At 60.7% G+C, this 56,504-nt stretch carries 51 protein-coding genes and 1 tRNA gene (1 of these 52 running past the window's edge); 31 read left to right on the top strand and 21 right to left on the bottom strand.

Going from position 1 to position 56,504, the window contains the following annotated elements; all coding sequences use genetic code 11:
* On the top strand, positions 1-511 hold the 3' portion of the coding sequence (locus AC0L3P_RS27130; protein ID WP_275173563.1) for a Dps family protein. It extends 14 nt beyond the left edge of the window; the window shows 511 of its 525 coding nt (coding positions 15-525); its start codon lies beyond the left edge, outside the window; it ends in the stop codon at positions 509-511.
* A 112-nt stretch (positions 512-623) separates the two neighbouring features.
* Here AC0L3P_RS27130 and AC0L3P_RS27125 read toward each other — a convergent pair whose 3' ends face one another.
* Together AC0L3P_RS27125 and carA are read right to left on the bottom strand one after the other, a co-directional pair.
* Entirely contained in the window at positions 624-1,145 is a 522-nt protein-coding gene (locus AC0L3P_RS27125) for a hypothetical protein (protein WP_473306620.1), read from the bottom strand.
* Positions 1,146-1,310: 165 nt separating this feature from the next.
* A complete protein-coding gene (carA, locus tag AC0L3P_RS27120; protein ID WP_473306616.1) occupies positions 1,311-2,501 on the bottom strand; it encodes a glutamine-hydrolyzing carbamoyl-phosphate synthase small subunit in 1,191 nt (396 codons plus the stop codon).
* 146 nt (positions 2,502-2,647) lie between these two features.
* Between carA and AC0L3P_RS27115 the strand changes: the two genes are divergently transcribed.
* The 6 genes from AC0L3P_RS27115 to AC0L3P_RS27090 all read left to right on the top strand — a co-directional run bounded on the left by AC0L3P_RS27115 (position 2,648) and on the right by AC0L3P_RS27090 (position 7,891).
* Entirely contained in the window at positions 2,648-3,376 is a 729-nt protein-coding gene (locus tag AC0L3P_RS27115; RefSeq protein WP_473306611.1) for an alpha/beta fold hydrolase, read from the top strand.
* 33 nt (positions 3,377-3,409) lie between these two features.
* The gene (locus AC0L3P_RS27110) at positions 3,410-3,865 is read left to right on the top strand and encodes a GatB/YqeY domain-containing protein (RefSeq protein ID WP_275173566.1); all 456 of its coding nucleotides are present in this window, start codon (positions 3,410-3,412) and stop codon (positions 3,863-3,865) included.
* A 160-nt stretch (positions 3,866-4,025) separates the two neighbouring features.
* On the top strand, positions 4,026-5,162 hold the full coding sequence (locus tag AC0L3P_RS27105) for an epoxide hydrolase family protein (protein WP_473306607.1): 1,137 nt from the start codon (positions 4,026-4,028) through the stop codon (positions 5,160-5,162).
* Between the two features lie 116 nt (positions 5,163-5,278).
* The gene (locus AC0L3P_RS27100; RefSeq protein ID WP_473306605.1) at positions 5,279-6,889 is read left to right on the top strand and encodes an acyl-CoA synthetase; all 1,611 of its coding nucleotides are present in this window, start codon (positions 5,279-5,281) and stop codon (positions 6,887-6,889) included.
* 9 nt (positions 6,890-6,898) lie between these two features.
* Positions 6,899-7,366, top strand: coding sequence for a MarR family winged helix-turn-helix transcriptional regulator (locus tag AC0L3P_RS27095; protein WP_473306602.1), 468 nt, complete (start codon positions 6,899-6,901; stop codon positions 7,364-7,366).
* Positions 7,367-7,447: 81 nt separating this feature from the next.
* Complete coding sequence (locus AC0L3P_RS27090) at positions 7,448-7,891, top strand: hypothetical protein (RefSeq protein WP_473306598.1); 444 nt, start codon at positions 7,448-7,450, stop codon at positions 7,889-7,891.
* On the opposite strand, the gene AC0L3P_RS27085 is transcribed toward AC0L3P_RS27090, so the two are convergent.
* A complete protein-coding gene (locus AC0L3P_RS27085; protein WP_473306595.1) occupies positions 7,892-10,120 on the bottom strand; it encodes an ATP-binding protein in 2,229 nt (742 codons plus the stop codon).
* A gap of 312 nt (positions 10,121-10,432) precedes the next feature.
* Between AC0L3P_RS27085 and AC0L3P_RS27080 the strand changes: the two genes are divergently transcribed.
* On the top strand, positions 10,433-11,206 hold the full coding sequence (locus AC0L3P_RS27080) for a DUF2189 domain-containing protein (protein WP_473306592.1): 774 nt from the start codon (positions 10,433-10,435) through the stop codon (positions 11,204-11,206).
* 27 nt (positions 11,207-11,233) lie between these two features.
* Here AC0L3P_RS27080 and AC0L3P_RS27075 read toward each other — a convergent pair whose 3' ends face one another.
* From AC0L3P_RS27075 to AC0L3P_RS27065, 3 genes are all read right to left on the bottom strand, one after another.
* Entirely contained in the window at positions 11,234-11,425 is a 192-nt protein-coding gene (locus AC0L3P_RS27075) for a hypothetical protein (RefSeq protein WP_473306590.1), read from the bottom strand.
* Positions 11,425-12,231, bottom strand: a complete 807-nt coding sequence (locus tag AC0L3P_RS27070) for a transglutaminase-like domain-containing protein (protein WP_275173573.1) — start codon at positions 12,229-12,231, stop codon at positions 11,425-11,427. The genes AC0L3P_RS27075 and AC0L3P_RS27070 overlap by 1 nt, the downstream gene beginning before the upstream one ends.
* Before the next feature lie 65 nt (positions 12,232-12,296).
* Complete coding sequence (locus AC0L3P_RS27065) at positions 12,297-12,461, bottom strand: hypothetical protein (protein ID WP_473306584.1); 165 nt, start codon at positions 12,459-12,461, stop codon at positions 12,297-12,299.
* A gap of 104 nt (positions 12,462-12,565) precedes the next feature.
* On the opposite strand from AC0L3P_RS27065, the gene AC0L3P_RS27060 reads away from it, so the two are divergent.
* Complete coding sequence (locus AC0L3P_RS27060) at positions 12,566-12,742, top strand: hypothetical protein (protein WP_245286329.1); 177 nt, start codon at positions 12,566-12,568, stop codon at positions 12,740-12,742.
* An 18-nt stretch (positions 12,743-12,760) separates the two neighbouring features.
* Here AC0L3P_RS27060 and AC0L3P_RS27055 read toward each other — a convergent pair whose 3' ends face one another.
* Genes AC0L3P_RS27055 through AC0L3P_RS27045 form a run of 3 tightly spaced genes read right to left on the bottom strand, consistent with a single transcriptional unit; the run spans position 12,761 to position 14,047 of the window.
* Entirely contained in the window at positions 12,761-13,273 is a 513-nt protein-coding gene (locus AC0L3P_RS27055) for an SRPBCC family protein (protein ID WP_473306581.1), read from the bottom strand.
* A complete protein-coding gene (locus AC0L3P_RS27050; protein WP_473306579.1) occupies positions 13,270-13,740 on the bottom strand; it encodes an SRPBCC family protein in 471 nt (156 codons plus the stop codon). Before AC0L3P_RS27050 ends, AC0L3P_RS27055 begins: the two co-directional genes overlap by 4 nt.
* The gene (locus AC0L3P_RS27045) at positions 13,733-14,047 is read right to left on the bottom strand and encodes an ArsR/SmtB family transcription factor (RefSeq protein WP_354062022.1); all 315 of its coding nucleotides are present in this window, start codon (positions 14,045-14,047) and stop codon (positions 13,733-13,735) included. The genes AC0L3P_RS27050 and AC0L3P_RS27045 overlap by 8 nt, the downstream gene beginning before the upstream one ends.
* A gap of 166 nt (positions 14,048-14,213) precedes the next feature.
* Between AC0L3P_RS27045 and AC0L3P_RS27040 the strand changes: the two genes are divergently transcribed.
* Complete coding sequence (locus tag AC0L3P_RS27040; RefSeq protein WP_085384410.1) at positions 14,214-14,834, top strand: LysE family translocator; 621 nt, start codon at positions 14,214-14,216, stop codon at positions 14,832-14,834.
* An 11-nt stretch (positions 14,835-14,845) separates the two neighbouring features.
* Here the strand turns inward: AC0L3P_RS27040 and AC0L3P_RS27035 are convergent, their stop codons facing one another.
* A complete protein-coding gene (locus AC0L3P_RS27035; protein ID WP_473306575.1) occupies positions 14,846-15,652 on the bottom strand; it encodes an N-formylglutamate amidohydrolase in 807 nt (268 codons plus the stop codon).
* 91 nt (positions 15,653-15,743) lie between these two features.
* Between AC0L3P_RS27035 and AC0L3P_RS27030 the strand changes: the two genes are divergently transcribed.
* Entirely contained in the window at positions 15,744-16,655 is a 912-nt protein-coding gene (locus tag AC0L3P_RS27030; protein ID WP_473306573.1) for a transglutaminase family protein, read from the top strand.
* 92 nt (positions 16,656-16,747) lie between these two features.
* The gene (locus tag AC0L3P_RS27025) at positions 16,748-17,146 is read left to right on the top strand and encodes a gamma-glutamylcyclotransferase family protein (protein WP_473306570.1); all 399 of its coding nucleotides are present in this window, start codon (positions 16,748-16,750) and stop codon (positions 17,144-17,146) included.
* Here AC0L3P_RS27025 and AC0L3P_RS27020 read toward each other — a convergent pair.
* Positions 17,143-17,706, bottom strand: coding sequence for a chlorite dismutase family protein (locus AC0L3P_RS27020; protein ID WP_473306566.1), 564 nt, complete (start codon positions 17,704-17,706; stop codon positions 17,143-17,145). The genes AC0L3P_RS27025 and AC0L3P_RS27020 overlap by 4 nt on opposite strands.
* 191 nt (positions 17,707-17,897) lie before the next feature.
* On the opposite strand from AC0L3P_RS27020, the gene dnaG reads away from it, so the two are divergent.
* The 4 genes from dnaG (at position 17,898) to AC0L3P_RS27000 (ending at position 25,597) form a co-directional block, all read left to right on the top strand.
* Positions 17,898-19,913, top strand: a complete 2,016-nt coding sequence (gene dnaG, locus AC0L3P_RS27015; RefSeq protein WP_473306564.1) for a DNA primase — start codon at positions 17,898-17,900, stop codon at positions 19,911-19,913.
* A 377-nt stretch (positions 19,914-20,290) separates the two neighbouring features.
* Positions 20,291-22,450: an RNA polymerase sigma factor RpoD gene (gene rpoD / locus AC0L3P_RS27010; protein ID WP_473306561.1), complete on the top strand. Its 2,160-nt coding sequence runs from the start codon at positions 20,291-20,293 to the stop codon at positions 22,448-22,450.
* Positions 22,451-22,755: 305 nt separating this feature from the next.
* Positions 22,756-25,206: a helicase domain-containing protein gene (locus tag AC0L3P_RS27005; protein ID WP_473306558.1), complete on the top strand. Its 2,451-nt coding sequence runs from the start codon at positions 22,756-22,758 to the stop codon at positions 25,204-25,206.
* Positions 25,199-25,597 (top strand): thiol-disulfide oxidoreductase DCC family protein, encoded by a 399-nt coding sequence (locus AC0L3P_RS27000; protein WP_473306556.1) that lies wholly within the window; start codon positions 25,199-25,201, stop codon positions 25,595-25,597. The genes AC0L3P_RS27005 and AC0L3P_RS27000 overlap by 8 nt, the downstream gene beginning before the upstream one ends.
* 18 nt (positions 25,598-25,615) lie before the next feature.
* Here the strand turns inward: AC0L3P_RS27000 and AC0L3P_RS26995 are convergent, their stop codons facing one another.
* On the bottom strand, positions 25,616-25,852 hold the full coding sequence (locus AC0L3P_RS26995) for a hypothetical protein (RefSeq protein WP_007596614.1): 237 nt from the start codon (positions 25,850-25,852) through the stop codon (positions 25,616-25,618).
* 590 nt (positions 25,853-26,442) lie between these two features.
* A complete protein-coding gene (locus tag AC0L3P_RS26990; protein ID WP_473306554.1) occupies positions 26,443-27,387 on the bottom strand; it encodes an OmpA family protein in 945 nt (314 codons plus the stop codon).
* A 175-nt stretch (positions 27,388-27,562) separates the two neighbouring features.
* Between AC0L3P_RS26990 and AC0L3P_RS26985 the strand changes: the two genes are divergently transcribed.
* Positions 27,563-28,369, top strand: coding sequence for a lytic murein transglycosylase (locus AC0L3P_RS26985; RefSeq protein ID WP_275173586.1), 807 nt, complete (start codon positions 27,563-27,565; stop codon positions 28,367-28,369).
* Between the two features lie 202 nt (positions 28,370-28,571).
* On the opposite strand, the gene AC0L3P_RS26980 is transcribed toward AC0L3P_RS26985, so the two are convergent.
* Positions 28,572-29,405 (bottom strand): SDR family NAD(P)-dependent oxidoreductase, encoded by an 834-nt coding sequence (locus AC0L3P_RS26980; RefSeq protein ID WP_473306551.1) that lies wholly within the window; start codon positions 29,403-29,405, stop codon positions 28,572-28,574.
* Positions 29,406-29,533: 128 nt separating this feature from the next.
* On the opposite strand from AC0L3P_RS26980, the gene AC0L3P_RS26975 reads away from it, so the two are divergent.
* The 4 genes from AC0L3P_RS26975 to AC0L3P_RS26960 all read left to right on the top strand — a co-directional run bounded on the left by AC0L3P_RS26975 (position 29,534) and on the right by AC0L3P_RS26960 (position 33,031).
* A complete protein-coding gene (locus AC0L3P_RS26975; RefSeq protein ID WP_473306549.1) occupies positions 29,534-29,908 on the top strand; it encodes a response regulator in 375 nt (124 codons plus the stop codon).
* 56 nt (positions 29,909-29,964) lie between these two features.
* Positions 29,965-30,576, top strand: coding sequence for a LysE family translocator (locus AC0L3P_RS26970; protein ID WP_473306545.1), 612 nt, complete (start codon positions 29,965-29,967; stop codon positions 30,574-30,576).
* A gap of 582 nt (positions 30,577-31,158) precedes the next feature.
* Positions 31,159-32,370, top strand: a complete 1,212-nt coding sequence (locus AC0L3P_RS26965; RefSeq protein ID WP_473306541.1) for a GGDEF domain-containing protein — start codon at positions 31,159-31,161, stop codon at positions 32,368-32,370.
* 34 nt (positions 32,371-32,404) lie between these two features.
* Positions 32,405-33,031, top strand: a complete 627-nt coding sequence (locus AC0L3P_RS26960) for a peptidoglycan recognition protein family protein (RefSeq protein ID WP_275173590.1) — start codon at positions 32,405-32,407, stop codon at positions 33,029-33,031.
* A gap of 182 nt (positions 33,032-33,213) precedes the next feature.
* Here AC0L3P_RS26960 and AC0L3P_RS26955 read toward each other — a convergent pair whose 3' ends face one another.
* The 3 genes from AC0L3P_RS26955 to AC0L3P_RS26945 form a co-directional block, all read right to left on the bottom strand.
* On the bottom strand, positions 33,214-33,555 hold the full coding sequence (locus tag AC0L3P_RS26955) for a hypothetical protein (RefSeq protein WP_275173591.1): 342 nt from the start codon (positions 33,553-33,555) through the stop codon (positions 33,214-33,216).
* Positions 33,556-33,916: 361 nt separating this feature from the next.
* The gene (rpoH, locus tag AC0L3P_RS26950; RefSeq protein WP_007596598.1) at positions 33,917-34,816 is read right to left on the bottom strand and encodes an RNA polymerase sigma factor RpoH; all 900 of its coding nucleotides are present in this window, start codon (positions 34,814-34,816) and stop codon (positions 33,917-33,919) included.
* Positions 34,817-35,033: 217 nt separating this feature from the next.
* On the bottom strand, positions 35,034-36,041 hold the full coding sequence (locus AC0L3P_RS26945) for an RluA family pseudouridine synthase (RefSeq protein ID WP_473306535.1): 1,008 nt from the start codon (positions 36,039-36,041) through the stop codon (positions 35,034-35,036).
* Between AC0L3P_RS26945 and AC0L3P_RS26940 the strand changes: the two genes are divergently transcribed.
* Entirely contained in the window at positions 36,040-36,384 is a 345-nt protein-coding gene (locus tag AC0L3P_RS26940; protein WP_275173593.1) for a hypothetical protein, read from the top strand. The two genes, AC0L3P_RS26945 and AC0L3P_RS26940, sit on opposite strands and share 2 nt — an antisense overlap.
* A 222-nt stretch (positions 36,385-36,606) precedes the next feature.
* Positions 36,607-36,681 (top strand) — tRNA-Glu (locus AC0L3P_RS26935).
* A 12-nt stretch (positions 36,682-36,693) separates the two neighbouring features.
* Here AC0L3P_RS26935 and AC0L3P_RS26930 read toward each other — a convergent pair.
* The 3 genes from AC0L3P_RS26930 to AC0L3P_RS26920 are packed head-to-tail and all read right to left on the bottom strand — an operon-like array spanning position 36,694 to position 38,670.
* On the bottom strand, positions 36,694-37,788 hold the full coding sequence (locus AC0L3P_RS26930; protein WP_473306533.1) for a tyrosine-type recombinase/integrase: 1,095 nt from the start codon (positions 37,786-37,788) through the stop codon (positions 36,694-36,696).
* A 2-nt stretch (positions 37,789-37,790) separates the two neighbouring features.
* The gene (locus AC0L3P_RS26925) at positions 37,791-38,039 is read right to left on the bottom strand and encodes a helix-turn-helix transcriptional regulator (protein WP_473306531.1); all 249 of its coding nucleotides are present in this window, start codon (positions 38,037-38,039) and stop codon (positions 37,791-37,793) included.
* Between the two features lie 4 nt (positions 38,040-38,043).
* Positions 38,044-38,670: a hypothetical protein gene (locus tag AC0L3P_RS26920; protein WP_473306529.1), complete on the bottom strand. Its 627-nt coding sequence runs from the start codon at positions 38,668-38,670 to the stop codon at positions 38,044-38,046.
* Positions 38,671-39,685: 1,015 nt separating this feature from the next.
* On the opposite strand from AC0L3P_RS26920, the gene AC0L3P_RS26915 reads away from it, so the two are divergent.
* The 6 genes from AC0L3P_RS26915 (at position 39,686) to AC0L3P_RS26890 (ending at position 53,166) form a co-directional block, all read left to right on the top strand.
* Positions 39,686-42,319: a TrlF family AAA-like ATPase gene (locus tag AC0L3P_RS26915; RefSeq protein WP_473306526.1), complete on the top strand. Its 2,634-nt coding sequence runs from the start codon at positions 39,686-39,688 to the stop codon at positions 42,317-42,319.
* 29 nt (positions 42,320-42,348) lie between these two features.
* Complete coding sequence (locus AC0L3P_RS26910) at positions 42,349-43,494, top strand: hypothetical protein (protein WP_473306523.1); 1,146 nt, start codon at positions 42,349-42,351, stop codon at positions 43,492-43,494.
* Positions 43,495-44,870: 1,376 nt separating this feature from the next.
* Complete coding sequence (locus AC0L3P_RS26905; RefSeq protein WP_473306519.1) at positions 44,871-47,840, top strand: PAS domain-containing protein; 2,970 nt, start codon at positions 44,871-44,873, stop codon at positions 47,838-47,840.
* Between the two features lie 11 nt (positions 47,841-47,851).
* A complete protein-coding gene (locus tag AC0L3P_RS26900; protein WP_473306515.1) occupies positions 47,852-49,495 on the top strand; it encodes a CHAT domain-containing protein in 1,644 nt (547 codons plus the stop codon).
* Positions 49,496-49,651: 156 nt separating this feature from the next.
* Entirely contained in the window at positions 49,652-51,079 is a 1,428-nt protein-coding gene (locus AC0L3P_RS26895; RefSeq protein ID WP_473306513.1) for a lipase/acyltransferase domain-containing protein, read from the top strand.
* On the top strand, positions 51,076-53,166 hold the full coding sequence (locus AC0L3P_RS26890; protein ID WP_473306511.1) for a CHAT domain-containing protein: 2,091 nt from the start codon (positions 51,076-51,078) through the stop codon (positions 53,164-53,166). Before AC0L3P_RS26895 ends, AC0L3P_RS26890 begins: the two co-directional genes overlap by 4 nt.
* Before the next feature lie 1,001 nt (positions 53,167-54,167).
* On the opposite strand, the gene AC0L3P_RS26885 is transcribed toward AC0L3P_RS26890, so the two are convergent.
* Positions 54,168-54,314: a hypothetical protein gene (locus AC0L3P_RS26885; protein ID WP_354207379.1), complete on the bottom strand. Its 147-nt coding sequence runs from the start codon at positions 54,312-54,314 to the stop codon at positions 54,168-54,170.
* Positions 54,315-54,448: 134 nt separating this feature from the next.
* Here AC0L3P_RS26885 and AC0L3P_RS26880 point away from each other — a divergent pair, with 134 nt between their 5' ends.
* On the top strand, positions 54,449-54,688 hold the full coding sequence (locus AC0L3P_RS26880) for a hypothetical protein (protein WP_473306508.1): 240 nt from the start codon (positions 54,449-54,451) through the stop codon (positions 54,686-54,688).
* A 212-nt stretch (positions 54,689-54,900) separates the two neighbouring features.
* A partial coding sequence (locus tag AC0L3P_RS26875) for a FecR family protein (protein ID WP_473306505.1) occupies positions 54,901-56,504 on the top strand: 1,604 nt, incomplete at its 3' end.

Genomic DNA, 56,504 nt, shown 5'->3' with positions numbered 1-56,504 from the left:
ACAAAAGGTCTCGCCCGACCTCGACACCCCCACCGATCTGTCGTCCCAGGCGGTCAACAAGGTTTCGGAGGCACTCAACGTGCTCCTGGCCGATGCGTTCGCGCTTTATCTCAAGACCAAGAATTTTCACTGGCACATCAGCGGCCGGCATTTCCGCGACTATCATCTGCTGCTTGACGAACAGTCCGACCAGATATTCGCCACCACCGACCAGCTCGCCGAGCGCGTCCGCAAGATCGGCGGCACCACGCTGAAGTCGATCGGGCAGATCGCCAAGCTCCAGACCATCAAGGACAACAACGAGGACTACGTCCCGCCGCGTGAGATGCTGCGCGAGCTGATGCAGGACAACAAGCATGTCGCCGCCGCAATGCGCAAGGCGCACGACGTGTGCGACGAGGCCGGCGACGTCGCCAGCGCCAGCATCCTCGAGAACTTCATCGACGAGACGGAGCGCCGCACCTGGTTTTTGTTCGAAGCCACAAGACAGGAAGGTGCGAACGAGGCGTAGGATAGGTCGTAGGGTGGATTAGCCGCAGGCGTAATCCACCACGTCTGCCTCCGCGGAAACAGAAGAGGTGGGTTACGCTTCGCTAACCCACCCTACATCACCTTGCTTGCAGCTACCGCCACAACCGCATCAACGCCCCGTCCTTCCCCGTCACCGGATCGGCCGGCGGCAGCGCGACGTTTGGAATCGTCTTCAGCGCCTTGGCGTGGTTCTCCGGCGTTGCCCGGGTGACCTCCATCTTCGCGCCCGGCGGATAAGCGCCGATCACGCAGAAATCCTCGCTGGCCTTGATGCGTTGGTGACCTGTGCCGGCGGGCAGGATCGCGACGTCGCCGGCCTTGATCTCCAGCTCCTGGCCATGGTCGCCGCCGAAGCGCACGCGCGCGCTGCCACGCGCAACGCCGAGCACCTCGTGCACCGTCGCGTGATAATGCAGATAGTCGAAGACGCCATTGCGCCACGTGCCGCCCCAGCCGTTCGCTTCGAACAAGCGTTCGATCGTCTCTTCCGGCTGTCTGGAATCGAGCTTCACCGCGGCCTGGTAGACCAGGAAGGGGAGGATATTGTTCGGCACGAGCCCGTCATCCTCAAATACGATGGCGAGCGGCTCGGCATTGTCGCGGACGACGAACATGGCGGGCTCCTGCGTGAGCGTAGCAGGGATCAACGAAGGGAGCTAAGCGGCGTTCCTCGTGCGCTGTCATTCCAGGTTCGCGCTGCGCTTCGCCCCGGAACGACAAGAGCCCGGGAGAAAGCCCGGGCTCGATGTCGTCAAAGCAGTTGCAGGAGTGCGCGCGATTTACGCGCTCTTCTTCTGCCGCATCAGGTCGGCAAAACGCTGGAACAGATAGTGCGAGTCGCGCGGACCCGGCGAGGCCTCGGGGTGGTACTGCACCGAGAACACCGGCTTGCCGTCGAGCTGGATGCCGCAATTCGAGCCGTCGAACAGCGAGATGTGGGTCTGCGTCGCGCCGGTCGGAAGGGTGCTCTCGTCCACTGCAAAGCCGTGGTTCATCGAGGTGATCTCGACCTTGCCGGTGGTCTCGTCCTTGACGGGATGATTGGCGCCGTGATGGCCCTGGTGCATCTTCTTCGTCTTGGCGCCGACCGCGAGGCCGAGCATCTGATGGCCGAGACAGATTCCGAATGTCGGCGTGCCCGACTTGATCACGTCCTGGATCACGGGCACGGCATATTTGCCGGTCGCGGCCGGATCGCCGGGACCGTTCGACAGGAACACGCCGTCCGGCTTCATCGCCAGGATGTCCTCGGATGACGTCGTTGCCGGCACCACCGTCACCTTGCAGCCGACGCCGGCGAGCAGGCGCAGAATGTTGCGCTTGATGCCGTAATCGATGGCGACCACGTTGAACTCAGGCTTGTCCTGACGGCCAAAGCCCTTGTCCCACAGCCATGGCGTCTCGTCCCACGTGAAGCGCTGGCCGGAAGTGACCATCGGCACGAGGTCCATGCCCTCGAGCCCCGGCCATTCGCGCGCTTCTTCCTTCAGGCCGTGCAAATCGAACTCGCCGTCTTTGGCGTGCGCGATCACGGCGTTGGGCATGCCCTTGTTGCGGATCATCGCGGTCAGCGCACGGGTGTCGATGCCCGAGAGGCCGATGATGCCGCGGGCCTTCAGCCACTGGTCGAGGTGCTTGGTGGCGCGGTAGTTCGAGGGATCGGTGATCGCGGTGCGCAGGATCACACCGCGCGCGCCGGGCGTCGCGGCCATGTTCACCGTCTCGATGTCGTCGTCGTTGGTGCCGACATTGCCAATATGCGGGAAGGTGAAGGTGATGAGCTGGCCGGCATAGGAGGGATCGGTGAGGATTTCCTCATAGCCGGTCATCGCGGTGTTGAAGCAGACCTCACCGACGGCTTGGCCTTCGGCGCCGAGGCCAAAGCCTTCCAGCACCGTGCCATCGGCAAGCACCAACAGCGCGGTCGGTTTGTGGTCCGGCCAGGCAGGATCGTTGTCATGTTGTGTCATGAGCCCGGTTCATAGTCTCCGCGGGCGCCGACGTCAAAGCGGAGATGCGCCGATTCACATGCGTTTTTGCATATTTGACAGGTCGCCTTGGGCCCCTAAGCTCGGTGGCATAATTTCCGGCAAATTCCGGGGCTTGGGAGGCAATAATGGACCAGACGACGCCGATTCTGCTGGTTCCGGGATTAGCCTCCTCGGCCCGGATCTACGCGCCGGTCGTCCCGGCGCTCTGGCGGTTCGGCCCGGTGATGGTCGCCAACCATATTCGCGACGACAACATGGCGGCGATTGCGCGGCGGGTGCTGAGCGAGGGGCCGCCGCGCTTCGCGCTCGCCGGCCATTCCATGGGTGGCTACATCGCGCTCGAGATCATGCGCCAGGCGCCCGAGCGGGTGGCAAAGCTGGCGCTGATCAACACCCAAGCCCGGCCCGACACGGCGGAGGCGACCGCGCGTCGCCGCGGTCTGATGGAGCGGGCCCGGCGCGGCGAGCTCCGTGCGGCGCGCGAGGAGATGTTTCCCGAACTGGTGCATCCCTCGCGCCGCGACGATGCCGGCATTCGCCAGCTCGTACACGAGCAGGGCGATGACGTAGGCGTCGAAGGCTATCTGCGACAGCAGACCGCGATCATCGCGCGGATAGATTCACGGCCGACGCTTGCGACGATCAAATGCCCGACGCTGGTGCTGACGGGCGATGCGGACAATACGATTCCCAACGCATTCTCGAAGGAGATGGCCGAGGGCATTGCCGGCGCAAGGCTCGTCGTTTTGGAGAATTGCGGACATCTGCCGCAGCCGGAGCAGCCCGCGGCGACGGTGCGGGCGCTGGACGAATGGCTGGGAACCCCGGTTGTCTCAGGGCCGCGAACGGCCTAGATCAGGCCTCGGATATTCTAGGGGAGCACGACCATGCTGCGCGACGACATCAACAATGCGGTCAAGGAGGCCATGAAGGCCAAGGAAGAGCGCAAGCTGTCCACTCTGCGCATGGTCAACTCGACCATCAAGAACGCCGACATCGAGGCGCGCGGCAGTGGCAAGCCGCCGCTCACGGACGCGGATCTGCTAGGCGTGTTTCAGAAGATGATCAAGCAGCGCCAGGAGTCGGTGGAGCTCTACGAGAAGGGCGGCCGTGCCGAGCTCGCCGCGCAGGAGCGCGAGGAGATCGCGGTGATCTCTGCGTATCTGCCGAAGCAGATGTCGGACGACGACGTCAAGAAGGCGATCTCGGACGCGATCGCCGAGACCGGCGCCGCCGGCATGAAGGACATGGGCAAGGTGATTGCCGTGCTGAAGACGAAGTACGCCGGCCAGATGGATTTCGGCAAGGCTTCCGGTTTGGTGAAGGCTGCTCTGACGGGCTAGACGGCCGCGCCGCAAGATTTGCCAAGAGCTGACAGACTATCATCCCGTCATGCCCGGCCTTGTGCCGGGCATCCACGTTCTTCAAAATGGAGAGAAAGAACGTGGATGGCCGGGACGAGCCCGGCCATGACGAGAACCTCCGATGAGCAGGGCTTCTCCCATGACTGCCATAAAGCCATTCCGCATCGCCATCAGCGACGACATCCTCACCGACCTCAAGTCGCGCCTCGCTCGCACGCGCTGGCCGGAGGCGGAGCTCGTCTCCGACTGGAGCCAGGGTGCGCCGCTGGCATGGATCCAGGAGATATGCACCTACTGGGCTGAGGGCTACGACTGGCGCGCGCGCGAAGCAAAACTCAATCGCTTCGAGCAGTTCACCACCGAGATCGACGGGCTCGACATTCACTTCCTGCATGCGCGCTCGCAGGAGCTGTCGGCGCTGCCGCTGATCATCACCCATGGCTGGCCCGGCTCGATCGTCGAATTCCAGAAGGTGATCGCGCCGCTGGTCGATCCTGCCGCGCACGGCGGCGATCCTGCCGATGCCTTCCACGTCGTCTGTCCGTCGCTGCCGGGTTTTGGGTTCTCCGGCAAGCCGAACACCACCGGCTGGGGCGTCGATCGTATCGCCGCGACCTGGGCCAGGCTGATGGACCGACTCGGTTATATCAGGTATGGCGCGCAGGGCGGCGACTGGGGCTCGGCGGTAACGACCTCGCTCGGCATGCAGGACGCCGAGCATTGCGCCGGCATCCACATTACGCTCGCCTTCAACGCAGCACCGAAGGTCGAGGGCGAACCGACGCCGGAAGAGAAGCGCGCGCTCGCCGGCCTCAAGCATTACGTCGACCTCGATTCCGGCTATTCGAAGCAGCAATCGACGCGGCCGCAGACACTCGGCTACGGCTTGACGGATTCACCGAGCGGGCAGGCGGCCTGGATTCTCGAAAAAATCTGGGCGTGGACCGATTGCAACGGTCATCCCGAAAACATCTTCACCAAGGACGAGCTGCTCGACAACGTCATGCTCTACTGGGCGACGGAGACGGCGACCTCGTCCGCGCGGCTCTATTGGGAAAGCTTTGGCAAGCGCCGGACCACGCCGGTCGTCAAGGTGCCGACGGGCGTCGCTGTCTTCCCCAAGGAGATCATCACGCCGGTGCGGCGCTGGATGGAGCCGAACTTCCACAACATCACGCATTGGAGCGAGATGGAGAAGGGCGGGCATTTCGCCGCATTCGAGCAGCCGGAGCTGTTCGTGCGCGATGTCCGCAAGTTCTTCTCGACGGTGCGCTGAAACGCAATCTGCGTCATGCCCGGGCTTGTCCCGGGCATCCACGTCTTTAAACTGAGGCCAAACAAGAACGTGGATGGCCGGGACAAGCCCGGCCATGACGCCGCCGGGAAACGACCATGCTCACCGAAGCCAGCACCTACGACGAACTCTATGGCAATTTCCGCTGGGAGGTCCCGGCGCGCTTCAACATGGCGGAGGCCTGCTGCGATCGCCATGCTGACGGCACTGGCCGGTTGGCGCTGGTCTATGTCGACGAGAACGGCGCCATCACGCGCACATCCTTCGACGAGCTCGCGGAGATGTCGCGCCGCTTCGCCAATGTGCTGAAGGCGGATGGTCTTGCCCGCGGCGACCGCGTCGCGGTGTTCCTGTCGCAGTCGCTGGAGCTGCCGATCGCACACATGGCGGCGTTCCGTTCGGCGATGATCTCCATTCCGCTGTTCGCATTGTTCGGCGAAGACGCGCTGGAATTCCGTCTGTCGAACTCGCAGGCCAAGGCGATCGTCACCGACGAGGGTGGCTGGGAGAAGCTTTCGAAGATTCGCGACCGCCTGCCGGAGCTGAAGAATGTCTACATCGTTGGCGAACGAACGCCGACGGGCACGACATCGTTCTGGAATTCGGTCAAGGCTGCATCGCCCGACTTCATGCTGGTGGACACGTCTCCGGACGATCCCGCGCTGATCATCTACACCTCGGGCACGACAGGCAATCCGAAGGGCGCGCTGCACGCGCATCGCGTCGTGCTCGGACATCTCCCCAATGTCGAGATGTGCCACAACTTCCTGCCGCGCCCCGGCGATCTGATGTGGACGCCGGCGGACTGGGCCTGGATCGGCGGCCTCATCAACGGCCTGTTCGCGTTCTGGTATCACGGCATCCCCCTGGTCGGTCACCGCGCGCGAAAGTTCGAACCGCAAGCCGCGATGCAGATGATGGCCGATCTCGGCGTGCGCAATGTCTTCCTGCCGCCGACCGCGCTGAAGCTGATGCGACAGGCCGGGGTGACGCATCCGGGCGTCAGGCTGCGCAGCATCTTTACCGGCGGCGAGTCCCTCGGCGGCGAGATGCTCGGCTGGGTGCGCGAGACTTTCGGCATCGACGCGCATGAGGTGTTTGGCCAGACCGAATGCAATCTCGTGATCGGCAGCAACGCGAATCTGTTTCCGATCCGCCCCGGTTCGATGGGCAAGGCGACGCCGGGTTTCGATGTCCGCATCGTCAACGACAGAGGCGAGGAGCAGCCGCGTGGCCAGCGCGGCATCATCGGCGTGCGCCAGCCATGTCCTTGCACGATGCTCGAATACTGGCGCAATCCGGAGGCCACGGCGAAGAAATATGCCGGCGAGTTCCTGCTCACCGGCGATCTCGGCGTGCAGGATGAAGACGGTTACTTCTGGTACGTCAGCCGCGAGGACGACGTCATCACCACGGCCGGGTATCGCGTCGGCCCATCCGAGATCGAGCACACGCTGATGAAGCATCCGGCGGTCGCGATGGCGGCAGTGGTCGGCATTCCCGATCCGATCCGCACCGAATCGATCAAGGCCTGGATCGTGCTGCGCCCGGGCTTTGTCGCCGGCGACGCACTCGCGCGCGAGATCCAGGAATTCGTCAAGGTGCAACTCGCCGCCCACGAATATCCAAGATTCGTGGAGTTCGCGGAGACACTGCCGATGACCGCCACCGGAAAGGTGCTGCGGCGCGAGCTGCGGACGAGGGGTTAGCTTCCTGCAATGGCAAAGACGTCTCAAGCCGCGGGGCTTCACCGCGCCTCACTTGCGAAGCTGCACGATCTCGATGCGGCGCTGGAGCTCATGTGTTACGGCTGGCGCGGGATGACACTCGAAGCCGATGCGTTTCTCGCCAAGCAGGGACTGTCGCGCCCGCACCATCGCATTCTCTACGTGGTCGCGCGCCGGCCCGATATCGCGATCGGCTCGCTGATCGAGATCCTCGGCATTTCCAAGCAGGGCCTGAACCGGCCGCTCAATTTGTTGCTGGAGCGCAAGCTCCTGACCTCGAAACGCTCGCCCGAGCAGCATCGCTCGAAGCTGCTGCGCCTGACCGCCGCGGGGCAGCGCATCGAGCAGCGTGCATCGGACCACGAGCGCAAGGTGCTGCGCGAGGCGTTCGATCGCGTCGGAGCGACAGGTGCGGCTGCGTGGATGGGCGTCATGGAGGCGATCGCCGACACCAACTGACAATTCCTGAAGTCAACATAGTTGACATGAGGAGCGCGCTTTGCCACTTTCCTGGCCAGCGAGCCGAGGGAGGGCTCCGCCATGCGTCTTTCGGATATCGTCCTGCTCCTCAACGCGCTCTGGTTCGGCGGCGCCTTCATCCAGTTCAGCATTGCGCAAGCCAACACGCTGAAGATTCTGGTGCCGCGGGAAGAGCGCGCCAATCCGATCGCGCCGACATTGTCGGCCAGCGTGGCATTCCTCGGCGGCATCAATCTGCCGATCGGCCTTCTGTCGCTCTATCTTCTGGCAGCCCGTCCGGTTTTCTTCCAGCCGGTCGAAGCGCAGCTGGCGCTGTTCCTGTTCTTTGCCGCCTGCCATTTCAGCCAGTTCGCCTACAACCTTCCGGTCCTGCTGCGCGGAGGACGCGTCGGGGGGGCTTGCTGGCCCGTGTTGAAGGGCCCGATGCTCAGGATCTTCGTCATCGACGCGGTCTTGTTCGTGGCCAATCTGGGTGCGGCGCTTCTCCTCGCGTCGCGCTCCTGACTACCGCGACGGCTTCGACAGCGCGGATCGCAGCATCGCGGCGAGGTCTCGCCGCCGGAACGGCTTGGTCAGGATGCGGGCATCGCCGATCCCGTCGGGCGCCTTGACCGGATTTTGGCTGTAGCCGGAAGTGAAGAGCACCTTGAGCCCGGGCCGCAGCTGGATCGCTTGCCTGGCTAGCTCCGGCCCGAACATGCCGCCGGGCATCACGACGTCGGTGAACAGCAGGTCGATGTCCCCGGGCTGGCGCAACAAGTCGAGCGCCTCCGGGCCGCTCGCCGCCGTGATGACGCGGTAGCCGAGGGTCTTCAGCTCGCTTTCGACATAGGTCCGAACCATGTCGTTATCCTCGACGACGAGAATGGTCTCGTTTCCTTCGCGCGTGACGATCCCTTCGGCGGGTGAGAGATCCTCGTTCAGCGGCGTGGCCAGGCGGGGGAAGTACAGCCTGACGGTGCTGCCTTGTCTCGGCGCGGACTGCATCTGCACCAATCCGCCGGACTGCCGCACAAACCCGTAGACCATGCTCAGGCCGAGCCCGGTCCCCTTGCCGACCTCCTTGGTGGTGAAGAACGGCTCGAACGCCCGGCTCGCCACCTCGGCGGTCATGCCGCTGCCGGTGTCGGTCACGGCCACCATGACATAGTCGCCCGGTCGCGGCTCGCCGTTGACGTCAAGGTCGGACTCACCGAGCGAAGCGTTGCGCGCCTCGATGGTCAGCCTGCCGCCCAACGGCATGACATCGCGCGCGTTGAGCACGAGATTGAGCAGCGCCGTCGTCAGCTGGCCGGGATCGACGCTGGTCAACCCCACATCCGGTTCGAGCGCGAAGGCGCATTCGATGTGCTCGCCCAGCGGCCGGCGCAACAACGCCTCCATCTCCTGAATCTTCTCGCTGATGTCGATGTCCCGCGGTCTCAGGGGCTGCTTGCGCGCGAAGGCGAGCAGGCTCCGCGTCAGGTCGGAGCCGCGCTCGGCGGCTGTTGCGATGTCGCCGGCGATCCGGTGCAACTCCGTGTTCCCCGCCAGCCTGTCGGCAAGGTGCTCCGAATTGCCGAGAATGACGGTAAGGAGGTTGTTGAAGTCATGTGCCACGCCGCCGGTGAGCTGGCCCATGGCCTCCATCTTCTGGGATTGGCTGAGCTTCTGGTTGAGGTCCGCGATGGCCGCGCGTTGCTGCTCGAGCGACTCGGCCGTGCCATTGAGCAGGGTCATCAATCCGCCCAGCTCGCCGCGCGGATGGGGAGGAGGAATTCGCGCGCTGAGATCGCCGAGCCCGAGTCTCTTCGCCATGTTGGCGAGCCGCCCGACCTGGCGTCCCACGCTCACGGTCGCGAGGATCCATACGCCGGCCAGCAGCAGCAGCAAGGCCACCGCGAGGATCGCCATGTCCTCGTAGAGCCGGCGATTCGCCGCCGCGACCAATCCGTCCTTGGAGCGTCCGACCAGGATATAGAGGCCGGCATCACGGATCGAAGGCGAGTGGGCGACGGCCCAGACCTGCGTGCGGCCGTCGCGATCGGTCACTTCTTGATATGCATCTTGATCGGGAGCCGTCGCGAAGCGGAGCAGGTCGGATCCCGCAATCGACGCGCCCACGGGCGCGGTCCAGCCGGCTGTCGAGGGGGCGACGAGAACGGTGCCCTTGGCGTCGATGAGCAGGATATCCTTCTCGGCGAGCAGCCGCTTGTGGTGAAACTCGGCGAATTTGCGCAGGTTGAATGAGGCGAGCAGCACCAGCTTCAGTGCGCCCGCCTCCGATCGCACCGGATATGCGATCTGGAGCACCGATATTCCGGTCAGCCGGCCGAATACCGGCTCAACCACGACGCTGCGCGAGACCAGGGCCTGCTTGAAATAGGCGCGATCCCTCAGGTCGAGGGTGCGGTTGGTCCGCAGCGAGTCGCAGAACAGGCTGCCGTCCGGATCGATGGTCAGGATTCCCGTGAACTGAGGGTATTCCTCGCGCACATCCGACAGAAACGCCGAGCACGCCGCCTTGTCGCGCGTGTCGAGGTCGCGCGCGCGGGCCAGACCGTAGTGAAGCTGCGCAGTGCCCTGAATCTTCTCGCCCAGATCGCTGGCAATGTCGTCGGCCGAGGCCGCCAGATTGGCCAGGGCGGCGTTGATTTCACTGCTCCGGTTCTGCACGAAACGCAGCCCGACGAGGCTCGCCGGCACCAGCATGGCCGCGATGACGAGTATCAGTAGCCGGGTACGCAAGCTCATCGGTGGGACGGTCCATTCGGGTCATCGCGCGCTCGTTCAAGGACCCAATTTGCGGCACCACCCTCGGCTCAGTCCATAGGCATCGGGCCGAAAAAGTCTCCGACGGGGAAAGATTTCGAGCCGCGTGCAGCACGGATGAGCTCCCGAACGGAGCGACGCCGACGGCGCAGTGGTTTTCCCGGGTCTGCGCCGCGGCTTCGGGATACCGTCGTCCGGCCATCAACTCGCGCGTGCGTGCCGGCTGCGGGGACGCTAAGATCGATGTCAATCCGCGTGCGACGGAGATCGCGCCGGCCAACGAGGAGGAAGCTGATGTCCATTTCGGGCAAGGTCGATCCGGTGGTGCGTCCCGTCGCGGCGACCGACATCGCCGAGGCGCTGGTCGAGGGCCTGCGTGATTTCCAGGCGCTGCCGCTTTACGGCCTCTGCTTCGGTGCGCTCTACGCCGCCGGCGGCATCGCCATCATGCTATGCTTCACCGCGTTCGGCATGGTCTATCTGGTCTATCCGCTGGCCGCCGGCTTCGCGCTGCTCGGGCCATTCGTGGCGATCGGGCTCTACGAAGTCAGCCGCCGTCGCGAGCGCGGCGAGGCCATCTCGCTCGGCGCGATCTGGTCGGCCGTGCGCGCGCGCAGCGAGATCGGCTGGATGGCCTTCGTCACGCTGTTCGTGTTCGTGGTCTGGATGTATCAGGTGCGGCTTCTGATCGCGCTGTTGCTTGGCCTGCATGCCTCGTTCTCGAGCCTACAGGAATTCATGACGGTGGTGCTGACCACGAATGAGGGCTTGCTGTTCCTCGGCATCGGCAACGCGGTCGGCGCGGTGCTGTCGCTGATCCTGTTTTCGCTGACCGTGGTGTCGTTTCCGCTGCTGCTCGACCGCGAGGTCGATTTCGTCACGGCGATGGTGACGAGCGTGCGCGCGGTCGTGGTCAGTCCGCTGCCGATGATTGGCTGGGCCGCGGTGATCGTGATGGTCCTGATCGTCTCGGCGCTGCCGTATTTTCTGGGGCTGGTGGTGGCGCTGCCCGTGCTCGGGCACGCGACCTGGCATCTTTATCGGCGGATCGTGGTGCCGGTGGCGTAACAGCGAGCCGGACGCAACGGCAGCGAGCTATTCGCCCGTTGCCAGCCGGCGCGAGCCGGATGAGGTCAGTTCGAGTTCGCCGAGGCGCCTGATCGCATAACCCAGATTGGTCAGGCGCTCACCGTGCGCTTGCGGAATTTCGCCTTGCGCCTTGCCCTTGCCGATCTCGGCCAACGACGCAAATTCATCGGCGCTGAGCGCAACGCTGCTGTCTGTCATCAGGCAACCTCGTCGGTCCATACCTTGAAATTGACCAGCTTATTCGGACCGAAGGTCTGTGTGATCGGGACGTCCGCGGCATCGCGTCCCTGCGCGATCAGCACGCGGCCGATCCGCGGCGTGTTGTTGCGGGGATCGAACATGTGCCAGCTTCCGCCGAGATAAGCCTCGAACCAGCCGGCGAAATCTCCCACGGCCCAGGGCTTCGGGGTGCCGATGTCGCTGAGATAGCCGGTGCAGTAGCGCGCCGGGATGTTCATGCAGCGGCAGAACGCGATGGCAAGATGGGCATAGTCGCGGCACACACCCTTGCCTTCGTCGTAGGCCTCCCGCGCCGTCTTGGTTGCGCGCGCGTGCTCATAGCCGAAAGCGATGTGACGATGAACGAAATCGCAGATGGCCTGGACCCGCGCCCAGCCCGGCTGGGTGTGCTCGAACAGTTTCCATGCGATATCCGACAGGCGATCGGTCTCGCAGTAGCGACTGCCGAGCAGATAGACGAGCGTGTCGGTCGGCAGCGCCTCGACGGCGTGCTGAGCCGCTTTCGGGAACACTGGATCGGGCAGGCCGCTGTCGCTCACGACGCCGTCGCCGGCAAGGCGAAAGGCGCCGGCCGGCGCCACGATACGGCTGCACCAATTGCCGAAGAGGTCGCGATAGGGAGTGATCGGCACCGAGGGTCTGGTGGTCACCAGGTCGGGCACGATGACATCGGAGGCGCGCGTAAAGTGCGTGCCCAACACCATGATCATAGGCGTGGGCTGCGGGAATTCGTACAGCATCTCAAACCCGACGCGGAGCTTCATACGATTTTCCCTTGGCTAAGCTCCCAACATGGCTACGAAGCCGCCGATCACAAGGCTTCGACGGCTTATTCGATCGCCAACGGCATTTGGCGCTTCAAAAGCGCGGCGCGGGCGAGAAAACGATAGCTAATTGCGGCGATTGCGCGCACGGTGCCGACAACGTCGGAAAGACCTGTCGTCTCTGCGCCTATGCAGCGCCACGACCATTCCCGCGACGTGAAGCGCCTCATTTCCTCGCACCGGCGGAGCCGACTCATCGCGACGTCGCAACAGCGGCGCCTGAAGGTTTCACCGCGATTCGATCATGAGATCGAACGCCAACCGAAAGCACCAGATGCAAGCTCTCTCCCCACGACACGTCAAGACAGAAGAAGCGCTCCGGCTCGGCGTCGAGTCGGGCTGGTACGCGATCAAGGTCAGCGGGACCTTTGTCTCGGGGCCGCACGATTCGGAAGCGGATTGCAGTCGCAAGATCGACGAAATCAATCCGCCGGTGAAGAAGAAGCGATGACGGCGCCGGGTTCGCCCGCTACGGCGTCTTGATACCCATCGCCTTCAACGCTTCCAGCATCCGCGCAGGCGGCGCCATCTTGATCTGCGGCGCCGTGCCCGTTTCGAGCAGGCTCTTCAGCCCCGACAGGATTGCGGGCCAGCCGGTGCGGCCGCCGGACAGGATGTCGTCGCTGAGCGGGCGGTCGTGACGTTCGCTCATGGTGAGGCGGACGGCCTCGCCGGCTTGTTCGATCTCGTAAGTCACAAGCGTCGTGCCGAGCTTTGCGACGAGGTCGGGCCAGTTGACGTTCCAAGTTACCGTCAGCTTGTTCGGCGGATCGTATTCGAACACATCGCCCGAGATGTGTTCCGAACCGTCAGGCGCGCGCACGATGAATTTGCCGCCGAGCCTTGGCTCCATCTCAACCGCAAAGCCGGAAAAGTATTTGCGGCTGAACTCGGCGGAGGTCAGCGCCTCCCACACCTTGTCCGGCGTCGCGGCGATGTAAATCGTGTAGACGGTGAGCGGCTTGAACTGGTCGAGGTTCATTTTGCATCGAATCCCTTGTTGAGGGCTGCGCGCGGAATGGCCAGCACCTTGCCGCTTTCCAGCAGGCTCTTGAGACCGGACAGGATCGCCGGCCAGCCGTTGGAGACGGCGCCGAGATATTTGCCGTCTTCGACGAAGCCGTCATGCAGCACCGTCAAACGCACGAGCGAGCCGAACGGTTCGATGGTGAACACGACGCGGGATATCGGCTCACCGCGCAGCTCTTCGTATTTCTGATGCTTGAAGCTGTAGGACAACCGCCGCGGTGGATCGGCCTCGAGGATCTCGCCGGAATCGGTGGTCTCGCCGTCCAGCAGCAGCGCGAAAGGGGAGCCGATTTTCCAGTCGGATCTGACCTCGGCGCCGAACCAGTATTGCTTGCTGAACTCGCTCGATGTCAGCGCCTCCCACAGCCTCTCTGGCGTGGTCTCGATGTAGGTGACATAGACGAATTGCGGCTTACTCATCGCGCTTCTCCAACTGGCGTTTCAACTCGCCGAGTGCGGCGAGCTTGCCGCGCTCGAATTTCTTGATCCAGCGTTCGCCGATCTGGTGGATCGGAACCGGATTGAGATAGTGCAGCTTCTCGCGGCCGTGCCTGAGCGTCGTGACCAGATTGGCCTCTTCCAGAATGACAAGGTGCTTGGTCACCGCCTGGCGCGTCATCGCGAGGCCTTCGCAGAGCTCGTTCAGGGTCTGGCCGTTCCTGGTGTGAAGCCTGTCGAGCAGCGACCGTCGTGACGCATCGGCGAGCGCTTTGAAGACCTCATCCATGGCAGCGATAATAGGCAACCAAATGGTTGCCTGTCAAGATGGTGATGCAGCGCGCGGTGCTCGTGTTCCTGCAGACGCCGGGAGATGAAGACGTGGGGCTGCGGCGCTGGACGGACATTGAGTGTCATGCATTAATGCTCCGAACCGCTCTCAGCGAGTCCTCCCCATGATGTCTCTGCAAGCCTATCTCGCCTTCCTTGCCGCCTGCATCGCGCTGGCGCTCCTGCCCGGTCCGATCGTCACTCTCGTCATCGCCAACGGGCTGCGCCACGGCACGCGTGCGGCGCTGACCAATGTGGCCGGTGCGCAAGCCGGCCTCGCCATCGTCATCGGCATCGTCGCGGTCGGCCTGACCTCGCTGATGGCGACCATGGGCTATTGGTTCGACTGGGTGCGCTTTGCCGGCGCCGCCTATCTGGTCTGGCTCGGCATCAAGCTGATCTGGGCGCCGGTCGAGGGCGTCAACGTGGACGAGCCGCCGGCGCCGCCGCGCGGCGGATTCTTCCTGCAAGGTTTCCTGGTGCTGCTGTCGAACCCGAAGGTGCTGGTGTTCTTCGGCGCCTTCATCCCGCAGTTCATGGACATGAACCGCGACCACTTCCCGCAGGTCGCGCTGCTGGGGGCCACCTTCATGGTCACTGCGGTGATGACGGACGCGCTCTACGCCATCGCGGCCGGGCGCGCCCGTAAGTTCTTTTCGGCTCGCCGCACCCGCATGATGTCGCGCATCTCCGGCGGGTTCATGATCGGCGGCGGCATCTGGCTGGCGCTGACCAGAGCGAAATAATCGCCGTCGGGCTAGTCGACCAGCCTCTCCGCCCTGAGCTCCAGCTCGATCTCCGCAAAAATCCGCGCCAGTCGCTCGGCCCATTGCTGCTGGCCGGACTGGTCGGCGATCAGATCCTGGCGGATCTCGATGCCGGTGTTGACGAGGCCGCGGGCTTCGCCGTGGACGGGGATGGTGTAGTCGGTGAGGTCGTTGACCGCGTAGGGCTCGTTGTCGCCGACGACGAGATCGCTCTCTCTGCGCAGATGCCTGAGCAGCAGCTGCGGCAGCACGGTGTCGCGATTGTAGAGCGCGCCGATGTGCCAGGGACGCGCGACGCCGGCGTAAACGGGGGTGAAGCTGTGCAGTGACACCAGCACCGTCGGCCGCTTGTCGTGCACGCGGCGGTCGATCGCGGCATCGATACGGCGGTGATAGGGCTCGAAAATCTCGCGCCTGCGCGCTTTGCGCTCCTGCTCCGAAATTCCTTCGTTGCGCGGGATCGCGGTTGCTTCGGAAATCACGGGAATCGAGCTCACGGCGGCGGGCGGGCGGTTGCAGTCGATCACAAGCCGCGAATAGCGCTGGGCGATCAGATGCGCGCCCAGCATCTCGGCCAGCCGGTCAGCGACACCCGCGATTCCGATGTCCCAGGCGATATGCCGCGTCAGCTCGCTTTCGGCGACGCCGAGATCGCCCAGCGTACGCGGCAGCACCCGTCCGTAGTGGTCCGAGGTGAGCAAAAAAGGCGATGTCCCTTGCGCATTCACCTCGTGCACCGGAGGGACGTCACCCTCGCTGAGGAGTTGATTGGTCGCCTCGATTGTGTCTAAAGCCATCCTGATTGCCTAATGAAACAGCAGTCACCCCGAAGAATCGGGCGGGATTGCTATAGATTGGTCCGCCCGACATCACCATGATTGCCTGACGATGCCGCTGCTGACGATTCATCACAAGACCGAATATCGCTACATCCGCCCCGTGGCGTTCGGCGAACACAGGATCATGCTGCGTCCGCGCGACGGGCATGATCTGCGCGTGCTCGACTCCAGGCTCGAGATCTCGCCCGAGCCGATGTCGCTGCACTGGATCCACGACGTATTCGGCAATTCCGTCGCGATCGCGAATTTCGACGAGCGCGCGGACGCGCTGGTGTTCGACTGGCACGTCACCGTCGAGCACAATCCGGTCGAGGAGTTCGCGCTGACGCCGGACGACTCGGCCTATTTCTATCCGTTCGCCTATGACGACGAGGAATTTCCCGACCTCGTCCAGTACATCACGCCGCAATATACCGATCCCGAGGGCGAGATCGCGGAATGGGCGCGCGGCTTTCTCGACGAGGACGCGCCGACGCCGACCTTCAAGATCCTGAGCGGCATGACCCACGGCATCCGCGAGCGGTTCAAGTATCGCAAGCGCCACGAACTGGGCACGCAGCATCCGCTCGACACCTTGCAGTCCGGCACCGGAACCTGCCGCGACTACGCGCTGTTCATGATCGAGGCGCTGCGCCATCTCGGCTTCGCCGCACGATTCGTATCCGGCTACATCTTCCTGCCGGAGGATATCGCGCAGCGCCATGTCGGCGGTGGTTCGACGCATGCCTGGGTGCAGGTCTATTTGCCGAGCGCGGGCTGGATCGAGTTCGATCCGACCAACGGCATCGTCGGCACCCGCGACCTCATCCGCGTCGCTGTCGCCCGCGATCCGCGCCAGGCGATCCCGCTGCACGGCGTCTATATCGGCCCTGCGGGCGCGTTCGAGGCCATGGACGTGACCATCAGGGTGGTGTCGGACGAGCAGCGCAGCGACGAGGAGCTCGAGGCGGAGGTTTCGTAGCCGCTCACCGTCGTCGTCCCCTGGCTTTTGCCAGGACGACACTGGAATGTGTGGCGTTGTCGCTCTGCATCATTCGTAGCTATAGAGCCCCCATGACCTCCAATCGTCTTTTCGTTTACGGCACGTTGATGCGCGGCTTCGACCATCCGATGGCGCGGCTGCTTGCGGGCCACGCGGACTTTCTGGGTGAAGCAACTTGCCGCGGCCGGCTCGTTCTGGTGAAGCATTATCCGGGGCTGCTGCTCTCGGATGTGCCGTCCGACCGCGTCCACGGTGAACTCTTCCACCTCCGCGTGCCGGACGAGCTCCTGCGCGAGCTCGACATGTACGAGGCCTGCGGCGAGGGCTTTCCGGAGCCGACCGAATATCTGCGCCAGCTGGTCGACGTAACAGGCGCGGACGGCGCGACGGCACCGGCCTGGACTTACATCTACAACTGGCCCGTCACCGATCTGCCGCGCATCGAATCCGGCCGCTTCCTCGATCACTAGGCCGACAATACTTCCTTCACCGCGCGCACGTCGACCTCACGCTCGACATAGCTCCACTCCTCGGTCCGCCTGAGCATCGCCACCAGCTCTTCGAACAGCGAGGCGTGCGCGGGCGCGAATTCGAACCAGGTCAGGAAATCGAAGGGCCCGCCGAGGTCGCGGCAATGATAGAGCTGGCGCGCGATCGCGGGCAGGAAGCGCAGGCTGCTCGCGATGTGATGCGACTTGTCCTCGAATATCCTGCGGCGCTCTTCCTGGGTCAGATCCCACCAGGCCTGCGACTTGCGGATCGGGATCAGCGCCGCGCTGGTTGCTTCCAGCCGGCCGAGGCCGGCCTGCACGGCCATGAGCTGCTGCTTCTCGGCGCGCTCGGTGTATCGCAAGCTGCTCGCGACACCGACCAGCCGCCAGGCATTGCGCGAGGGCACCAGCGGCAACGCGATGGCCTCGCTGTCGGTGACCGACAGCGCCGGCATGAAGGGCAGGGGCTCGCCCGTCACCGGCGAAATCGAGGTGATGCGCCAACCCCCGCTCTGGCCGCCTCGGAAGGTCCTGAACATGGCCCATGGAAGCGTGGAACCGGGGCGGGTTCAAGGCCTCTGTTAGGCCGGGCTCACGCTCTGCGCGCCCCGGAAGACGGAAGGGCTGTGAACAGCGCGTATAAGCCTGACAAACCTGACTTCTGGACGGGTCGTCCCTATATCCCTGATCCCTTCGCCCGACTCACACGGTTTCGCGTTACACAGAGCCCATGCGCTTCACGCCCCAATTCCTCGACGAGCTGCGTGCCCGGCTTTCGGTCTCCGAAGTCGTGGGCAAGCGCGTCAAGCTGAAGAAGGCGGGGCGGGAGTGGAAGGGGCTGTCGCCGTTCCAGCAGGAGAAGACGCCGTCCTTTTACGTCAACGACCAGAAGGGCTTTTACCACGACTTCTCCTCCGGCAAGCACGGCGACATCATCAGCTTCATGATGGAGACCGACGGCCTGCCGTTCGCGGAGGCCGTGGAGCGGCTCGCCAATATGGCGGGCCTGCCGCTGCCGGCGGTGACGCCGGACGCGGCGCGTCAGGAGCAGCGGCGCCGCTCGCTGCATGACGTGATGGATCTCGCCGCGAAGTTCTTCGCGGAGACGCTGGCCTCGCGCGTCGGCGCCAAGGCGCGCGGCTATCTCGCCGACCGCGCGATCTCGCCGGCGACGCAATTGCAGTTTCGGCTGGGCTATGCGCCGCCCGATCGCTTTGCGCTGAAAGAGCATCTCGGCAAGCTCGGCGTCTCCGTCGACGACATGGTCGAGACCGGCATGCTGGTGGCCGGCAACGACATCCCGGTGCCCTATGATCGCTTCCGCGATCGGGTGATGTTTCCGATCACGGATCTGCGCGGCCGCGTCATCGCCTTCGGCGGGCGCGCGCTGGAGAAGGACGTTCCGGCCAAGTACCTGAACTCGCCGGAGACGCCGCTCTTCCACAAGGGCGACAATCTCTACAACCACCAGACCGCGCGCAAAGCCACCCATGACGGCAGCCCGCTGGTCGTGGTCGAAGGCTATGTCGACGTCATCGCCATGGTCACCGCGGGCTTTGCCGGCAGCGTGGCGCCGCTCGGCACCGCGCTTACCGAAAACCAGCTCGCGCTGCTCTGGAAAATGGCGGACGAGCCGATCCTCTGCTTCGATGGCGACCGCGCCGGCCAGAAGGCGGCGTATCGTGCCGCGGACCTTGCCTTGCCCTTCCTCGCGCCCGGCAAGAGTCTTCGTTTTGCGCTGCTGCCGGAGGGGCAGGACCCCGACGATCTCGTGCGCTCCGGCGGTCGCGGCGCGATCGAGGAGGTGATCGCGGCGGCGCGTCCGCTCGCCGAGATGATCTGGTCACGCGAACTCGAGGGCGGCAATTTCGCCACGCCCGAGCGCCGCGCCGCGCTGGAGGCGCGCATCAAGGAGCTCTCCAACGGCATCCGCGACGAGGTGGTGCGGCGCTATTATCGGCAGGATCTTGCCGAGCGGCTTCAGCGCGCCTTTGCGCCCGAAGGCGGGCGCGGCGGCTTTGGCGGCGGCCGTGGCAATTTCCGCCCCGGCCCCGGCGGCCGCCAGTTTCAGCCCCGCGGTGGGGGAGGCGCGAATCGATTCGGCGGTCAGGGATTTGGTGGAGGCCGCCGCGGCCCGCCCGGTCCGATCCAGCTGCCCTCCGGGCCCTACCAGGCGGCGAGCGCGCAGCTCGCGGCAAGCCCGATCATGCGCGGCCAGCGCAGCGCCATCTCCCGCCGGGAGGCCCTGATCCTGCAAATCCTGATCAACCACCCCTGGCTGCTGCACGATCACCTCGAGGAAGTCGCGGCCCTGGAGCTCGCCCATCCCGAGGTCCATAAGCTCCGGGCCGGCATCATCGCCGCCTTTGCCAACGACCATCACCACTCGCCGGACCCTGGGGAGCTCGCCGAGAAGATGCGCAGCGACCTCGAGAAGGGCGGATTTTCGCAGGCTCTTCAAAGGGTTGAGGGCGGCATCACGACCGCGGCGGTGTGGGGCGCCCGCGAGGGCGCCGCACGGGACGACGTTCTCTCCACCTGGCATCAGCTGGTCGCCTTGCATCGGCAGTACCATTCACTACTTAGAGAGCTGAAAGACGCTGAGATGGCCTTGGGGGATGATCCCAGCGAGGCCAACATGGCGTGGCTGCGCGACGTCAAGGCTCGGATAGGCGAAGTCGATGGCACCGAGGCCCTGATCGAGGGTTTTGGCGAGCTGTCGGGCCGGTTCCAGAAGAGCGTGTGATGAAAGAATCATGCGGACGGCCGGGACCGGAACCGCTAAAAGACTCGCCAAATCCGAGGTTTGGCGGCAAAAACAGGGTTAATCGAGGCTTAACGGTCTTGTAGCACTTTGGCCACCAGGCGGCCGCAGGCAGAACAGACGCGTCAGGAATGAATCCGCGCAATTGCTGTTGGCACTACACCTGCATCCGCTGCGACAAAGAGGCTCTACGAAGCGTTAGGCAAATCCGGCGAGTGAAAGGTCGGGGGTGGCGACAAGAGGTCCGCGCCGCCCTTTCCGTGTCGAGATCTGACGAAGCGAGAGCATCGAGCAACAGGTTCAAGTGATTTCACGCGGGCGCGGCGAACGTCTGTGTGAAACGCGTTTAGGAGCAATGGATGGCCACCAAGGCAAAGACGCTGCAGGCGAAGGACAAGGAAAAAGACGACAAGGCAGCGGACGCGCCGGAGAAGGACTCCCAGGACGCGCCCTCGCCGTTGCTCGATCTGTCCGACGCGGCCGTGAAGAAGATGATCAAGCAGGCCAAGAAGCGCGGCTTCGTGACCTTCGATCAGCTCAACGAAGTTTTGCCGTCCGACCAGACCTCTCCCGAGCAGATCGAGGACATCATGTCCATGCTCTCGGACATGGGCATCAACGTCACCGAAGCCGACGATAGCGAAGGCGAGGAGGACAAGGACGAGAGCGGCGAGGACGAGACCGACAACGAGCTCGTCGAAGTCACCCAGAAGGCCGTCACCGAGGTCAAGAAGAGCGAGCCGGGCGAGCGCACCGACGATCCGGTGCGCATGTATCTGCGCGAGATGGGCACCGTCGAGCTGCTGTCGCGCGAAGGCGAAATCGCGATTGCGAAGCGCATCGAGGCCGGCCGCGAGGCGATGATCGCAGGCCTGTGCGAAAGCCCGCTGACTTTCCAGGCCATCATCATCTGGCGCGACGAGCTCAACGAAGGAAAGATCTTCCTTCGTGACATCATCGATCTCGAAGCCACCTATGCCGGGCCCGACGCCAAGGCCGGCATGAACAATGCGATGATCGCGGGTCCGAACGGCGAGACCGGTGAAGCGTCGGCCGAAGGCGGCCAGGCCACCGGCGCCGCGCCCGCGCATGTCGCGCCGCCCGCCGCACCGCCGGCGCCGACCCCGTTCCGCGCCGCGCCTGCGCCCGGCAATGCCGGCAATGCCGGCGAAGCCGCGAAGGATCCCGCGGAGTCCGCCGCCGAAGCCGACATGGACGAGGACGACGAGTTCGAGAACCAGATGTCGCTTGCGGCGATCGAGGCCGAGCTCAAGCCGAAGGTCGTCGAGATCTTCGACAAGATCGCCGACAGCTACAAGAAGCTGCGCAAGCTGCAAGAGCAGGACATCCAGAACCAGCTCGAGAGCACCTCGCACGGGCCCTCGCTCTCGCCGCACCAGGAGCGCAAATACCGCAAGCTCAAGGACGAGATCATCGTCGAGGTGAAGTCGCTGCGCCTCAACCAGGCGCGTATCGACTCACTCGTCGAGCAGCTCTACGACATCAACAAGCGCCTCGTCTCGCATGAGGGCCGCCTGATGCGCCTTGCCGACAGCCACGGCGTCGCGCGCGAGGACTTCCTGCGCAACTACACCGGCTCGGAGCTCGATCCGCGCTGGCTCAACCGTGTCTCGAAGCTGTCGGCCAAGGGCTGGAAGAACTTCGTCCATCACGAGAAGGACCGCATCAAGGACCTCCGCCACGAGGTGCATCAGCTCGCGGCCCTGACCGGTCTCGAGATCATCGAGTTCCGCAAGATCGTGCACTCGGTGCAGAAGGGCGAGCGCGAAGCCCGCCAGGCCAAGAAGGAGATGGTGGAAGCCAACCTCCGTCTGGTGATCTCGATCGCCAAGAAATACACCAACCGCGGCCTGCAGTTCCTCGACCTGATCCAGGAAGGCAACATCGGCCTGATGAAGGCGGTCGACAAGTTCGAGTACCGCCGCGGCTACAAGTTCTCGACCTACGCCACGTGGTGGATCCGGCAGGCGATCACCCGATCGATCGCCGACCAGGCGCGCACCATCCGCATTCCCGTGCACATGATCGAGACGATCAACAAGATCGTGCGCACCTCGCGCCAGATGCTCAACGAGATCGGCCGCGAGCCCACTCCTGAGGAATTGGCCGAAAAGCTCGGCATGCCGCTGGAGAAAGTGCGAAAAGTCCTCAAGATCGCCAAGGAGCCGCTCTCGCTGGAGACGCCCGTCGGTGACGAAGAGGATTCACACCTCGGTGATTTCATCGAGGACAAGAACGCGATCCTGCCGATCGACGCCGCGATCCAGTCGAACCTGCGCGAAACCACCACGCGCGTGCTGGCCTCGCTCACCCCTCGCGAAGAGCGCGTGCTGCGCATGCGCTTCGGCATCGGCATGAACACCGACCACACGCTGGAAGAAGTCGGCCAGCAGTTTTCGGTGACGAGAGAGCGTATTCGTCAGATCGAAGCGAAGGCACTGCGGAAGCTGAAGCATCCGTCAAGGTCAAGGAAGCTGCGGAGCTTCTTGGATAATTAGACATTGCATGGCTTGGTCTACCGGGACTTTCAAAGCGGCGGGCGCAAGCCCGCCGTTTTTGTTTGGGCCATTGCGCCTTGCTGTTTACGTCGTATGCGGTGTGTGGAGTTGCTAACGCCTTACTCAAAGGGGGAGTGGCTCACTGCGCGCGGCAGCCGAGTGCGAATTTGTTCGCACTGCGGTCTTGCTAACTTCTGGTAGAAACGAATAACCTAACTACCGATATTGGCCTGACGCTCAATATTTTGTGGGAATGCATATCGCTCCAAGAAGCCGTTTCTTGCCATCGATGATCGGAGGCTGTTGTGAAACCACGAGCCGATAAGGATTTGAGCCGCCCCGGTTACACAGAAGCTAGTGAAGAACTTGGCATTCTTGAGCGGCTGTCACAGAGTGTTTGGGTGGCAATCTCTGAGTACAGTAGGCGGCCAAATTTTGATCGTGATACCGGAGAGGTTGAACTCGGAATACATGATTCTAGGCAGGATCAACTTAGAGGTTACAAGGAGCTAGCTCACCATGCCTATGGTCGAACCGTCATTGGTAACAAGATCGATGAAGTCAGAAAGACAACCGAATCGTTTAAGTTTCGAATCACTCAAGCGAATGTTGGTCTGCCAGAGTGCGGGATAATCGCGCGAAATGCGCCTCTCGCCTCGCGGCTCGTCTCAGCGCAAGTCGATGACGAGCGAGAAATTGATCCCGAAGGAACGCGATATTTCAAAATAGAAGAGGCTCGGACATTTGAGGGGCCAACTAGCCTTCACCTGTCCAGCGAGCGTCCAAACTTTCGACGGATGTCTATCTTCGGACGACGGACGGCGGCCGCTATCGTAATTTCGGGGTTGCGTGCGTTTGTCGAAGGAGTTCCTCCAGCTAGATTATTAGAGGATGTTCGACCAAGCGTGAGGCCGGACGGGAGTTCTGATCCCGGTTGGATCGTTGACTGGTCCAGTATCGATCTCGGTGACTCCGATAACCAGTCTCTCAGCCATCAATTTTTCACTCGGACAACGAAGTCTCAAGAAGAAGCCCTTAACAAGCCGGCCGGATTGACTCTTGTCGAGGGAATAGCTGGCGCGGGGAAGACTTCAGTTGCTTTAGGGCGCCTTAAGTTTTTCTCTAACTTCTCAACAGGGGAGAACAAGGAGCACTATGGCTTGGACGGCGTTCCGGCGAGAGATTTCTCACCGGCCGCGATGGTTGGATTCGTTCTCAGCAGAAGCTTGAGGCGATATTTAGTAGACACGGCGCGTGAACTGGACTTGGAACGACTCCCAATACGGGACTTTCAAGAGTACCGTATTCATCTCTCCAATCGATTTGGGCTGACTCGTTCCTTTCGACGAAGCGAAGTGCCGGTGCCCGCGTGTCGCACTCAGCTTGAGTGGTTGCGCGCCGTGGATGCTGCGCTCGCTCGATCGACGGCGGTGAAGCTAGATGCTATCGTCACGAGTACGGCCGAATTGCCGCCCTCCGTTAAGCAGGCGGTGCAGCGTTTCTCTGCGGAGTTGAGAATAGTTGAGCCCCAGGTTGGGACATCGATCTTTCATACAAGCGGCTTAGCGCAACGACTAGTGCAGGATGTCTTGCGCGCAGAGTATCGTGCGCGCGAGGATTCGATACGTGAACAGTCGCGTAGACGGGAGTTTCGCGATCGGTTCGATCTTGAGCGGGAGTTACTGCAGGTTCGTCAGGAAGAGGAGCGGGGTACCTTGACGCCCCTCGTTCGTCAATTGCTTGGCGCGCTAACCGTTGACGCCTTGTTCGCTGAAGCAGTGAATGCGCCTGAATTTTCGAGTCTAGTGAAGACAGCCTTTAACGGCAGTTCAAGCGACGGTGTGGATCAATCCATCGATGAGATTCGGAAGCTTTTTGCCCTGAGAAAAGAGGGTGAAAGAAGAGCGGTGACCGACGCGGATTTATTGGTATTGATTGCCTGCGCTGCCATGATTGCAGATGAATTTGAATATCCAAATGCTCCAAATCATATCTACCGCGTTCGACAGAGTACCGCTGTTTTTATTGATGAAGTGCAGGACTTTACCGAGATAGAAGTATTTTTGATGGGCTTGTCTGCGTCAAAGCGGTATCATCAGATCACACTCTCCGGCGACCTATGTCAGCGGCTTCAATCGAGCGGGTCGAAGACTTTCATGGACCTGTTTCCATCTGTGCCAAGGTCTGGCCGAAACGCTGCCATTTTCTTGAATAAAAATTTTCGGCAGCGCGAGCCCTTAGCTAGGCTGAGTGCCGGATTTAGAAATTTGCTCCAAGGTGATGATCGCTCGAAGTTCGAAGCGTCTGGTGACGCGATACTTCTACATCGCTACTCATCGAATGACGCGATCAAGGCGTTGGTGCTGGACCGATTGTCGTCGATCCATGAGTATGCAACTGTTGCGGTTATCCTTCCAACCGAGGAGGATGCCGCGAAATGGCATGCGCTTCTAGCGCCAGAGTTGGCAACCGGACGGCGGCCAGCATCGCTCTCCCGGCGAGAAGATTTGACGGGTAGATTTGATATCCATTTTACGCACGTGTACGAGACAAAAGGTTTGGAGTTTGATGTTGTGATCATACCCGACTTGAGTGCGTTCGATCTTTTAAGCGAGATAGGTCGCAATCAAGCATACGTGGCGATCAGCCGGCCGAAGCACTCTCTTTTTCTTGGTTGCCGCGTCGATGTGCGTGGCCACAAGGAAATTACGACCTTGGCAGACAGCGGTCTTCTTCGGGCAGTTGCAATTGGCTAGCGATGCGCCTGAGTTCCGTCCCCACTTAAGCATCTGGTACAACACCCGTTGCCCCGTCTGCGATGCCGGCATCGACTGGCAGCGCAACAAGCTGCTGGCGCTGGTGCGCACGGGTACGGTCGAGTTCAGGGATATCAACGAGCAGCCCGATGCGCTGGCGCGCTTTGGCGCCACGCTCGACGACACTAGGCGCCGCCTGCATGCGACCGATGAGGCCGGCCAGCTCATCGTCGGCGCGGATGTTGCGGTTGCGCTGTGGAGGCTGACGCCGGGGGAGGGGTGGCTTGCGGGGTTGTTCGGCAATCGCGTGGCGCTGCCGTTCACCCGGTTCTTCTATGACCGGTTTGCCGATCTGCTGTTTGCCTGGAACAGGTGGAGCGGGCGCTGGTGAGCGCCTGCCTGGGTCGACCTATTTCTTCTTCGCGCCGACCCGCTCGAGGTTCTTGATCTCCAGCGCCGGGCGGCCGGATTTCTCGGCGATCTCGCGGTCCTGCTCCATGATGAAGGCGCGGGCCGGCTCGTCGCCGTCGAGGCCGCCGAGCAATTCGGCGGGCACGCGCCGGTTGGAGCGTTGGGAGCCGTCTTCATAGAAGACGTTGAAAAAGGCGAACTCGCCCTTGGGATTGGTTCCGGGTTTTTTGGCCATGGCCGGCTTTTCGTCGATCAGGGGGCCATAGTCAAATGACTTTGGCAGGTTTCCGGAGGCCGGCTGCGGGCCCTGCAGTGGCAGAACCGGCTGCGCGCTCGATCGACGAACCCGTTTGCGAGGCGCCTGGATGTCGGGTGGAAGCGTCCAACGCTTCGTAAACCCGATGCGCTCCTTCGAGGAGACCCTTGCCTCACCCTTGCCTCAACAAACGGCGGGCCGCGAAGCCCGCCGTTTATTTTGGTCTTCAGCGTCGCCCGGGGCTGGCGGGGCGACAACCTAGAATAGAAGATTATAACTCGCGCCATGCCGTGGCAAGGCAAATCGTTGACGCTGTGATGTCGCAGCGAGCGCATCAGATATGCAGTGGTCGCGACATCGCGTTTCGCAAAGCAATTGCTTGGATGGCAAGATCACTTCGTTAATATTCCCTGCTCTCGCAATGCAGCGACCGGTACCCGCCTTGTCAGAAAGTGCGTTTGCCTGCACGTATTCCCGCGTGCGTGCAGAAGCTGCGACCTAACATATGTTAATCTGCTTTCGCCCTTCACGCTGTTCCCATCACGTTGCGCGTGCCGCATGCACCGTTCTCACGGTGCCACCAGCTCCACGCGTCGGTTCAGCGCGCGGCCGGCGTCCGAAGTGTTGGATCCGACCGGCGCCAGCAATCCAACGCCGGCAGTGCGCAATCGCGGCTGCGCGATGCGAAAGTTCTTCACCAGCTCGGCTGCGACTGCATCGGCGCGGCGCTTCGACAGGTCGAGATTGTACTCGTAGGCGCCCTGGCTGTCGGTGTGGCCGACGATGAAGACGTTGAGCTGCGGCTGGCTCGTCAGCAGCTTTGCGATCTGCTCCAGCGTCGGGCGGCTTTCCGGTTTGAGCACGGCCTTGTCGGTATCGAAATAGATGCCATAGAGCGCGATGTGGCCGGTCTCGCCAAGCCCCTTCGCCATCGCGGCGGCGTCCACCATCTTGTTCGCGATCGCGCCGAGCTCGGCGACGGTGACCTGCGCGGTGATGTCCTGATTGTTCTGGCTGACGAGGACGCTGGCAAAGGTCTCGCGCCCGCCCTCGATCTTGCGGCCGGCGTAGTAACGATAGTTGAAACCATCGACCCACATCTGCGGCACCGGTAGCGTGTCGATGGCTTCGGTAAAGGCAATGGCGCCGCAGGCATCGGTGTCGCAGGCGAGCAGGGTCTCGAAGCCGGCTTTGGCAAGCTGCGTCTCGAAATTGCGCGACACTTCCAGGATCGAGGGGCCGGGATTGGTGCGATAGGCGATGCGGACAACGCGGCCCTCGAGCCGCCGCGCATCGACGGGCTGGCCGTCCTTGAAGGGAGCCGCCTGCATCCGTGCCGCGTCACAATCCTTGATCACATAGCCGGTGATGACGCTGCCGGCGAACCGGCCGATGCCGGGATAGTCGCGGCCGCCGGCGACATCGCGCGTCTGTGCGGAAGCGGCCATCACGGTGAGGGAGAGCAAGGCGAGGGCGGCGAGCATCCGGCGCGACATGGACATAAGAATGGACATGGGCATAGGCATGGGCATGGACACCTCGATCGGTTGCGGAGGGGCGAGTGCATTTGATTTGTCGCAGGCAGGATGCGATCGGTTCTGGCGAGGATTTGCCGCTTTGACGCGAATCCGGTTCCCGGGCATGATCGCGCGCTGCTTCCCGCGCTCATTCCCTGTAGGATTTTTCCGAATGTCGAAATACGCCCTGGCCATCGCCTTCATCGCCTGTCTGGCCAGTGGATCGGCGCAGGCCGCGCGCTGCGGCGGCGACTTCAATAGCTTTGTCGCCAGCATGGCCTCGGAAGCGCAAGCCGCCGGCGTCTCGGCGAGCGTGACCAGCGCGGCGCTCAGCGGTGTGCAGCAGGACGGCGCGGTGCTCGCCTTCGACCGGCGCCAGCGCTACACCTTCAACAAGAGCTTTGAGCAGTACGTCTCGACTCGCGTCGGCCCCGGCCGCATCAATGGCGGCCGCGCGATGTTGCAGCGCCACGCCGCGCTGCTCTCGCGCATCGAGCAGCAGTTCGGCGTGCCCCGCTATATCCTGGTTGCGATCTGGGGGCTGGAGAGCGATTTCGGCAAGGGCGACATCGGCAAGATGCCGGTGATCCGCACGCTGGCAACGCTCGCGCATGATTGCCGCCGCACGGAGCTGTTCCAGGGCGAGCTGCTCGCCGCGCTGAAGATCGTACAGCGCGGCGACCTGCCGCTGCGCGACCTGATCGGCGCCTTTGCCGGCGAGATCGGCCAGACTCAGTTCCTGCCGTCGTCCTACATCAAGTATGGCGTTGATTTCGACGGCGACGGCCACGTCGATCTCCGCCACAGCGTCCCCGACGTGCTCGCCTCGACCGCGAACCTGCTCCACACCAGCGGCTTCAAGATGGGCCAACCCTACGGCGAAGGCACCGCCAATTTCGAGGCCATGCGCGAATGGAACAGGGCGGTGATCTATCGCAAGACGATCGGGTATTTTGCCGATCGGCTGGCGGGGCAGTGAGGGGCGTGATGCCTCTCCGCCGTCGTCCTGGCGAACGCCAGGACCCATTACCCCAGGCGGGAATCGTTACAACGACTCGCAGTCACGTGCTGAGTAACTGCCAGTCTTCGCCAAACTGAATTCGGTGGCTATGGGTCCTGGCTTTCGCCAGGACGACAGCGGCGGGTGTGGCGCCTGGCATCGTGCAATTCGACGGCGCCCCTCACTTCGTCCCCTTCGCCATCCTCTCCAGCTTGCGCTGCAACGGGGCCCAGTACGTTGCCGGGCGGAAGCGCTGCAGGAGATCCATGAAGCGGGCGTCGTTGCCGATCAGGATGCGCGGCTCGTTTCTCTCGATGCCCCTGATGATGCGCAGCGCGGCATCTCGCGGCGTGGTCTTTGCTGCGTTCTCGAACCGCTCGATCGATTGCGACCGGCGCGCATTGTCGGTGACGCCGACCCCGGTGCGCGAATTGCGGGCGATGGCGGTCGCGACGCCGCCGGGATGCACGACCGACAGCCTGACAGGGCTATCCGCCATGGCAAGCTCGTGCCGCACGCTCTCGGAAAAGCCGCGCACCGCGAATTTCGCCGCGGCATAGGCCGACTGTCCTGGCGGGGCGATGATGCCGAAGATCGAGGACAGGTTGACGATGTGCGCCTCGCCCATCGTCTTCAGATGCGGCAGGAAGGCGCGCGTGCCGTGCACCACGCCCCAGAAATTGATGTCGAACAGCCAGTCCATCTGCGCCTGGTCGATCTCCTCGAACGAGCCCATCAGCGCCACGCCGGCATTGTTGATGACGATGCCGAGCGCGGGATGCGCGGTGGTCGCCTCACGCGCGAACTGCGCGATGTCGTCGGGCTCGCTGACGTCGACGCGATGCAGGCTGACCTTGCATGCGGCTCCGATCCCGGCGGCAAGCGTTTTCAGCCCGGCCTCGTCGCGATCGGCGAGCGCGAGATCGCAGCCGCACCGCGCAAGCTCGCTCGCGAGCGCGCGGCCGATGCCGCTTGCCGCTCCGGTGATGGCGGCGGCGCCGCGGATCGATGTCATGATATCCCCCGTCAAGCCTTTCGAGCGGAACTATGCTTTACATTTTTTCATATTGGAACCGAACCGCATCGCTGTTCCCACCTTAACGTACGTTACTTCATGAAGACAGGCAGCATTGGGAGCCGCCGATGGGACAAGCAAAGCCGTTTCGAGCCACCGCACTGATCGTTGAAGACGACCTCATGCAGAGGGAGATGCTCAGCCTTCTTCTCGAAGAAAGCGGCTACGACGTCATCCAGTGCGAGAGCGCCGAGGCGGCCGAGCTGGTGCTGGAGAAGAGCGCCGGGGCGCTCTGCCTGATGATGACGGACGTGCAGCTTGCGGGCCGCATGAACGGGGTCGAGCTCGCGCATGTCGCCAAGGACCGCAACCCGAAGCTCGACATCGTCGTCACCTCCGGCCGCCCCTTGATGCAGTCCTTGCCGAACGGCGCAAAGTTCTGGGCCAAGCCCTGGGCGCCGCTCGACGTGCTCCGGGAAGCCGAGATCGCGCAGCTGTCCTGACGATCGATCCGGCAGGTTGGCTTTCATGGTCCGGGGCGCGGTGATAAGGTCGGTCCATGACCTTGTCCTTCCTGCTCACCTCGCTGATCGTCGTCGCCTCGCCCGGCACCGGCGTGCTCTACACACTGGCGGCCGCGCTGACCCGCGGCTCGCGCGCGAGCATCGCGGCCGCCTTCGGCTGTACCCTCGGCATCGTGCCGCACATGACGGCCGCGATGCTGGGGCTCGCCGCCGTGCTCCACACCAGCGCGCTCGCCTTCGCCGCGCTGAAATGGTGCGGCGTTGCCTATCTGCTCTACATGTCCTGGCAGGCGCTGCGCGAGACCGGGGCGCTGGCGGTCGACGGCGAGATCCGCGAGCGTTCAGCTGGCCGCGTGATCGTGACCGGCTTCCTGATCAACATCCTCAATCCGAAGCTGTCGATCTTCTTCCTGGCCTTCCTGCCGCAGTTCATCGCCGCTGACGAAGCCCCTGTGCTGGCGCCGATGCTGGAATTGAGCGGCGCCTTCATGGCGATGACGTTTGCGGTGTTCGTGGTCTACGGCCTCTGCGCAGCCTCGGTGCGGGAGCGCGTCATCTCCCGCCCGCGTGTCATGGCCTGGCTGCGCCGCAGCTTTGCCGCCGGCTTCGCCGCGCTCGGCGCCAAGCTGGCGTTCGCGGAGCGGTAGCTTCTCCAGCCAACAAGGGCGGGAGCCAATAAAAAAGCGGGCCTTGCGCCCGCCGTCTTCAAACTCACAATTGCTGCCCGACGCCCGGGCGGAGCGTGCTCCACCCGGGCAAAGAATAAGAAGCCTCGTTACTTCTTCTTCGCTGCCTTCTTGGCCTTTTTCTTCGTCGCCTTCTTCGCCTTCTTCGCTTTCTTAGCCATAGGATCCTCTTCAGGGTTAATGGTGAAACGCGACACGAGGGATGCTCGGCGGAGGGCCAGCCTCGCAACATCCTCGACGACGAACTCAGCAGATTCGCGCGCTTCTGCCCCGCGCTGTCACATCCGTGTCATCGCGTTATCCACAGCTCAGATGCATTTTCGGGTGATTTTGGCTCGCGAATCCGCATCGCCGGCCATGCCTAACGATCCGACAACGCGCCGGCCGTTCATAAATCCAAAACCAAAGGCATGTTTTCGCGGATCGCAGTGAGACTCCGTTAAGCGCGTCGGTCGCATTGTCCCCGCAAGAAAACGGGGACGGGGTCATGAACGGACAGCTGGCAGGGACGGAGGGCGCGATGCTGCGCTTGTGGCGCGCGCCATGCTGAACGTGCCGACACTCTGGACCGTATTCGTCGTCAACTTCCTGGCGCTCGGTCTGATCTGGGCCTACGTGACGCGCTCCTATCCGAAATTCGCGGCCGCGCGGTTCTGGATGGCATCGTGCTTCGTCGGCGCGATCGGCACGATGGCGGCCTTGATCCGCCTTTTCGTCGTCTCGCCTGTCCCGCTGCTGCTCGGAGCCGTCGGCATCATCGCGGCGAGCTGCCTTGCCGCCATGGGCATTCAGCGCTTCTACGGTCGGCCGGTGTCCTGGCGCGTCATGGCCGCGACGGGAATTCTCAGCCTCAGCGGCGTCGTGTTCTTCATGGTCGCATACGATCACATGCAGCTGCGCATGCTCAGCTACTCGCTCGGTCAGGCGCTGCCGCTGGCGCTGTCGCTGCGTTTGCTGCTATCGCCGCCGGAAGGCCGTGCCAGCCCGGGAGCCCGGCTCTCCGGCATCGTGATCATCACCATCATCGCGATCTTCGCGGCTCGTGCGATCGGCAATCTGCTCGGCGGCGATTTCTCGTCGGTCGCCGGAGGGCAGTCTCATGCCGTCATGGTGCTGGGGCTCCTGTTCCTGTCGATGACGCTCAATTTCGGTTTCCTGCTGATGGCGATGGACCGCCTGCGCAACGAAGTTGCCGACCTCGCGCTGCTCGACGATCTCACCGGTGTCGCCAACCGGCGGCATCTGTTGCAGCGGCTGGTCGAAGAATGCGCCCGCTCGGAGCGCAGCAACGAGCCGTTCTCGCTGCTGGTGATCGATCTCGACGGCTTCAAGGCCGTCAACGACACCCATGGTCATGCCGCGGGCGATGCCTGCCTCCAGCACTTCACTCTGATGGCGCAGACGCGCTTGAGGCCCGGCGACATGCTCGCCCGCACCGGTGGCGACGAATTCTGCGTCGTGCTGCCGTCGTCAACCTTGCGCGAGGCGGCTGCGATCGCCCGCCGCGTGCTCGAGGTCTGCCGCCAGGATGCCGTCAACTGCACCGGCATCGACATTCCGATCGCGATCTCGATCGGGGTGGCGCAGTGGGACCGCGGCGTCGGCCAGTTTCCGGACCGCCTGATCGCACATGCCGACCACGCCCTCTATGCGGCCAAGAAGAACGGCAAGAACGACTTTGCCATCCACGATCCGGCGCCGCCGCTCATGCCTGACCCGATCGGTCCAGGTGAGGCCTTGCGCAAATTCGCGTAGGGGCGTGCTAACGTCGGGTCCGCATTGGACCCGCATGATGATCTCTCGCCTGCTCGCGGCCATTCTCGCCGCCCTCATTCCGATCGCACCTGCCGCCGCGACCGACGCCGAACTCGCAAAGCTCGCGCGCGCCTCCGGCACGCCTGACATCCCCGGCCTGAAGATGGTGTGGCTGGCGCCATGGGGGGACGTCGGCAACGCAAAACCCTGGCGCAACATCATCGTGCACCAGACCGAGGGACCGGCAGGTTCGGCGCGCGGCGGTGCGCAGGAGCAGGCTAAGAATCCCAAGCGTCGCGGCGTCACATTGTGGGTGGAGACCGACGGCACTGTCTATTGGGCGGTCGCGGAAAACCTGGTGCCGACCCATGGCGACGGCGCCAACCGCAACGACAACAAGTACATCGACAACAAGCCGACCTATCGTCAGGTGGTGCGCGACAATTCGATCGGCGTCGAGTTCGCCGGCAACTATCCCGACGTCACCACGGGCCCGACCGCGGCGCAGGTCGCGGCGTGGAAGATCCTCGTCCAGATCCTGCGCGCGCGCTACGGGATCCCGCTCGACCGCGTCTATGCGCACAACTGGATCGACTACAAGGACGCCCGCTATTGCGAAGGCTGCTGGCTCGCGACGCTGGCGCGGGTTTGGGGGGAGTAGAGTTAGCGAGGCGCCGGCGGTGCGCTCTTCCCTTCTCCCCTTGCGGGAGAAGGTGGCGCAAAGCGCCGGATGAGGGGTTGTCTCCGCGAATGACGATGTGAGAGATGCGCTCGCGGAGGCGACCCCTCACCCGTCTCGCTTCGCGAGCCACCCTCTCCCGCAAGGGGAGAGGGGAAAAGCAACTACACCGGCTCTGACATCCACCCGAACAACCGCCGGATCAAGCCCGGCCGGCGCGGCACTTCCGGCGGGTCATCCGCCGCGAGCACGCGCTTGAAGAAGTAGTCGAGGAACACCATGTCGTTCGGCTCGGTGACCGTGAATGTCTCGTCGCCGAAGTAGACGCTGTAATTGAAGAAGAACGGACCCATCAGCGGGATCGTCGCGGTCGAGGCATAGTCCTTCGAGATCACGAACTCCGACGGCTCGAGCCCGTGCTCGCGCATCGCCTGCTCGACCAGCGGCAGCTTGCGCATGAACTGGGCGGAGAAGCCGCCGACGGTGGATTGCAGGATGATCGACACGGTGAGTGTCCGTTCTCTTGATGCTGTCGGTCCAATGTTTTTGGTCGGCCGACCGGCAGTGCGGGTTCAAGGCAGAGCCACAACCCCCACCGTCATCGCCGGTTTAGCCGGGCGATCCAGTATTCCAGAGACCTGCATTGGAGATTTCGCTCTTGCAACGAGCGCTGCGGCGTACTGGATGCCCCGCCTGCCGCCTACGCCAAAAGCTTCGGCGCCCCCGAACCTCAACCTCGGCGAAGCCTTGGCGTAGCCGGGTCGCGTGGCATGACGGCGAGAGTTGCGCCCAACAAAAAAGCCGGCGTTGCCGCCGGCTTTCTGTCTCTTGTCGATCCGCCAATCTCTGGCGCTAAAAACCTCGCGCTTAGAGCGCGGCTTCCAGCGCAGCCTGTTCGGCCTTTGCGATCGTGCCCTTGACTGCGGACTGCACCTTCTCGAAGGCGCGGACCTCGATCTGGCGGACGCGCTCGCGCGACACGCCGAACTCGGCGGCAAGGTCTTCCAGCGTCATCGGCTCATCGGCGAGGCGGCGGGCCTCGAAGATGCGGCGTTCGCGCGGGTTGAGCACGCCCATGGCGCCGTTCAGGGCGTCGCGGCGGTGATCATACTCCTCGTGCTCGGCCAGCATGGCTTCCTGGTTGGGCGAATTGTCGACCAGCCAGTCCTGCCATTCGCCGGCTTCGCCGTCGTCGCGGATCGGAGCATTGAGCGACGCGTCGCCACCGAGGCGGCGGTTCATGTCGACCACGTCCTGAGCCGTGACGCCGAGGCGCTTGGCAATGATGGCCACCTGGTCGGGGCGGAGATCGCCTTCGTCCAGCGCGGAAATCTTGCTCTTCGCCTTGCGCAGGTTGAAGAACAGCTTCTTCTGGTTCGCGGTGGTGCCCATCTTCACGAGCGACCACGAACGCAGGATGTACTCTTGAATCGACGCCTTGATCCACCACATCGCGTAGGTGGCGAGACGGAAGCCCTTCTCGGGCTCGAACCGCTTCACCGCCTGCATCAGGCCGACATTGCCTTCCGAGACGACCTCGGAGATCGGCAGGCCGTAGCCGCGATAGCCCATGGCGATCTTGGCCACGAGACGGAGATGGCTGGTGACGAGTTGGTGCGCGGCGTCACGATCATCGTGCTCGCGCCAACGCTTGGCGAGCATGTATTCCTGCTGGGGTTCCAGCATCGGAAACTTGCGGATCTCGCCGAGGTAACGGGAAAGGCCGGATTCGCCATTAAGGACCGGCAGGGTAGCTGTACGGGCCATAGTGCGCCCTCCAAACAGGTTCAGGCCCCCGATAGCGGCGGGCCAGGCAGACGACCGCTTGGTTAAAGCCGATCGGTGCTGCGATGTTCCGCGTTGGTCTTCAACGCAAGCGCAATATACTCCATCGGGAGGCAAAAAGGGAAGGATTGCTGACGTCACGTCCGCGTGTGGCAGCTATAACTTTTTGTAATGTAAAGCATTTCTGAAGCGGCCTGCGTCATAGCGCCGCTTTCAGGGCCCCCTGAAGGAGAAGCAAATCCTCCGGCAGAGGCGCTTCCCAGTGGAGTAATTCTCCAGTCCTCGGGTGCTCCAATACCAGCAGGTAAGCGTGTAGGGCCTGCCGCCCCAGCGCGGCCAGGACGGCCTGCGACTCGGAGCCCAGCTGGTTTGCCTTGGTCTTGAAATGCGGGCCGTAGACGGCATCGCCCATCAGGGGGTGGCCGATATGGGCGAGGTGGACGCGGATCTGGTGGGTGCGCCCGGTCTCGAGCTCGCAGGCGAGCAGCGTCGCGATCGGCTTGCCGTCGCGCCCGGCAAAACTCTCCAGAAGCTCCCAATGCGTCACGGCCTCACGGCCGCCCTGGCGCACCGCCATCTTCTCGCGCGCATGCGGGTGGCGGTCGATCGGCGCGTCCACGGTGCCGCGATGACGGCCCGGCAGCCCCCAGGCGAAGGCCATGTAGCCGCGGCGCATCGGCCCGGTGCGGCCGTGATCGGCGAATTGCGCGGTGAGCGAGGCATGCGCGAGGTCGTTCTTGGCGACCACCATCAGCCCGGTGGTGTCCTTGTCCAGCCGGTGCACGATACCGGGCCGGCGCACCCCGCCGATGCCCGACAGCGATGAGCCGCAATGGGCGATCAGCGCATTCACCAGCGTGCCGGTCTCGTGGCCCGCCGCGGGATGCACCACCAGCCCTTTCGGCTTGTTGAGGACGACGATGTCGTCGTCCTCGAACACGATATCGAGGGCGATATCCTCGCCTTTCGGCTCCGGCGGGGCCGCTTCCGGCACGTCGATTGTGATCGTATCACCGGAGGCGACGTGATAAGCGGGGTCCCGGATCGCGGCGTCCCTGAGGCTCACCGCGCCCGCCAGAATCAGGGCTTTCAGCCTCGATCGCGACAGCTCGGCAAGGTGCACCGCCAGCACGCGGTCGAGCCGGGTCGAGCCCTCGGAGCCTTCGACGACAACCTCCAACCTTTGCGCAGAGCCAGAATTTTCCATGACGACGTCTGATACCGTTGTTCCCGAACCGAGCCCCGAGCAGGCCGCGCTGTTCGCGCGGGTGCGGCGGATGATGCTGATCGCGGGGTTGACCACGGCGCTGGCAATCTGCGCCGTGCTGATCGCGGTGGGCTACCGCCTTTTCAAGTCGGAGGGAAGGGCGCCCGAGCCGGCCGGCGACGTCATTGCCACCCTGCCTAAGGGCGCCAAAATCGTCTCGAGCGGCGTGGCCGGCGACCGGCTCGTGATCACGCTCGACATCGGCGGCGTCACCGAGATCCGCACCTTCGACGCCCACACCTTGCGGCCGGCCGGAAAGCTGAAATTTGCCAATGAGCCGTGAGTCCGGCCCCGGAACTCGCCGCCATCGTCGTCCTGGCGAAGGCCAGGACCCATAGCCACCGAATCCGCTTGCGTGAACGAGATCGTCGCTCCGATCTGCCTTAACCATCCGCATTCGAGCTAATGGGTTCGGCTTCCGCCGGGACGACGCCAAGCAGAGGTCCAAAACCCCGCGATCCCCGCTTGCCGCCGGCAAAATTCGAGGCTATGTCCTCTCCCTCACGCTCCCTTCGTCTAGCGGTTAGGACGCGGCCCTCTCAAGGCTGAAACAGGGGTTCGATTCCCCTAGGGAGCGCCAGCGCCGTCCTCTTCATTTTGAATTTCCTTGCTTTTTTACCCCATTCCCCAAACTTTCAGAGGGGGTTTGGGGAATTCTGTTCGCCTTGTGGTCTTCTAGCTTCGATATTGCCCGCCGACCCCCTCGACGACGATCAGCCTCGCGCGTGTAACGTTCTGCTTCTGCCAACGTCAGGTGCCCCAGCGCTGCCATGATGTCGTGGGCGGTCGCGCCGGCGTCAGCCAGAAGACGCCCGAAGGTCTTACGCAAGCCATGGGGCCGACAGTCGAGCGGAAGTCCCGCTTCGGTCATCGCCCCTCGCATCCACCCGCTAAAGCCGTCCACAGTGAACGGCTTACCCCACTCAGTGGTCAAAATGCAGAAATGTCGGCGGGGCAGCGCCGCCAGGGCTTCTCGCAGCGACTGCGCCTTATCAACGACTACGGGAACGCCGGTCTTGCGCCGGGTATACGCAAAATCATCGGCGTCGGCCTGCACCCACGTTATCAGATGTGTGTCGACGCGTGCGGTACCCACATTGAGCATCAGTTCATAAGCGGCGCGCTGCTTCGTGCCGACCGTCCAACGCTCCTCAAAAGCCTTCATCTCGGCGTCCGTCCAAGCGCGAATCTCCTTCGACCGACCGCGCTTGATGCCATCGGACGGATCGACCGCAATCCACTTGAGGTCGTCCTTCGCGTGACGAATTAAGATACGAAGCTTTTTAAGGGTGTCGATCTTTGCGCCTGGCCTATTGCGAAGCGGCTTGAGAATTTTCTGCTCAATACGATCCTTCGTGAGGCCAGCGACTGCGCGATGGCCATGATCGCGCCTGATCTGGTCCAAACGGCTACGATAGCCGCTCTTGCTGCCATCGCCGAGCGACGCGAAGGCATCACTACTCAAGTAGGATGTCACGAGCGCGCCGATTGAGCGTAACGCATCCTTGGCAATCGCTGCCCTGGCCGCCGCTTGGCCCGCAACGGCAGCGGCGTAGGCGAGTCTAAATTCGTCTGAATCAGGATTACCAGGGAGCTTAGTTCGCGCTCCCTTGCCGACGCGATACGAAAGGTAAACGCGGCCACTGACGATGTTCTTGTCGACGTTCGGCGGCAATTTGCGACGCATCACTAATCATCCCAGCCTTCGTTTGAAATGCCGTTATCATCGCCGTCCAAAGGCAGCCCATCTATTGCTTGATCGAGCAGTCTCACGTCCCACGCCTTTCGCCCGGCCGTAAGGAGCCGCGGCTTAGGCATCCGCCCCTCCCGCACCATGATGTCGAATGTGTTCGGCGCGACTGATACATAGGCGGCAGCAGCCTCGCGCCCGATTAAACGGGGGGCAAGCGTCGGAGGCAGGGCGAACTGGCGCGCCATAGGCTCAGTCCCCAGCCTTGGACCGGCGAGACGAAGCAAGGGGCTGGCGTACTTCGCGCGAGCTTAGCTTTGCGTGGCCCGGCCTGAAGCTCTTCTTGCCGTCAATCTCCAATTCGGAATCGGCAATTGCCATTCCCCCCAGTGCAGCGCGCGATAAGTATAGCAAATTTACGCTGATGCTAATTGCGCGGTCCCGCAGCATGGCTTCCGCACTAGTTCGGGAAGTAAGCAGCTCAACCTTCACCTTGCCGGACGAGATAGCAGGAGGTCGAATATTCAATACGGGGTAGTCAGTTCGGCCTGGCCAAATCTTTCGCTCTATTTTTGAAACCAACTCAGAAGGCCACAAGACTTCTCTTTTGGTCAGCGGAACCTGAAAGAGCTCTTCGAGGAGCGGCGCCGCTTTCATCGCGGCATCGACCGCGAGTTGGGCAGACAAGCCTGAGCGCGTTAAATCATTAACGAGGCTTACAACGAAGATGTCGATGATTGAAAACTTATTCCACTTGCCGCCGCCGGAAGTTTCAGGAAAAAGGCCATTTCGGTTGCGCCACGCGCGAAAAGTGTCTGACGCGCAGCCTGCTCCTGCGATGAGGGTCGACGTGAAATAAAGTTTGTCGGTGACAAGCACGACAGCAAAGAACCTTTCTCAGAATCGTTGCGATTGTAACACTTTTAAAAATCGTGACAAGCGTCTCACTTTGGATCGCTGGGCGACCCTGCTGACAATATTCATTCGATATGTCAATGTCTTAGGATGGGGCGCCTATCATTGAACGGACTTGTATAACTTGGCAGCTGCCAAACGGCGCTTAGCTCCGCAATGCTTTTCTGAGAATTCGAATGTCACGAGGCGTAACGTCGGTTTGAATCCTTTTCGCTCCCCCAACGCTCGTACGACCTCGCCGGTCGAAGCTTTACAGAGCAAGGGAAGGCGCCGAATTCGAATACTTAACCGTTCCATTTCAGGCCCGTGCTTTGCCTGATATTTCTCTCGCGCAAGATCAGCGAGCTTACTCCAGGTATGCGAGCGGGCTTGCGCCCCTTCGGACCGCTCAAATTATCCATCGAGAGACAGATCGAAAACACTTTCTCTACGGCGGCTTGGACGATGGCGGCCGCATCGGATTTCGCAAATCGAATGTTATGGACGTTCAATGGTGCGGGGTAATGTTCGTTCGCTGCCGCGTGGAACCACAAGGATACGCGAGGCGCGCTAGGTGTTCAATTCCTTCCCGCTCGTCGGGCGGATCGTCACGCGCAAGCGCACTGAGGACGATGCTGGCAAACCCGCACAAGATGGAGGTTCGCAATAAGCCCCCATGGGGGTTTTGCCCCTTGGCACCCACAAGCAGGACCTGGAGAATTCACCTCCGGACCTACACGACATAGACGAACGTCCGCCATTCAATTGCGCTCAACCGAGCCTCCAAGCTTCCCGGAGACCCCATGGTCGGCCTCTTACCGGTGAACACGCGCGGGAGATTTCTCTCTCCCTGCACCCATCGACCGAAAGGGCGTTTCACCGCCCCTAGTTAGCGAGGACGTGGCGGAGCCGTTGTGCGATGCACCCTGCCTCGCGGAACTCTCGTGTATTTCGGAATTGCTTGTGCTACTTTTGCGCGCATTTTCCCGAAGGAATGACTATGGCGTTGGATGAAACTTCTTTTGCGCATGGCACCGTCTGGGTTCGCGCGGACTTCCACCTCCACACGAGGGCGGACAAGGAATTCAAATATACCGGCGATGAGAACGCATTCGTCAGCGCGTATGTTGACGCCCTGCAAACGGCGGGCATAGGCCTTGGCGTCATCACCAATCACAACAAGTTCGACATGAACGAGTTCAAGGCGCTGCGCAGGCGCTGTCGGAAGGAAAACATCGGTCTCCTGCCTGGCGTCGAATTGTCCGTTGCAGACGGCGGAAATGGCGTTCACACCCTCATCGTGTTCTCGGACGAGTGGCTGACAACGGATGGCGATCTTATCAATCAATTCCTCGGTAACACGTTTTCAGGCCGGTCCAAGGCCCAATATGAACAGGAGAACGGACGGTCCAATGACAATCTGATCGAAACCCTGAAGAAACTCGAAGCGTTTGACCGCGATTTCTTTATCGTGTTCGCGCACGTCGAGGCGGATAGCGGCCTGTGGGCGGAACTGGATGGAGGGCGGCTCGGTGAATTATCGAAGCACCCGCTGATTCAGAAGTACTGCCGTGGCTTTCAAAAGGTGCGTACCCGCGACGCAGGCCCGAAATCTCGCCAAAAGGTCTTGGGATGGTGGGAAAAATATCCCGCCGAACTGGAGGGCTGTGACGCCAAAAAGATCGACGAAATCGGGCGCGGCCAGCAGTGTTTCCTCAAGATCGGAGATTTCGGTTTTGATGCGGTCAAGTTTGCACTTACTGACTTCCCATTTCGCGTCACGACACAGCGGCCAAAAACGTCTCATTCACATGTCAACGCTATTCGGTTCGAAGGCGGCCTCCTCGATGGCATTCGCGTGCCGTTCTCACCGGAGATGAACTGTCTCATCGGCATTCAAGGTAGCGGAAAATCATCAGTTTTGGAATCCTTACGGTTCGCACTCGACATATCGTTCGGCGACGAGTCAGCAGATACCGACTATAAGAATGATTTGCTTGATCACGTTCTTAAAAGCGGCGGTAAGGTTATCGTCGAGGCGACCGACCGGCACGGAACGGAGTACGAGGTTCGTCGCATTCTTGGTCATGATCCAGACGTTTACGTAGACGGTGTCTTACGTCCCGGCGTTGCGGTCCGTGAGACGGTTATCTGCAGGCCGCTTTATTTCGGTCAGAAAGACTTGTCCGCCGCAGGAAAGGGTTTTGGCCAAGATCTCGTCGAGAAGTTGGTTGGTGCGTCTCTGAAAGATGTACGTGAAACCGTTGAATCTATCGGGGAGGCCTTGGAACGTGCAGCAGAAGACCTGCTAACCGCTCAGAGCGACGCGGAGCTTTTAGCGACGCGCGAAGCTGATCTCGCAAACGTCGATTACCGCTTGGAACAGTTCGAAAAGCACGGTCTCAAAGATAAGTTAGAAAAGCAGGTCGAATTCAAGAACGACGGCGCATTTTGCGTCAACGTGAACGAAGTTGCGGAGGAATGGCGTGAAGGCCTGGAAGAAGCAATTTCAAACGCTGACGAAACGATGGAAGATCTGGAAATCCCAGAATCCAAGGCGAACGCCGCGTATTTTACAAAATATGACGCCAAACTGAAGGCGCTCAAGAAAACAGTCAGCGATGCCAAGGGCGTGCTGAAGAACGTAGAGAAGGCACAGACAGACCTCTTAGCCGAACATAGCACCTTCGCTAGGAACGCCGACGGACTCAAGGAAGAATTTGCAAAGACCGAGCGCACCATTGCGAAGGCGCTCTCGGATGGGGGCGTGCCCGCTATTAAGCCGGACGCCTACGTTAAGCTCACCGAGCAGCAGAAAACGCTGAAGAAGCAAATAGCCGATCTCACGAAGAAAAGCGCGAAAGAAGCATCCCGTCGTGGCGCCGTCCTCTCGCTAATAGCCAAATTGAACGACGTATGGCTCGAAGAATACAAGATAATCTCCCGCGAGCTGAACAAGATCAATACAGCGCAGGGCGCGTTGCAAGTTCAACCGGACTTCAAGGGCGACAAATCCGCATTTCGCGACGAAATGATCGAGATGTTCAAAGGCACCGCAATTCGGAAAGAAGCATTCGCCGAGATAACCGATAAGTACAAGGACTTCGGGGCTATTTACAGAGACCTTGAGAAGGCCTCCACTGCGGCAAAGGCAAAAGCGGAATTGTTCGCAGATACTTTCCGCAAAAACCTTGCGCAGCTACTCACGTATCAAGTTCCCAACAGTTTTGTCGTGACCTATCACGGCAAGCCTCTGAAATCACACTCGCTCGGCCAACGCGCATCCGCAATGATGTTGTTTCTGCTCACGCAGAATGAAAACGACCTCCTTCTGATCGACCAACCAGAGGACGACCTCGACAGTCAGACAGTATACGAAGAAGTCGTGAAGCTGGTGCGTGAGATCAAAAAAGAACGGCAGTTCATTCTCGCAACGCACAACGCTAATTTTCCGGTTTTGGGGGACTCGGAGATCGTCGCGGCGTGTGCCTACGAAGAGACCATCTCGGTCGTTGCGGGTAGCATTGATACCAAGGAGTCTCAGGGAAAGATCGTCAGTATCATGGAAGGCGGTAAAGAAGCCTTCGAGCGCCGCAAGACCATCTATGAAATCTGGGACGCCGCAGATGTCTGATTTCGGCGGAACTGATGGGTAGGCGTGACATGACAAAGTCGACCGGTGACGACAAAGCTGTAAGCAAATTCAAGCTGGCTAATCTCATACCCGGTGACATCCTGTTTTGCACCGATCCCGATGGACGCGAATCAAAAGCCATCCGAACAGCCACAGGTAGCCCGTTCAGTCACGCGGCGATTTATAAAGGGGAATTGAATTTCCTGGAAGCAGCCGATTACGGGGTGAGCAATTTCAATTACCTCCGGTTCGGCATAGCATCGAAGTCGAACGTAGCGGTCTATCGATTGAGAACCACGGACGACTCGGAATCCTTTGCTGCCAAGGCATCGATAACCGTTGAGAAATACCGTGAGCTCGATTACTGGACGCCGGGCGCGGTAATGTCGGCCTTCAAGAGGCTACGCAGATTGGGGGCGTGGACTGGATTATGGCTACCAGCGAGAGAGAAGGGCTTTTTTTGCTCATATCTGGTCGCACAATCCTATGACGATGCGGGACTCGCGTTGTGTCCAGGCCTCAAGACACATGAAATTCATCCGGGCGACCTTCTTAAATCCCCCTATCTGGAAAATGTGTCCCACATGACAATCGTTGATCTTCCTGCTTGGGATACGCGCGCCGACGTCCTCGATGGCCATGGTCGCGAGTCGCCATTCCAACGTTACACGACCGCCCGAAAACATATTCTGACTGATATCCAGAAGCTGATGGCGAACTCCGGGTTGGCGAAGCCGGCGACGCTGGACGACGTTCTGCAAATTATCATGTTGGACGAAGATGCCGAACGGCAGAAGTCCGTTGACGATAAGGTCAGCGAGCAGCTCGAGATGAGTGGCTTCGCCGCACTAACATTAGCGCACACGTCCATCATCGAGGGTGACGAACCCGGGACCATAAACGGGGTCGCCTATTCGGAATTGCCACTGGACGTTCTTAAGGCAACGATTGCGAACCACGAATTCCTCAAGGAAAAGTGGGAAATACGCCTCGGTGATGTGGAAGGGGAACGCGCGGCGGGAAAGGAGCTGCGCGAAAAGATCCCGCTCGAAATCCTCGGAGTATGGGATCGGCATCTGGAAAACTTCGGGACAGCGCTCGAGAATGCGCTTTCTTTGATTGAGGGGACGATTAAGGATCTCAATGCAGAACTTAGTAAGCGCGGGAATAAATAGTGCCAACTCATTCAATGTTTCCGGTGTCGAGTTTGACATATCCATATCGATGGGCCAGCTCAGCCAACGCGCAACCGCAAAATTGCGCTTCCTTCTGTGGCTTTTTTGCCGTTGCGGAGAGCCCAATCCTCGCAGGTGAATCCGCTGTTGGCGGTGGTGAGGATCGTACCTGTCTCCGCCGATAGTCTCTGCAAAACGGCAAGGAAAAGGCCGGAGACTTTTCCCGATTTCCGCGTGGAGTTCGGCAAACCCACGCACCGGAGACGAGTGCAATTGCGCCAACCCGCGATTTCCAGCCCATTCGCGTGTCTCTTGGGAAGTCTCTCCGGAAGCCGGAATGCGTGGCTGGGGCGGCAGGTATCGAATCACAAATTCCGCTATGGCCATTTGTTGCTTGAGCGAGAGGGATGCAAACCGCTTCTCCCAATGAGCGCTCGGTTTGCCGGAAAATGCCGTACTAGACCGATTCGAGGGGTACTAAGATTCGGAGAAAATCGGTTCTCCGGGCTTCTCGAAGGCCTTTTTTTATCCGCTGTAGGATTTCTCCGGCGAGGAAAATGCGGAAGACGACCGGATTTTCGACCTGTCTCCACATCGAAGTACGAGATGACTTTGGCGGGCTGGCGGAGGGAGAGAATCTCGAAAGAAACTTGCTCGACTGCTGCGCCTCAGGTGCCCTCGGGTGAAGCTAAAATATTGCTCCAAGGCTCCCCGCTGAGGTCCCATTAGAAGGGGGAGAGAGAGAGAGAGAGAGAGAGAGATTGGAGGAAGTTGCTCCGCCCGCCTCGCACCAGTGCGATCGGTCCGCGAAGGCCATCCAATCTACCAGCAATCCCTCCGAACAACCGGGTGCCGATGCCTGTAGCGCGCCGACAGCGAGTAAGTTAATCGCGTTCCTACAGTGATCGACGCTCCGTCGGGTGGCTGGCATTGCCCAAGCTGAACTCCGAGCCGATCGTCCCGAGAGCCTGCAATGTTATAGCAATGCCAAGGGCGCACGTAGAAGGCTGGACTTTCGGCGCGACATCATTGCCGTGTTTGACGGGCCGCAGATAGGGTTTCCTGTGTTCGGTACCTTGTCGCGTCTTTTCGGTCAGCTGACACAATCGTCTAGGCGTTCAGCGGTATGGTTGGATAGAGCGAGATGTAGCCACGTTTCGTGGCATTGACGGCGAGATTGCGTAAAGCCTCTCTCGACGACATCAGCGAGTGGCCTGTGAGATGCATCATCGGTGGCTATCTCTTTGATCGCTGCTGGATAGAGCAGAACATCTGACCCAATCGCACCCCTAAGCTATTGTGAACCAATTCACTTGACCGCAACCATTGATTGGATTGGAATAGATTTGTCCCTTTAAAGAATTTGGAGAGGGAACATGATTGATGTTCAGCGTCATTTCGATCCGAGGAGCATCTCGGAGAGTTCGATCCTCGAACCTGCGGCGCGAGAGACCACCGATACCCAAATTAGGCGGTTAGTCGGACTTTTACGTGAGCGCCAGCCCGGCGGTCTGTCACAAGTATTCGCGCCGTTTCTCGAAAGGCGGGACGAGGCTCTCGCCGGAGAAATTTCAGCCAAAGGCGCCAAAGTCATCGAAGAGTACGATGATTTTATCTTACGAACCCTGTCCACACGCTACGATGCGCTTGACATCGCGGTGGGTCACACAAGCTTCGCCGTGGCGGAGATTGATGGGTTAGGTGTTATTTCATACGCGAACGATCGTCTTAGAGCGGACCTTCCCGATGCACTTGGACGAGATTTCGCCTCGCTTTTCGGGCCACGATCTGCCCGTGTACGGGCCGCTCTGGCCGCGCAAAAGCGGGAAACCCTGCGTTTAGATCTGCACCGTGGCAATCTACCTTCTATTCATCTACGGGGGGAACTCGGTCCCCTTACCGACGAGTACGGTCGATCTGGGGCATACGCACTTCTTCTCAGCGTAGAGGAGGAGGAAGCGCGTTTTGATACTCTGCCCGATGGGATCCTAAGGCTCGATCCCGAGGGCAGTATCGTCTTTGCGAACGAACGCGCAGAACAGCTGATTGGAAAGAGCCGAATTGAATTGCAAGGTCGCCGAGGGGCCGGCTTGTTCGCGAGCTCCGATTCAAAAGATGCGCAAAATATTCCGGACTGGTTCAAATCACCCGACGGCCGAAAGGAAAGAGCAGAACTCATATTGTTAGATGGACGGCATACTCCAGTCCGCGTAACGGCTGCTCCCTCGTTTGATACTGCCGAGAGCTCCTCCGGTGCAATTATCACTATTGTCCCGATGGCGGAGGAGCTCGTCCGGGCAGAATTGCAGCAAGTACTGAGTGTCCCGAACTACAGGCCCGAAGAGCTTGTTCTCGGGGTTATGAAGGCAGTTCGAACGATCGTGCCTTACGATCTCGCCACCTTCGGAGTGTACACCGATGACATGAGATACCACAAAACTCTTGTAGTGCATCCGACCCCTGACTGGAAATGGACAACTGCCTGGTTTCCACTAGGAGAAAAAGTTCACGAATTTCTCCTGAGCGACCACACGTGGGGCAGTGATCTTCATGCCACGGCGATCGACCTGACGCCGGGCATCGAGGAGGACCTTGTCCTGCAAAATATCGTCAAGAGCGGGATGAAAGGCTACGTCACGCTTCCGATAGCTGGCGGAGGGAAACGAATCCGAGCGTCATTGACCTTACTTTCCGAGAAGTCTGACCTCTACGACGGGCTAGAAATTGCGCGCATGCGGGATCTGGGGGTCGAGAAAGCCCTACTGGTCGCCGAGGCGAACCTGTTGCGTCGACGCGAAGAAGGAGTCCGAATACTCCAAAAGCGACTTACCGACGCAGACAGACATGAGGAACTAGCGAAGTGCTTGGGAGACGGTATTGCCGATTGTTTTGGGTGGGATTACGTCGCCGTCTTTTCAGTCGACCGAAGAGATAATCTGTTTCACATCATCTACCAATGCAACCGCACCAACACCCCAGATGTTGATTATAACTATACTCAGCCACTAACTGAAGGTCTTTTAGGTGCGGCGCTGCGGGATAATGCTGCCTTGGCCGAGCCAGACATCGAGGCTGGCCCTCAGTTTGGCTACAAGCCGGTCATTCCCGACCGGCGCTCCGCCTTGGCATTTCCGATCCGCGTCGTTCAACAGTCCCCGAAGCCCCGTCGCAACGAGATCGAATGGATGCTGTCGGTCGAATCCCCCATGAAGAACGCGTTTCAAGGGCCCGACATGGTCGCGCTGACCGACGTGTTGACGCAATGCGAGGAGCTGCTACGGCGGCGTTGGATGAAAGCCGTCCAAGTTTGTCTGCTGGACACAGTAGAGCAGGCTGTCGTCGTCGTCGACCGCGCCGGACTTTTACGCCTGACAAATCGATGGGCAGACGCCCTATTCGGCAGACCAGCGGGCTCGCTGCTGGGTAAGCGCCTTGCAGACTTTGGCGCACAGGATCCCGATCGCCGGCTGCTCAGCTCGACCGCCCCAGTTGCGCAAGCAACCTTGACGTTATGTATCGATACCGCCGTCTATGTCCCAACATCGGCTAGTCAGAGGCCCTTGCACGATGATTACGGCCATTGTCTCTGGCTCTTTACCGACCTTCGCCAAGAGCCGCAGCAGAGCGACCTGAGCTATCTCGAAGAAACCGTAAACGAGGTCGCCCAGCATGTCCGCTTACCACTCATGATGGCAAAGAATCTGCTCAACAAGGCAGTTGCAGCCAACAATGTTGGAGGCCCCAACGATAGCCTTGAAGCCGCTCTTCGTCAGCTTGATAAAGCAGACCTGACTTATGAGCGGCTCGCCAACACTTTGGCGATACGACACGAACCCGATCGGCCAAGGCAGCTGTTCGATGCGTTGGACGTGCTGAGAGATGCCATCTTTGATCTTCCTCGAGACGATTTCAGCTCGTGCGAACTGCTCGGGCTTCCATTGCAAGGCAAGATTCTGCCCTTTTACTTGTTCGGCTGGCCCGAGCAACTGAGGTTCGCTTTCAGATCTGTGCTAGGCTACGCGCTGTTCAGACGCCCGTACACATCGAAGGTCCAAGTAAGTGTTGAGCAGCTCGCTGACCGCAGAATCCGTATCAGCCTGTCAGTCCCAGGCTTCGACAGGGTGGAAATGGCGACTTCTGTTACGCGTAACGGCCAATCGGATCTGGCTGGGCAACAGGCTCAAGAAAACGCATCTCTGGCATTAAGAACGGTCGAAATTGCAGTCCACCGTCACGACGGCAAGCTGTCAAAGTGTATCGATCATTCAACGCTTACGTTTGCCATTGAGCTGCAAGCAACGGATCTGGGAACCGGTCTGCAATCCAGGGAGACGACAGTAGAGTAGGAGTTTGTGTTATGGCCATTAAATTTCTCCTAGTCTGTTCCGATTGTAATTTGCAGTTTGCAATCAAGGAAGCACTTGGGTCAGCAGGCGATATTGACCTTATAGCGATCGATGCTGAGACTGCTTGCGCAAAACTAAGTGAGACTTCATCTGACACGGTCTTGCTGCTCGACGCTCAATTACCGCGTCGTTCGGGTGGCCCCTTGGATAGGCAAGAGCAATCGGCACTCTGGCTTGTGCAAGAACTAAGAAAGTCGGGCATAGCAACGCCGGCTCTTTTCATCACTTCGCGCGAAGTCGGGATCTTCGAACTCGACGAATATTGCACCCCGGACAATCGGGCGATCGCGTTGCCGCAATTGCGACTTACGCCTACGTTGCTGCAACGGTTTCTCGACATGCTGCTGGGTCGGCCTACGTCCCCTGAAAAAACGTGGAATGTCATCGAGCTTGAGGTCCAGCGCACCTCTGTGAAGTGTTTGCTGGGCAACCGCGGGGGTGAGATGATAGCGTGGGCGGAGGCATCCACCCGCATGTATTCCGCCGTTCACCAGCTCGCCATTAAGTACGCGATGCCACCCTTCATGCCTGGTTGGGCGCGCCGAATTCATGACGATGGCTCTTTGCTATTTCAACAGCTCATCATCGCGACCCTTGGTCAAGGTCTCTTTGCTCACGTGGAGCGCTCAGCCGGAGGGCTACGCAATTTGGCTTTTCGCTTTCGCGTCGAGGACGCTTCACTCTATTGCGCTCCTTTCGAAGCCACCGTTCGCCTCTCGGGTCTTCCGTCAATAGGCACCGACGTCGATTTTACTCAGGATCCATTCGTGCTGATCAATGCTCCTATTGCGCGACGAATGAGAGCCGCAAAGCTATCGACCACATCGCAGGGAGAGCTGCGTGCCGCGAAGGTTCTCTTCATCCGTTCTCAGGTCGGCGAGAGCCGAGCCGGGGCGACTGGCTGGGATATAGCGCGCGTGCCGGAGCGAGACCCGGAAAGTGGCCGGTTCAAACTCAACAGTTTCGAGTTTCGCCGACTCGAAAACATAGATCGAGAGCGCGACGATCTCAAATCGCTGGCGGAAAAGGACTGCACCGTCTTCACCTTGGAGGTATTCGATCTATCCGCGATTGCCGACCCCCGGGGATCCGAAGATCTGCTCATGGAGAAGCTCACGCTAAACAGGTACGACGTTGTTCATTTTGCTGGACACTCGTTGACAACGAGGGATGGCCTGACCTTGCTGGTATTACCGGGTGGAAAGCCGGGCCAGGCCGAAGGGGTGTCCATTCACACCTTCGCCGAAGGGGCCGCAGCCGCAGGCGCCAAGTTAGTTTATCTCTCATCATGTCAGGGGAGTTCCGCGAACGCGGTAGCTAATCTTGCCCAGCGGGATGTTGCTCATATCATCGGCTTTCGCTGGGACGTCGATGATGAACGAGCGGCAGACTTCGCCAAACACTTCTACAGCGACCTGTTCGGCAGAGAATCGAGCACCATTTGCAACGCGTTCAGGACGGCTTGCCGTGGCGTCTATGAGCCAATGCAGATCGAGGCGTCTCCGATCTGGGCATCCCCAATTCTTGCCTGCAGCCCCGACAACTGGGCTGCCCAGTCTTTTCGCGAGGCGGTCAGCATGGGGGCTCGTGTATGAAGCGAACCAACTGCACCGCGTGCGTCGAACTGACTCGCGGCAGCCAGTGAATAGAGGAGGCCTCTGGTCAAGCGGCCGAACCTTTCGGGAGATCTCGCGATATCGACTACTCGCATTAATCGATCGGGAACTTTAGCTTGCCGTGAATAATTCGGAATGGGCCGGGCAAGCCTGTTTGAAATTGCCGCGCACGAGGGATTTCAGATGCCTCGATACCAAATGGGAGACGTATTGGTCTTGCTGCCTGGAATTGCGGGCAGCGTGCTCAGAAAGCATGGCACCGTGGTTTGGGGATACTCTGCCGGCTCGATCGGCAAGGCGCTCTGGAGCTTGGGCGGCACGATGGAGCGCGCGCTGGCGCTCCCGCATGATGATGCGGAAGTGGACGATCTAGAGGACGGGATCACTGCCGATGAATTGATGCCTGATCTACACCTGCTGCCCGGGGTTTGGAAAATCGATGGGTATGGCAAAATCGCTGAAGCCATCCTTGCGGGATTCGAGGTGACTGAAGGAAAGAATTTTTTCCGATTCCCCTATGACTGGAGACGTGACAACAAGGTAGCAGCACGCAAGCTGGCAAGAGCGGCTAAGCAATGGCTGGCAAGTTGGCGGGATTCCAGTGGCAATCCCAACGCGAAGCTAATCTTGGTCTGCCATTCGATGGGCGGGCTCGTTGCGCGGTATTTTCTCGAATGCATGGAGGGCTGGAAGGATACCAGAGCATTAGTGAGCTTCGGAACGCCTTACCGTGGTTCGTTGAATGCGCTGAATGGGTTAGCGAATGGGATTAAGAAGGGCCCGCTGGACCTATCCGAAGTATCGCGCCAGTTCACCGCGATCTATCAGCTGTTGCCAATGTATGAATGCTACGACTCGGGAGATGGCATGCTAGTCCGAGTCGGCGAGACGACTGGCATACCTAATGTTGATCCCGAAAAGGCTCACTCAGCGCTTCAATTTCATCGTGAAATCGAAGCGGCAGCGAATTCAAATCGCCGACTGCCTCAATATCAGGAATCAACTTATCGCATTTATCCCGTGGTTGGAATTGCGCAGCAAACAAGTCAGTCAGCGCGGGTCGCCGACGGCGGCATCGTCATGCTCGACACGTACAAGGGCAAGGCATTGACTGGAGACGGCACGGTTTCACAGGTGTCGGCGATACCCATCGAAATAAGCGAAGCGCCGAATGCGATGTACGCCGCGACCAAGCATGGGTCGCTGCAAAATACGGATGCCGTCATTACCAACATGATCGGAATACTGTCTGGATTTGACCTTGATCTTGGCTCATTCAGAAAGCCAAAGACACATGTCACAATCGAGATTGGTGATCTCTATTTTTCGGGCCAACGTGTCGTCCTGCGCGCCCGGCCGACGCGCGACGCCGCGTTGACAGCGGTTTTTTGGCGTTCAGGCGATGCTACGACATCGGCCGAGGTTACTATGACGCCCGCGGGAGATGATTGGCTGCAGGCCGATTTCATCCCGGCAACTCCAGGAGCCTACCACGTCGCGGTCTCAGGAGTGGGCGCCGAGACGGCACAAGATTCGTTTGCGGTGCTCGAGGCAAGGACATGAGCGAAGCGGAGCACGACGGCTTTTCGCAATCACGCTCGGCGCTGCTCGGGGCTGATCCCTTCTGGGACCGGAACGGCTCGGTACTAGTCGTTGCTGCCAACCGAACTATGCAATCGGTTCTGGCGCGCGCCACACAGACCAATCCGGCCTGGATAGTCGTCGTCCGATTGCGTGGCGCCCACGTATATCGCTATGCCTACCACTTCGAAGAGCTCCGCCGACACAACATAGACTTTCCGGACAAGCTGAGCCTCCCTATCGAGGAATCACTTGACCTACACGAGACTAAGTCAAGCACGACCTACCGTGGCGGCCGCCGCATTGACATGCAGGAGGGCCGAGAGGGGCCGGCCGCCTCGAGGGCCGTAGACCTCGATGCCGCAGGCCGAATTATCGGAATTGGCGAACTGGCTGCGGCACGATTGGACCGATGGTATTCGTTCCCGCTCGGTTTGCCAGACAGCTTCGACCTAGGGCCGATGCGTGGTCGATCAGGTCGCAGAATTCCGGAGCCCCCATCGGAGCAACCGTTTCAGAAAACTGCGGATGAACTCGATTACATAGGGGTCACTCTCTCCGCGAACATGAGCAATGAGCTTCAAGTCGGCCATGAACAGGAGGTGACTTTTCGAGTCGAATTGTCCGCTTTGGCCAGACCGCAAGGACCTTCATTGGACACGAAGGCCGCACCCGACACGCCGATCGTAGTTTCTCTCACAGTGGAAGGTCAGGTGATTGGGATCGTTGTTGGTAGCGAGCAGAGCGTGGATCCGCCAACGCCGGAGCAACCGCTGAGGACCGGCTCATTCCGAATTCGGGGTTTGAGGCCGGGTGTTTCCCGGCTCGCAGTCATCTTTCGTCAGGCTGGTAGCGATCTTGGCGCGATCGGACTGGCGATCGCGGTCGTTGCAGCGGAGGCCAAGCCGACCCAGATCGGGGGCACAGCGGTCGCTGCCGCCCGCGACGAGGCGGACGACGACAAGTTGGCACTACTCGTCGAACAGCGTGTCGAAGGAGGGAACGTCACCTACAACTTCACCCTCCATTCAGAAGCATTGGATCTGATCTATCGAAAATTCAGTTCTAAACCTCTGCTCGATCGTGGCGACGGGCCGGCATCGACACCTTTGGCCTTCGTCGAGAGAATTTATCAGCGTGTCACGCAGGAACTCAGGAGCGTCGATGATCTCAAGCAGCTGGAACGGGACGCACGCGCACTCGGCTCGAAGCTCTCCCGTGAACTCTTCGAGCCGGAAGTAGCAAAAGTCATCTGGCCGTTACGAGAGCGCATAAAATTGGTGCAGATCGTTTCCTGGGAGCCGCTGATACCCTGGGAGTTGGTGCGTCTGCACAACCCTGATAGCGGTGAGATCGACAATAAATTCCTGGCGGAATACAACTTGGTGCGGACGCTTTCGGACGAGCAACCGGTCCGAAACTTGCCGTTGAGGAAGTGGCGATATTTCAATGCGAATTATCCGACGGGATCGCTGCCGCCGGTCGGCGCAGAGCTGACATATTTCACAGGGAATTCCGAGAAATCGCTCCGTGCACGATCGATCACCGCGGATCCAATTCCCTCGAGCCGAGATGCTTTGTACGATGCCCTTGCGGACGGTAATTTCGATGTCCTGCACATATCCTGCCATGCCGATGCTTCGCATCAATCGATAGAGGGTGCGAGCTTGATCATTGGCGACGAAATACGACCCGGAGAAACGCACCCTCATCAAATTGAGATCGACACTTTAACGGTTGAGGCGGAAGCGAAGCTTCGCGGCCACAGGCCCCTGGTGTTCCTGAATGCCTGCGAAACCGGACGGATGGGTGCTGTTCTGACGCAATTGGGTGGGTGGCCGATCGTGTTTCTGCGCGCGGGCGCCGGAGCCTTTGTCGGCACCACTTGGGCCGTCCGCGACAAGCCAGCTGCGGCTTTCGCAAGCGCCTTCTACGAGGCACTGCTGGACGGCAAGGCGCTTTCCGAAGCTGCAAGCGCGGCGCGAGCAGCGGCCAAAGCGCTTGGCGACGCCTCGTGGCTCGCGTTCAAGGTCTACGGCCATCCTCGCGCGCGCAGATCGAATGTTTAGACACTCGTCAGCAGCAAGGAATTGGGCCTGTCCACTGAGGACAGGGTCTAAGGACCGCAACTGACACAAGCGCTTAAGCAGATCGTGCGCCTAGCTAATCCTTAGCGGGAAGCTAGTTCGCCCGGCGATCCGTGGTGAACGTAACGATGTCTTCCGAACCTGGCAGGCTTCGTTCGGTCAGAAGCGCCCCCAGCTCACGATCAGCGGGCACCACGCTGCCGAAGCAGAGGCTGAACGTTGCGCTCCTAAAGACGCGGAGTTCGCGGCGTTTCGCAGCTCTCTTCACTTCGTCGCGGAATGGGCATCACGCAGACGACGGGCCGCGCCCCATTCGCGTATGCGTTGTTATGGAAGAAGCCGGCCGCTGGCCAAGCCCGACAGGGGCGCGGGATGATCGGCCTACAATGCGCGCCTTTCATTTCCAGGTGGCGGCAGCGGTATTCGCTTGGAAGCTGTTGCGCTCTAGGCAGAAATATTGACATAGGCATTTCTAGGCGGGCGGCGAAAGATATTGCTGGAATCGGCCTGATGTCCGCTACGGCTTGATCATGCGAACTACCGCTGCAGCAATCAGGATTGCTCGCCTACAATTGCAACGTATCCAACGTGAAGAGTTATTGCCGATTTTGAACCGTCCAATATGACTCGGAGACTCCTGGGATAATATCCAGCACCAATCAGCGTTCCGGTTTTGCCGCACAACCGTGGCCCCGCTGAGGGCTTTACCTCGATGCGAGAACCAATTGCAAATCGGTATCTGATTGTGAGTGGCTCTTGCATCGCTGACGTCTGCGCCGAATCGGAGCTTACCCGGACCCGACCGGGCTTACGCCTCTCGATCAGAGAACCGAAGACCTTGGCTGGTCGCTTCATCATAAGGCGACGTCCAACAAGGATTCGCGGCGGCTTTCGTGGAAGCCGCCGCTATATACGTTACCCAGCACAAGCCCGTGCTCCCATATCTCATGCGAGCTCGCTAGCCTCCGGCACAGTGAGGCCACTCAGTAGCAGGCGTATTTTGCACCCGGCTTGCATCCCTTCTTAGCGCCCTTGGGGGCGTTTTGCTGGGCCTGCGCTGCCGGTGCATAGAGCGGCGCGATGGTTGAAATCGCGAACAGAATTAGGACTGCGAGCATGATCGATTTCATCACCGATACCCCTTCTTGACCCGTCCGAATTTCTCTGCCATTTTAAATACACGGCGTTTAAATTTTAATCATTTAAAACCGACATCTTCAAGAAGTATTTTCAGGCGTATTGCACCCACCTATCGGGGTCAAAGATGATCAACGATAAGATTGTTCGTTTGCGCATTTATCGGAAAAACGTTGAACGGTATTTGGGCCTGCTTCGAACTACACTGACTGAGATTGAACGGCAGTATGTTGAGAGGCGCCTGACCGAAGACCAATCAGCCATGGAGCTGCTATCTGCCTCGTCGTTTCAGATCGCCGTCGAGGCCAATGGCGCCAGAGAAGTATGCAGCCGCCAGCCTGGGTTCAACGCGGCCGAAAAGAGCTAACAACGGTCAACGGAGATCGCCGCAAATGGTCCGCAAGGGGGGCACAGAGATTATCCCGCCATAAGACCCGCGGGCGCATTGTTGCGCGTCGAATGATCAACAGACTTCAAACCAATACAGCTTTGCCCGCAAAAGCCCTTTTCAGCGCGTCGATCAGATGTTATCAATATTAAATGTAATTAATTTACAAATTAATCTTTGGGGTCGCGAATTTGAATACCCCATTAAACCTAACGTTTGATGTTGCTGCGTCTGAGGTCGCGTGGAGGTCCTTTAGTCTCCCTGAGCGTGGCCCAGCTGATTCACTCATCATTCCGGACGCACATCTCTTATTCTCGGGCGAATATGCACGTTCGGGTCCCGATCTCATTATTTCTGATCCCAACCATCGGGTCTCGATTCACAACTACTTTCTCGGTGAGAAGCGTTCGCCGCTCATTTCAGCAGACGGCGCACTACTCGACTCGAGAGTCGTCGAAGCGCTGACAGGCTATCAAACCTTTGCCCAAGCCGGAGGAAATGCGGCGCCTGTAAAGGTCATCGGCCATGTCGCCACCATAACGGGAAGCGCCAGCATCGTTCGCAATGGCGTTACCATCGAAGCGAATAACGGGGACGTGGTCTATCAGAACGACGTTGTGCAGACTGGAAGTGGCTCTACCATTGGCCTGGTTCTGATCGACGGCTCAACGTTCAACCTAAGTGCAAACGCTCGCTTCATGTTGAACGAATTGGGGTATGAAGGGCAGAGTAGTGCGAGCGGTACCTTAGTCAGTTTGACGAGTGGCGCGAACCACTCGATGTTCACTCTCATCCAAGGCGCGGCCAGCTTCGTCGCTGGCCAGGTCGCCAAAACGGGTGACATGCAGATCGCGACGCCGAGCGCCGTGATTGGAATTCGCGGTACAGCAGTTCTTCTTAACGTCGATGCGGTGGATGGGCAGGTCTCGATCTCGGTTGCCGATCAGCAAGACGGTCAGATTCATTCCGTGCAGGTATTCAAATGCGTCCCGACCAACTTGCTTCAAGGCGTTTGTACCGCGGGAGATCCAATCGGGATGGTTACCAGCGACGGTCCATCGCTGACCATCACGCCAACTGCCAATTTCGAGGTGATCACCCAAGCCATCAGTAAGAGCCCAGGCCAGGTCGCGCAGGAATTCAACGCCTTTCAGCAGGTGTTAACGACCTACGATATCGGGAAACAGATCGCCCCAGACACTCCGGCACCTAGCGACGGCAAGCGAGGAGATAGCGATACAAAGTCGCTGCAGAAGTTCGCTGGGAGTCCTCCACCGTCACCCACCGAAGCTTCGACAACCGTCATTGCAGACGACGTGAAGGGCCAGGCGGGTGGCGGATCGATCACTCCGGGTTTTGTGACCCTAGCTTCCGTCACGGGAAGTTCTGCGTCCGCACCGAAACCGCTCGTCCCCGTTTTGGATACGCCGCAAGTTGTTGTCGCGACTTCGTTCGGACCCGTAATTATCAGCAGCGCAGGCGGTCCAATCAACCAAGGAAGTCAGACGATCAGCGGGACTGTTGATGCCGCTTTCGTTGGAAGCACGGTGACGCTGTATGACACTTACAACGGTGTCACCACCCAAATTGGAACGGTTACTGTCGGCTCTGGCGGCGTTTGGAGCATAGCAGTCACCCTGGCGGGTGACGGCGACCACAGCATCATGGCTTTGGAGCCTAACGCCAACGTTACCACGAGCGTACCCGTTGTTTTCACCCTGGACACGGCGGCGCCGACGGTTGCGATCACCAGCGCCGGCGGACCGGTCAACCAGGCCAGCCAGACCATCACCGG

Source organism: Bradyrhizobium sp. WSM4874, from assembly GCF_055811835.1.
The sequence above is the reverse complement of the archived record's forward strand: the minus strand, read 5'-3'. Positions and strand labels throughout refer to the sequence as shown.

Bases quoted from the DNA above. Each gene is read 5' to 3' on its own strand.
- carA (WP_473306616.1), bottom strand. From the start codon at position 2,501: ATGACACAACATGACAACGATCCTGCCTGGCCGGACCACAAACCGACC.
- AC0L3P_RS26895 (WP_473306513.1), top strand. From the start codon at position 49,652: ATGGGCCGGGCAAGCCTGTTTGAAATTGCCGCGCACGAGGGATTTCAG.
- AC0L3P_RS27060 (WP_245286329.1), top strand. From the start codon at position 12,566: ATGCAAGCTCTCTCCCCACGACACGTCAAGACAGAAGAAGCGCTCCGG.
- AC0L3P_RS26890 (WP_473306511.1), top strand. From the start codon at position 51,076: ATGAGCGAAGCGGAGCACGACGGCTTTTCGCAATCACGCTCGGCGCTG.
- AC0L3P_RS27105 (WP_473306607.1), top strand. From the start codon at position 4,026: ATGACTGCCATAAAGCCATTCCGCATCGCCATCAGCGACGACATCCTC.
- AC0L3P_RS26885 (WP_354207379.1), bottom strand. From the start codon at position 54,314: ATGAAATCGATCATGCTCGCAGTCCTAATTCTGTTCGCGATTTCAACC.
- AC0L3P_RS26980 (WP_473306551.1), bottom strand. From the start codon at position 29,405: ATGACATCGATCCGCGGCGCCGCCGCCATCACCGGAGCGGCAAGCGGC.
- AC0L3P_RS27090 (WP_473306598.1), top strand. From the start codon at position 7,448: ATGCGTCTTTCGGATATCGTCCTGCTCCTCAACGCGCTCTGGTTCGGC.
- AC0L3P_RS27050 (WP_473306579.1), bottom strand. From the start codon at position 13,740: ATGAGTAAGCCGCAATTCGTCTATGTCACCTACATCGAGACCACGCCA.
- AC0L3P_RS26990 (WP_473306554.1), bottom strand. From the start codon at position 27,387: ATGTCCATTCTTATGTCCATGTCGCGCCGGATGCTCGCCGCCCTCGCC.
- rpoH (WP_007596598.1), bottom strand. From the start codon at position 34,816: ATGGCCCGTACAGCTACCCTGCCGGTCCTTAATGGCGAATCCGGCCTT.
- AC0L3P_RS27095 (WP_473306602.1), top strand. From the start codon at position 6,899: ATGGCAAAGACGTCTCAAGCCGCGGGGCTTCACCGCGCCTCACTTGCG.
- AC0L3P_RS26915 (WP_473306526.1), top strand. From the start codon at position 39,686: ATGGCGTTGGATGAAACTTCTTTTGCGCATGGCACCGTCTGGGTTCGC.
- AC0L3P_RS27100 (WP_473306605.1), top strand. From the start codon at position 5,279: ATGCTCACCGAAGCCAGCACCTACGACGAACTCTATGGCAATTTCCGC.
- AC0L3P_RS27075 (WP_473306590.1), bottom strand. From the start codon at position 11,425: ATGACAGACAGCAGCGTTGCGCTCAGCGCCGATGAATTTGCGTCGTTG.
- AC0L3P_RS27035 (WP_473306575.1), bottom strand. From the start codon at position 15,652: ATGGCTTTAGACACAATCGAGGCGACCAATCAACTCCTCAGCGAGGGT.
- AC0L3P_RS27030 (WP_473306573.1), top strand. From the start codon at position 15,744: ATGCCGCTGCTGACGATTCATCACAAGACCGAATATCGCTACATCCGC.
- AC0L3P_RS26925 (WP_473306531.1), bottom strand. From the start codon at position 38,039: ATGGCGCGCCAGTTCGCCCTGCCTCCGACGCTTGCCCCCCGTTTAATC.
- AC0L3P_RS26945 (WP_473306535.1), bottom strand. From the start codon at position 36,041: ATGGAAAATTCTGGCTCTGCGCAAAGGTTGGAGGTTGTCGTCGAAGGC.
- AC0L3P_RS27040 (WP_085384410.1), top strand. From the start codon at position 14,214: ATGATGTCTCTGCAAGCCTATCTCGCCTTCCTTGCCGCCTGCATCGCG.
- AC0L3P_RS26975 (WP_473306549.1), top strand. From the start codon at position 29,534: ATGGGACAAGCAAAGCCGTTTCGAGCCACCGCACTGATCGTTGAAGAC.
- AC0L3P_RS26995 (WP_007596614.1), bottom strand. From the start codon at position 25,852: ATGGCCAAAAAACCCGGAACCAATCCCAAGGGCGAGTTCGCCTTTTTC.
- AC0L3P_RS27115 (WP_473306611.1), top strand. From the start codon at position 2,648: ATGGACCAGACGACGCCGATTCTGCTGGTTCCGGGATTAGCCTCCTCG.
- AC0L3P_RS26940 (WP_275173593.1), top strand. From the start codon at position 36,040: ATGACGACGTCTGATACCGTTGTTCCCGAACCGAGCCCCGAGCAGGCC.
- AC0L3P_RS26905 (WP_473306519.1), top strand. From the start codon at position 44,871: ATGATTGATGTTCAGCGTCATTTCGATCCGAGGAGCATCTCGGAGAGT.
- AC0L3P_RS26930 (WP_473306533.1), bottom strand. From the start codon at position 37,788: ATGCGTCGCAAATTGCCGCCGAACGTCGACAAGAACATCGTCAGTGGC.
- AC0L3P_RS27085 (WP_473306595.1), bottom strand. From the start codon at position 10,120: ATGAGCTTGCGTACCCGGCTACTGATACTCGTCATCGCGGCCATGCTG.
- AC0L3P_RS27020 (WP_473306566.1), bottom strand. From the start codon at position 17,706: ATGTTCAGGACCTTCCGAGGCGGCCAGAGCGGGGGTTGGCGCATCACC.
- AC0L3P_RS26970 (WP_473306545.1), top strand. From the start codon at position 29,965: ATGACCTTGTCCTTCCTGCTCACCTCGCTGATCGTCGTCGCCTCGCCC.
- AC0L3P_RS26960 (WP_275173590.1), top strand. From the start codon at position 32,405: ATGATGATCTCTCGCCTGCTCGCGGCCATTCTCGCCGCCCTCATTCCG.
- AC0L3P_RS27110 (WP_275173566.1), top strand. From the start codon at position 3,410: ATGCTGCGCGACGACATCAACAATGCGGTCAAGGAGGCCATGAAGGCC.
- AC0L3P_RS26880 (WP_473306508.1), top strand. From the start codon at position 54,449: ATGATCAACGATAAGATTGTTCGTTTGCGCATTTATCGGAAAAACGTT.
- dnaG (WP_473306564.1), top strand. From the start codon at position 17,898: ATGCGCTTCACGCCCCAATTCCTCGACGAGCTGCGTGCCCGGCTTTCG.
- AC0L3P_RS27065 (WP_473306584.1), bottom strand. From the start codon at position 12,461: ATGAGGCGCTTCACGTCGCGGGAATGGTCGTGGCGCTGCATAGGCGCA.
- rpoD (WP_473306561.1), top strand. From the start codon at position 20,291: ATGGCCACCAAGGCAAAGACGCTGCAGGCGAAGGACAAGGAAAAAGAC.
- AC0L3P_RS26965 (WP_473306541.1), top strand. From the start codon at position 31,159: ATGCTGAACGTGCCGACACTCTGGACCGTATTCGTCGTCAACTTCCTG.
- AC0L3P_RS27025 (WP_473306570.1), top strand. From the start codon at position 16,748: ATGACCTCCAATCGTCTTTTCGTTTACGGCACGTTGATGCGCGGCTTC.
- AC0L3P_RS27125 (WP_473306620.1), bottom strand. From the start codon at position 1,145: ATGTTCGTCGTCCGCGACAATGCCGAGCCGCTCGCCATCGTATTTGAG.
- AC0L3P_RS26910 (WP_473306523.1), top strand. From the start codon at position 42,349: ATGACAAAGTCGACCGGTGACGACAAAGCTGTAAGCAAATTCAAGCTG.
- AC0L3P_RS26985 (WP_275173586.1), top strand. From the start codon at position 27,563: ATGTCGAAATACGCCCTGGCCATCGCCTTCATCGCCTGTCTGGCCAGT.
- AC0L3P_RS27080 (WP_473306592.1), top strand. From the start codon at position 10,433: ATGTCCATTTCGGGCAAGGTCGATCCGGTGGTGCGTCCCGTCGCGGCG.
- AC0L3P_RS27045 (WP_354062022.1), bottom strand. From the start codon at position 14,047: ATGGATGAGGTCTTCAAAGCGCTCGCCGATGCGTCACGACGGTCGCTG.
- AC0L3P_RS27055 (WP_473306581.1), bottom strand. From the start codon at position 13,273: ATGAACCTCGACCAGTTCAAGCCGCTCACCGTCTACACGATTTACATC.
- AC0L3P_RS27070 (WP_275173573.1), bottom strand. From the start codon at position 12,231: ATGAAGCTCCGCGTCGGGTTTGAGATGCTGTACGAATTCCCGCAGCCC.
- AC0L3P_RS26900 (WP_473306515.1), top strand. From the start codon at position 47,852: ATGGCCATTAAATTTCTCCTAGTCTGTTCCGATTGTAATTTGCAGTTT.